The organism is Saccharicrinis sp. 156 (assembly GCF_050589685.1).
In the GTDB taxonomy this organism is placed as follows: domain Bacteria; phylum Bacteroidota; class Bacteroidia; order Bacteroidales; family Marinilabiliaceae; genus Saccharicrinis.
In genome coordinates this window covers 173015-230685 of sequence record NZ_JBNGOS010000004.1, presented here as the reverse complement: position 1 = coordinate 230685, position 57671 = coordinate 173015, and the positions used below count along the sequence as shown (strand labels likewise).

41 protein-coding genes and 1 pseudogene (2 of these 42 running past the window's edge) are annotated in these 57671 nt (G+C 40.1%); 13 read left to right on the top strand and 29 right to left on the bottom strand.

Annotated elements, in window-relative coordinates:
• Together ACRD64_RS03665 and ACRD64_RS03660 are read left to right on the top strand one after the other, a co-directional pair.
• On the top strand, nt 1–1249 hold the 3' portion of the coding sequence (locus ACRD64_RS03665; protein WP_430931808.1) for an efflux RND transporter permease subunit. 1940 nt of this gene lie to the left of the window's left edge; 1249 of the gene's 3189 nt are visible here — the last part of the coding sequence; the start codon falls outside the window, past its left edge; it ends in the stop codon at nt 1247–1249.
• 15 nt (nt 1250–1264) lie between these two features.
• Nucleotides 1265–2554 (top strand): TolC family protein, encoded by a 1290-nt coding sequence (locus ACRD64_RS03660; protein WP_430931807.1) that lies wholly within the window; start codon nt 1265–1267, stop codon nt 2552–2554.
• 364 nt (nt 2555–2918) lie between these two features.
• Here the strand turns inward: ACRD64_RS03660 and ACRD64_RS03655 are convergent, their stop codons facing one another.
• The 3 genes from ACRD64_RS03655 to ACRD64_RS03645 all read right to left on the bottom strand — a co-directional run bounded on the left by ACRD64_RS03655 (nt 2919) and on the right by ACRD64_RS03645 (nt 7844).
• Nucleotides 2919–4685, bottom strand: a complete 1767-nt coding sequence (locus ACRD64_RS03655; RefSeq protein WP_430931806.1) for a tetratricopeptide repeat-containing sensor histidine kinase — start codon at nt 4683–4685, stop codon at nt 2919–2921.
• A 372-nt stretch (nt 4686–5057) separates the two neighbouring features.
• Nucleotides 5058–6926, bottom strand: a complete 1869-nt coding sequence (locus ACRD64_RS03650; protein WP_430931805.1) for a tetratricopeptide repeat-containing sensor histidine kinase — start codon at nt 6924–6926, stop codon at nt 5058–5060.
• Between the two features lie 267 nt (nt 6927–7193).
• Nucleotides 7194–7844 (bottom strand): CPBP family intramembrane glutamic endopeptidase, encoded by a 651-nt coding sequence (locus ACRD64_RS03645; protein ID WP_430931804.1) that lies wholly within the window; start codon nt 7842–7844, stop codon nt 7194–7196.
• A gap of 227 nt (nt 7845–8071) precedes the next feature.
• On the opposite strand from ACRD64_RS03645, the gene ACRD64_RS03640 reads away from it, so the two are divergent.
• From ACRD64_RS03640 to ACRD64_RS03620, 5 genes are all read left to right on the top strand, one after another.
• Nucleotides 8072–8260, top strand: a complete 189-nt coding sequence (locus ACRD64_RS03640; RefSeq protein ID WP_430931803.1) for a hypothetical protein — start codon at nt 8072–8074, stop codon at nt 8258–8260.
• Nucleotides 8261–8457: 197 nt separating this feature from the next.
• Nucleotides 8458–9756: a family 43 glycosylhydrolase gene (locus tag ACRD64_RS03635; protein ID WP_430931802.1), complete on the top strand. Its 1299-nt coding sequence runs from the start codon at nt 8458–8460 to the stop codon at nt 9754–9756.
• A gap of 166 nt (nt 9757–9922) precedes the next feature.
• Nucleotides 9923–10588, top strand: coding sequence for a hypothetical protein (locus tag ACRD64_RS03630; RefSeq protein WP_430931801.1), 666 nt, complete (start codon nt 9923–9925; stop codon nt 10586–10588).
• Between the two features lie 5 nt (nt 10589–10593).
• On the top strand, nt 10594–10956 hold the full coding sequence (locus ACRD64_RS03625) for a hypothetical protein (RefSeq protein ID WP_430931800.1): 363 nt from the start codon (nt 10594–10596) through the stop codon (nt 10954–10956).
• Nucleotides 10957–11111: 155 nt separating this feature from the next.
• Nucleotides 11112–12167, top strand: a complete 1056-nt coding sequence (locus ACRD64_RS03620; protein ID WP_430931799.1) for a carcinine hydrolase/isopenicillin-N N-acyltransferase family protein — start codon at nt 11112–11114, stop codon at nt 12165–12167.
• Nucleotides 12168–12705: 538 nt separating this feature from the next.
• Here the strand turns inward: ACRD64_RS03620 and ACRD64_RS03615 are convergent.
• From ACRD64_RS03615 to ACRD64_RS03565, 11 genes and pseudogenes are all read right to left on the bottom strand, one after another.
• Nucleotides 12706–13356, bottom strand: a complete 651-nt coding sequence (locus ACRD64_RS03615) for a toll/interleukin-1 receptor domain-containing protein (RefSeq protein ID WP_430931798.1) — start codon at nt 13354–13356, stop codon at nt 12706–12708.
• A gap of 39 nt (nt 13357–13395) precedes the next feature.
• Complete coding sequence (locus ACRD64_RS03610; RefSeq protein ID WP_430931797.1) at nt 13396–14202, bottom strand: toll/interleukin-1 receptor domain-containing protein; 807 nt, start codon at nt 14200–14202, stop codon at nt 13396–13398.
• A gap of 16 nt (nt 14203–14218) precedes the next feature.
• The gene (locus tag ACRD64_RS03605) at nt 14219–15058 is read right to left on the bottom strand and encodes a DUF4231 domain-containing protein (protein WP_430931796.1); all 840 of its coding nucleotides are present in this window, start codon (nt 15056–15058) and stop codon (nt 14219–14221) included.
• A gap of 68 nt (nt 15059–15126) precedes the next feature.
• On the bottom strand, nt 15127–15642 hold the full coding sequence (locus ACRD64_RS03600) for a hypothetical protein (protein WP_430931795.1): 516 nt from the start codon (nt 15640–15642) through the stop codon (nt 15127–15129).
• 15 nt (nt 15643–15657) lie between these two features.
• Nucleotides 15658–15825, bottom strand: a pseudogene (locus tag ACRD64_RS03595) (hypothetical protein); the annotation flags it as partial.
• Between the two features lie 332 nt (nt 15826–16157).
• Nucleotides 16158–18017, bottom strand: a complete 1860-nt coding sequence (locus ACRD64_RS03590) for a hypothetical protein (RefSeq protein ID WP_430931794.1) — start codon at nt 18015–18017, stop codon at nt 16158–16160.
• Nucleotides 18018–18028: 11 nt separating this feature from the next.
• Nucleotides 18029–23752 carry a hypothetical protein gene (locus ACRD64_RS03585; protein ID WP_430931793.1) on the bottom strand — a complete coding sequence of 1908 codons (5724 nt, stop codon included), beginning with the start codon at nt 23750–23752 and terminating at the stop codon, nt 18029–18031.
• A 245-nt stretch (nt 23753–23997) separates the two neighbouring features.
• Nucleotides 23998–27522, bottom strand: a complete 3525-nt coding sequence (locus ACRD64_RS03580) for a hypothetical protein (protein ID WP_430931792.1) — start codon at nt 27520–27522, stop codon at nt 23998–24000.
• On the bottom strand, nt 27519–30986 hold the full coding sequence (locus tag ACRD64_RS03575) for a DUF6603 domain-containing protein (RefSeq protein WP_430931791.1): 3468 nt from the start codon (nt 30984–30986) through the stop codon (nt 27519–27521). Before ACRD64_RS03575 ends, ACRD64_RS03580 begins: the two co-directional genes overlap by 4 nt.
• Before the next feature lie 5 nt (nt 30987–30991).
• Nucleotides 30992–32560, bottom strand: a complete 1569-nt coding sequence (locus tag ACRD64_RS03570; RefSeq protein WP_430931790.1) for a hypothetical protein — start codon at nt 32558–32560, stop codon at nt 30992–30994.
• 11 nt (nt 32561–32571) lie between these two features.
• Entirely contained in the window at nt 32572–32937 is a 366-nt protein-coding gene (locus tag ACRD64_RS03565; RefSeq protein ID WP_430931789.1) for a hypothetical protein, read from the bottom strand.
• 729 nt (nt 32938–33666) lie between these two features.
• On the opposite strand from ACRD64_RS03565, the gene ACRD64_RS03560 reads away from it, so the two are divergent.
• Nucleotides 33667–34293 (top strand): hypothetical protein, encoded by a 627-nt coding sequence (locus ACRD64_RS03560; protein WP_430931788.1) that lies wholly within the window; start codon nt 33667–33669, stop codon nt 34291–34293.
• A 73-nt stretch (nt 34294–34366) separates the two neighbouring features.
• Here the strand turns inward: ACRD64_RS03560 and ACRD64_RS03555 are convergent, their stop codons facing one another.
• On the bottom strand, nt 34367–36190 hold the full coding sequence (locus tag ACRD64_RS03555; RefSeq protein WP_430931787.1) for a glycoside hydrolase family 15 protein: 1824 nt from the start codon (nt 36188–36190) through the stop codon (nt 34367–34369).
• 221 nt (nt 36191–36411) lie between these two features.
• On the opposite strand from ACRD64_RS03555, the gene ACRD64_RS03550 reads away from it, so the two are divergent.
• Both ACRD64_RS03550 and ACRD64_RS03545 read left to right on the top strand, forming a co-directional pair.
• Nucleotides 36412–38613, top strand: a complete 2202-nt coding sequence (locus tag ACRD64_RS03550) for a bifunctional alpha,alpha-trehalose-phosphate synthase (UDP-forming)/trehalose-phosphatase (protein ID WP_430931786.1) — start codon at nt 36412–36414, stop codon at nt 38611–38613.
• A 113-nt stretch (nt 38614–38726) separates the two neighbouring features.
• On the top strand, nt 38727–39212 hold the full coding sequence (locus tag ACRD64_RS03545; RefSeq protein WP_430931785.1) for a glutathione peroxidase: 486 nt from the start codon (nt 38727–38729) through the stop codon (nt 39210–39212).
• Nucleotides 39213–39544: 332 nt separating this feature from the next.
• On the opposite strand, the gene ACRD64_RS03540 is transcribed toward ACRD64_RS03545, so the two are convergent.
• The 12 genes from ACRD64_RS03540 to ACRD64_RS03485 form a co-directional block, all read right to left on the bottom strand.
• Complete coding sequence (locus ACRD64_RS03540; protein WP_430931784.1) at nt 39545–40762, bottom strand: glycoside hydrolase family 172 protein; 1218 nt, start codon at nt 40760–40762, stop codon at nt 39545–39547.
• A 642-nt stretch (nt 40763–41404) separates the two neighbouring features.
• Nucleotides 41405–42676, bottom strand: coding sequence for a DUF1566 domain-containing protein (locus ACRD64_RS03535; protein ID WP_430931783.1), 1272 nt, complete (start codon nt 42674–42676; stop codon nt 41405–41407).
• A gap of 208 nt (nt 42677–42884) precedes the next feature.
• Nucleotides 42885–44153, bottom strand: coding sequence for a DUF1566 domain-containing protein (locus ACRD64_RS03530; protein WP_430931782.1), 1269 nt, complete (start codon nt 44151–44153; stop codon nt 42885–42887).
• A 584-nt stretch (nt 44154–44737) separates the two neighbouring features.
• A complete protein-coding gene (locus tag ACRD64_RS03525) occupies nt 44738–46255 on the bottom strand; it encodes an ArnT family glycosyltransferase (protein ID WP_430931781.1) in 1518 nt (505 codons plus the stop codon).
• A 106-nt stretch (nt 46256–46361) separates the two neighbouring features.
• Nucleotides 46362–46727, bottom strand: coding sequence for a hypothetical protein (locus ACRD64_RS03520; RefSeq protein WP_430931780.1), 366 nt, complete (start codon nt 46725–46727; stop codon nt 46362–46364).
• A 297-nt stretch (nt 46728–47024) separates the two neighbouring features.
• A complete protein-coding gene (locus ACRD64_RS03515) occupies nt 47025–47393 on the bottom strand; it encodes a DUF1801 domain-containing protein (RefSeq protein ID WP_430931779.1) in 369 nt (122 codons plus the stop codon).
• Nucleotide 47394: 1 nt separating this feature from the next.
• The gene (locus ACRD64_RS03510; RefSeq protein ID WP_430931778.1) at nt 47395–47865 is read right to left on the bottom strand and encodes a GyrI-like domain-containing protein; all 471 of its coding nucleotides are present in this window, start codon (nt 47863–47865) and stop codon (nt 47395–47397) included.
• Nucleotides 47837–48631, bottom strand: coding sequence for a helix-turn-helix transcriptional regulator (locus ACRD64_RS03505; RefSeq protein WP_430931777.1), 795 nt, complete (start codon nt 48629–48631; stop codon nt 47837–47839). Before ACRD64_RS03505 ends, ACRD64_RS03510 begins: the two co-directional genes overlap by 29 nt.
• A gap of 149 nt (nt 48632–48780) precedes the next feature.
• Entirely contained in the window at nt 48781–49419 is a 639-nt protein-coding gene (locus ACRD64_RS03500; protein WP_430931776.1) for a YdeI/OmpD-associated family protein, read from the bottom strand.
• Nucleotides 49420–49521: 102 nt separating this feature from the next.
• Nucleotides 49522–51309 carry an ABC transporter ATP-binding protein gene (locus ACRD64_RS03495; RefSeq protein WP_430931775.1) on the bottom strand — a complete coding sequence of 596 codons (1788 nt, stop codon included), beginning with the start codon at nt 51307–51309 and terminating at the stop codon, nt 49522–49524.
• A 64-nt stretch (nt 51310–51373) separates the two neighbouring features.
• Nucleotides 51374–51832 carry a CYTH domain-containing protein gene (locus ACRD64_RS03490; RefSeq protein WP_430931774.1) on the bottom strand — a complete coding sequence of 153 codons (459 nt, stop codon included), beginning with the start codon at nt 51830–51832 and terminating at the stop codon, nt 51374–51376.
• A gap of 309 nt (nt 51833–52141) precedes the next feature.
• Nucleotides 52142–52375 (bottom strand): hypothetical protein, encoded by a 234-nt coding sequence (locus ACRD64_RS03485; protein ID WP_430931773.1) that lies wholly within the window; start codon nt 52373–52375, stop codon nt 52142–52144.
• A 253-nt stretch (nt 52376–52628) separates the two neighbouring features.
• Here ACRD64_RS03485 and ACRD64_RS03480 point away from each other — a divergent pair, with 253 nt between their 5' ends.
• Nucleotides 52629–53279: a redox-sensing transcriptional repressor Rex gene (locus tag ACRD64_RS03480; protein WP_430931772.1), complete on the top strand. Its 651-nt coding sequence runs from the start codon at nt 52629–52631 to the stop codon at nt 53277–53279.
• 16 nt (nt 53280–53295) lie between these two features.
• On the opposite strand, the gene ACRD64_RS03475 is transcribed toward ACRD64_RS03480, so the two are convergent.
• A complete protein-coding gene (locus ACRD64_RS03475; protein ID WP_430931771.1) occupies nt 53296–54657 on the bottom strand; it encodes a sensor histidine kinase in 1362 nt (453 codons plus the stop codon).
• Nucleotides 54647–56020, bottom strand: a complete 1374-nt coding sequence (locus ACRD64_RS03470) for a sigma-54-dependent transcriptional regulator (protein ID WP_430931770.1) — start codon at nt 56018–56020, stop codon at nt 54647–54649. The genes ACRD64_RS03475 and ACRD64_RS03470 overlap by 11 nt, the downstream gene beginning before the upstream one ends.
• 360 nt (nt 56021–56380) lie before the next feature.
• Between ACRD64_RS03470 and ACRD64_RS03465 the strand changes: the two genes are divergently transcribed.
• Together ACRD64_RS03465 and ACRD64_RS03460 are read left to right on the top strand one after the other, a co-directional pair.
• Nucleotides 56381–57058 (top strand): ABC transporter ATP-binding protein, encoded by a 678-nt coding sequence (locus ACRD64_RS03465; RefSeq protein WP_430931769.1) that lies wholly within the window; start codon nt 56381–56383, stop codon nt 57056–57058.
• 2 nt (nt 57059–57060) lie between these two features.
• A protein-coding gene (locus ACRD64_RS03460) for an ABC transporter permease (RefSeq protein ID WP_430931768.1) crosses the window boundary here: on the top strand, nt 57061–57671 show its start. The gene runs 1828 nt beyond the window's last position; 611 of the gene's 2439 nt are visible here — the first part of the coding sequence; it begins with the start codon at nt 57061–57063; its stop codon lies off the right edge, out of view.

Here is a 57671-nt window from a genome sequence, read left to right as displayed (position 1 = left end):
TAGAATTAGGGAAAAAGTTGGGCCCATTCCGGAAGCCGACAAATATTCCATGGGAGCGCGAAGCCGCTTTGGCGATCCCGTTTCCATCGGGCTGTTATCCCGAAACATAGATGAACTTGAACTGGGAAGAGACTTTTTAATGTCCAAGCTTGAGGAATACGCACAACTAAAAGATGTGGTGACTACCAATGCAATGGGTAAACAGGAAATACTTCTCAACCTAAAACCGCAAGCCTATATGATGGGGTTGAACGAAGCGTATATAGCCAACCAGGTCCGACAGGCCTTTTATGGGGGGCAGGCACAGCGTTTACAGGTCGGCCGCGACGAACTCAGGGTTTGGGTCAGATATCCTTCCGAGGGAAGGGAAAACATAGGTCAATTGGAAACCATGAAGATTGTAACCACGCAGGGTGAATATCCTCTGACCGAATTGGTGGAGTACGAAATTAAGCGTGGCCCTGTTAACATTAACCGCTTTAACGGCAAGCGCGAAATAAGGGTAAATGCCGATTTGGTTGACCCGGATGCTTCAGTGACAGAAGTGTTGGAACAGATAAATACGGAAGTAATTCCTGAGCTTAAGATACTTTATCCGGGTATTTCTGTTGAATTTCAGGGTCAGCAAAAGGAAAGCCAACGCAACATGAAGGATTTGATGTTTCTATTTCCAATGGCTTTCTTAGCCATTATCATCATCCTCATGATTAGTTTTAAATCTTTTGAACAACCACTCATCATATTAATGATGATTCCAATTTCGATATTGGGAGCAATTTGGGGACACGGTATACATGGCAAACCGCTTTCCATTTTAAGTTTGTGGGGAATAGTGGCCTTAACCGGGGTGATTGTGAATGATGCTGTGGTATTATTGGCCAAATACAATTCGCTGATTGTGGAAGGTAAAAAAATAAAACAAGCCATTGTTGAGGCTGGCAAATCGAGGTTACGACCAATCATTCTGACGACCTTAACAACATCCTTCGGCTTATATCCGTTGATATTGGAGAAAAGCTTTCAGGCTCAGTTCCTAATCCCAATGGCTATTTCACTCGTTTATGGCGTAGCCTTCGGAACCATGTTTATCTTGTTGTTTTTCCCTGCCTTAATCATGATTTTAAACGATATTAGAAGAGTGATAAGAGAATGGTGGTACGATAAAAAAATTCAGCCCGAACATGTAGAAATTGCATGGCAGAACGAACAGCGTAAAAGCAATACCGGGGAAGAAGATTTTAACGACTGATTACGATATTTTAGAATGAAAAAGATACAATTAACTATTATAATTTTATGCTTTAGCTTATTTACCATGGCGCAGGAGAATCTGGCTTTGGCTGATGCCATAAGTAAAGCACTGGAAAATAATTATGGCATTAAAATTAGCAAAACCAGCCAACAGGCGGCTAAAATTAATAACTCCTGGGGATCGGCAGGCCGATACCCTTACGTTGATCTAAATGCCTACAGTAACAATTCGAAAGATATAAATGACACCGAGGATTATGTAAAAACACAATTCATTGGTAATGCCAACTTGAGTTGGACTATATTCGATGGTTTTGCCGTTAAGATTAACAAACAACGCTTTGAGGAATTGGAGAAACTGTCGCTACAAAATACGGCTATTATGGTTGAAAGCACCATTCAATCGGTGGTTTTGTCTTATTACGATGCGCTTTTGCAAAAAGAAAAGCTAAAGACCTTCGAGGAGGTAATGTCGTTATCGGAAGACAGATACAAAAAGGTGGAGGTCCAGAAAGAGTTGGGCACCGCGGTAACCTACGATTTGTTGCAAGCGCAAAACTCGTATTTATCAGATCGTTCTAACTACTTGTTGCAGGAAGTAAGGTATAAAAATTCCATGCGCGATTTAAACTATCTTATGGCAGAAAAAAACAACCCTTCGTATATATTAACCGAAGATTTCAAGGCCATTTCAGTCCATTATAACCTAACTGATTTACAGGCCCAAATGACCAATAATAACAAGACGTTGCAAAACCAGTACATCAATCAACGTTTGCTGGAGAATGCGGTAGCTGTCGCAAAAAGCAACTATTCCCCTAAGCTCGGGTTCCAGGGTGGAGCCACTTATACATCTACGATGACCGATTATGACACGAGCGATAACACAGACTATAGCGCCACCAATTTTTATGGCAACTTTACACTTAGCTTTAACTTGTTTAGTGGCGGCAGCAAAAAAAGGGCGCTACAAATAGCAAGGATTGACGAGGAAGTCGGTGCAATTGAATTGGAAGATATGCAGCATGATTTAAACAACAGCCTGGCTAATTTATATGAGATGTTCCTGGTGCGTAAAGAACTGTTGCATGTAGCCAAAGAAAATTTAGAGGCAGCCAAACTTAATCTTCAAATATCCCAGGATAAATTTAATACAGGAGCCATTAACTCCTTTAATTATAGAGATGTTCAGAATATATATCTCAATGCTTCTCAACTCCAATTAGAGGCTATATATAATTACATTGATACTCATACCGCACTGTTACGGATGGTAGGTAGTATTGTTCAGGAGTACGAGTGAATTCAATTACTGTATTTATCATTGGACAATAGTCAACGGAGAACAGTTCCAAATACTGATTGCTAATATTTTTGATTAGTTTCAGCTTATTGGCAATATCATTTAAACCCGGGTTATTAGAGATACGTAATGAGCATTTAACCCGGATTATGTATTGGAGGTTCGTCATGAGCATTGCAGGTACATTAAAACAAGGCATTACTGAAACGAGGCATAACTTGTCCCGATTACTTTCGAGAGCACCGCTCCGGTGAGTTGAAGTAACTCAGTGAAACGCCTTGTTTTGAAGTAGTTGATTTGCGTAACAGGATTTCTAAGGCATATGGCAGGTTAAAACCATCAACACGAATGATTCATTACCAATTTACTTTTTGGGTACCGAGAATTTAAACGTGCTTCCGCAACCCATTTTACTGTCAACGGAAAGCTTACCGCCATGCTTCGCAATAAAGGAGTTACATAACGAAATTCCCAAACCGGACCCTCGTTCGCCTCTGGTACCTTCGGAGTGGTGATTTTCATCTTGGTTCAGCACCTTATTAATTTGCTCGGGAGTCATGCCAACACCTTCATCTTTTACCGAGAATTCAATGCTCGATCCTCTTACTATCGATTTTATAGTAATGGTTGAATTGGCTTCTGAAAACTTGATAGAATTGCTAATTAGGTTGCGCATTACGGTAAGCATCATGTTTTTATCCGCATGAAACGTGGACTCCTCCAGATCTTGTTTAATGATGATATTTTTTGCTTTGGCCAAATGCGACAAATGGCTAATCGACAAGTCCACAATATTCCTGGTATTCAAAGGTTCAAGCTTAGGTACAAATTTCTCATCATTATTTTGCGACCAAATGAGTAATGTGTCCAACAGACCGTAAGTAGAATCTACCATAGGAACAAATTTAGTTACCATGGTTTCTATAGATTTGTTGTCGAGCAATTGGTGGTGCATCAACTGCGTGAAGTTTTTTAGGTTGCCCACGGAGTCCCTTAAATCATGGCCTATTATTGAAAGCAGTTTTCTGGAGGATTGATTAATACGGTCTAGCTGTAGCACCAATCCCTTATTTTTTTTATGCTTTTTTTGCCGTTGTAACAAAATAATAATACAACTCACCAGCAGAAGCAATGATATGACACTAAATATGGCTAACATCTTACCTTGTTTGGCTAATTCTGTATTACTTTCCCTGGTACTTTCCAGCATCCGCTTTTGTTCGTTGAAACTATGTTTTATCTTAATGGAATTAATAATACTTTCTTTGTTTTCCTCCTCCAACGAATCAGCATAAGCGTGCTCAAGAACCGAATATCTCAATGCGTTCTTATAATCCTCTTTTTCATTATAAATGTCATATAAAAGATTATAAGTCGTTTTAATTAATTCGAAGTGATTTAATCGAAGGCTGTAATCTAAAGCTTTTGCGGCATGCGTGCCCGCTTTGGTCAATTCCCGATTATTAAATAACACCGTGGCAATAAAGTTTTCTTCCAATGCCATTTCGTACAACATGCTATCCTTCGAATACCACTTTAAAGCCTCAAAATGGTTATCAATAGCCGCTAGATAATCTTTTTTATGCGTGTAGGCAAATCCCAGTCGTGTATGATTATATGCCCAGAGAATATCCTGATCATCGCTCAAACATTTATTAGAAAGATGATAGTATGATATCGCAGTATCTAATTCATAAACCATTAAATAATACGAGCCGATATTATGATAATCGTATGCAATATTTAAAGTATCTTTTAACAAGGTATGATACTTTAACGACTGCTTGTCGTTCTGGATGGAAAGATCATATTCTCCCAACTGGGCATAACAGTTTGACATGGCGGTATGGCAGTCGGCCATCAATGCATAATTGCCATTGGAAATAACCATTGCTTCAGCAATAAAGTCCAGTGCTTGCCTCACTTCTCCCAAAATAATGTGAACATCGCAAATACCTAACAGATTGTCCACAATCAAAGAAGTGTCTTGGTTGGTTTCTGCGAATTGTTTCGACTGATAAAAACATTCCAAAGATTCGGATAATGATTCCTGCAGAAGTTCCTGGCCTAAATCATAATAAACTCTCCCCTTTTCAATATCGCTTACATCTTTGGATAATACGTTTCGCAAACTATCTGTTTTTTGGTTTGCCCTTACATTTTTGGGGAACATATAAACAAACAATAGCAAACAAAAAAGGCCTGATCGTACCTGTTGAAATGCGAATATTTTATAAAAAATGAAAGTCAAATATTATTAGTTTAAGTGTGCTGCAATTTAATACTTTCTTTAACAAGAATACGACATACTATTAGGATTGTGTTAATAATTAATAGCAACTTAGACCAGACACAACAGATAAGAGACTTATTTACAGACCGCTTAAAACTATTCCCATTGCCAAAACAAAACTAAATTGTAAAATTGACTCACACCCTGATGTTTTAAAAAGATGAACGAAGTGTTGTATAATACACGTAATTATAAAAATTACGTATTATTTCATTCGGTGCCAACGCGCTTTGGAAGTTCAAATGCTATTTCACTCCCTTTCCCTTCCGTACTTTCTATATGCAATTTTCCTTTATATTTTTTAATAACCGCGTTACACATCGACAATCCTAATCCTGGACCTTGTTCCCCGCTTGTACCTTGGGTAGTATAGTTCGTTTTTTCATCAAGGATCTTTGCAATATCTTTTTTGGCTATTCCTACACCCTGATCACTAATTGAAAACCATACAATATTTTCCCTCAAACGAGCCTGAATTGTAACATGGCCATTGGGATAAGAGAATTTAATGGCATTGCTAATGATGTTCCGTAATATCATTAGCACCATATTTTTATCGCATGCAAACCTAACATCCTCAACATCGCACACAAAAGTAATCTTCTTTATTTTCGCTAAATGCGACAGCTGCTTAATCGTACTTTCAATCAATTCCCGGGCGCTCAACTCTTCCATTTTAGCTCTGTTTTCCTCACCGTTATTTCTACTCCAAACCAGCACCGACTCCAGCAAATCATGCGCAGAATCAACCATGGGAATAAATTCAACTACAGCATCGTTAATCGAATTGTTATCCAGTAATTTCATGTGCATATGTTGTGTAAACTCTTTTAAATGACCTAATGACTCCCGTAAATCGTGTCCGATTATGGTAAGCAACCGGTTTATGGATTGGTTTTTTGAGTTTAGTTGGCTTACCAAATCCCTATTCCTCCGATGCGTTTTATGGTTTTGAAACAATACAAACAGCCCCAACATCAACAGTATAATGGTTACCCCAACGACCAACATTAACATATTCCGCTGCCAATTTAGTTTTTTGTGATCTGTCTCGGATACATTAAGCGCTTTTTTTTGCTCATCTAACTCATATTTATTTATGGCTGCTTTAACCGCGTTTTCATTATTTCTGGATTTTAAGGAGTCTATGTACGTGTTTTCAAGCAATTGATATTTGAGTGCATTTTTAAAATCATCTTGTTTAAGGTATACATCACTAAGCTCGTGATAATTTCTATGAAGCAATTGCCAATTATTTAACTGAAAACTTAATTGCAAGGAACTATCGATGTATGCTTTTGCAAGATGATATTCCTTTTGTTGATTAAATACCATTGCCATGCACAATTGCTCAAATGCAATATCGTATTTTGCACCTCTCTTTTTATATTCCCGCAAAGCTGCCGTGTGTGCCTCCATTGATTTGACGTAAGATTTGTTTTTGGCATAAACGGTGGCCAGCTTACTGGTATTATAGGCTTTTAAAATACTATTGGAATCATTAATGAATTTGTTCGATCGATGATAGTGATGCCTTGCAGAATCAAGGTTTCCCATCATTTGAAAGTGACTGCCCATATTATGATAGGCGTTGGCAATACGTACCGAGTCGCCGGTAAGTGAATTATACTTAATACAAAGATTATCGTTTTCTAGGGCTTCCTTCATCTCTCCCATATGTGCATACACAATGGCCAACCTTCCATAACAATCTGCCAACAATCCATTGTCCGCCCCCGCATAGCCTACCGCCTCGCTTACCGATTGAATGGCAAGCTTGTATTCCCCTAATAAAGAATGAACATCGCATATACCAACCAACCCTATTACAATTTTTGCCCTATCATTTATTTTTTTGGCAAGCTCAACCTGTTTCGTGTAGTATTCGAGGGCTTCGGTATGTGATTTCAACAATAGCTCATCACCCAATACATTGTACAAATCAATGCGTAGCTTATCGTTTTTTTCAGTTAATAAAAGATTCTTAAGGCTATCTATTTTAGCACCGGATCCAATAAAATAAACTGAATTTAAAAGCAAAACTAGAAAAAGGAAATATATACGCTTAATCCTATACACTATGCCCCAGGTTAATTTTAAACACGAATAATTTAGGGAAACAAGATAGTATTTTGAATACACAACTCCAATTGCATATATATATGACCAATTACGAAAAACCACATTAAGAATATTTGGTGTTTTGTTTGTATAAAAAATCTCCGGATTTAAGATGGAAGGATTGTTAATCCCATTTTCAATGTCATTGTTAATCGGTATAAATACCCGGGAAATCCTTTACGGAATTTAAGTTTATATTGACGGTCAATCTCTTATTGTTCTTTTTTACATAAACTTATGCATATCTAACCAAAAATAATTGCCCAAGCCAACTATAAAAATAAGGTTTCCGTATATACCATGCAGAATAGATACAAACAACACACTACGTGTTTTTAAATAGGTAATGGAAAGATAAACACCAAGGATAAAAGTTAGAATTACAGAAACATGGCTATAGTAAATAATATGCATATAACTGAACGACAAACTGCTGACCAACACAAGTAAAACCTTGGATTTAAAAATGGTTCTGTATCGCTGAAATAAAAAAAGCCGGTAAATTATTTCTTGCCCAAATGCCGAATAAATGGGATATAAAATACACAATAGAACCAACATTTGCGGATTTGATCGCATTAGGTTAAACAAGTTTTCATGATCAAAGAGATATACACTTAATACCAAAATACAAGCATTTATTACAACAGTTATAAAATGACTCCAGGGTTTTACTCGTTTTAAATTTAGCTGAACCAAGTCTTTCAACTGAAAAAAATGATATCGTTTTAAAATAAGTAACATGATTAGAACCAATGGTACAATCACCATGGTTGGATGTGTGAAATTATAATCCAGATAGATAAAAAGTGGTATTCCCACATATAAAAGCACAAACTCTGCCACTAACCATTTTTTTTTCATTGAACCGTTCATAATATCCAAATTAACGAGAACTAACTTAATTGTAAAGAAGAGATATATTAAGTTTAGGTTATTGGTGATGAAAGTCCACTTATTTGGGATTAAACAGGCTGATATTCAAACGAAAAGACATGGATGCCGATGAATGAACCCTAACGATCCATCAAGGAGCTTACAATAAATAAAAAGTTTTAGATCTTTCACAAAAAGGACAGGTAATTGATTCTGCTTCTGACATCGTGAAAAATCCATATGTATCTAAATTTCCAGGATTTCTTGAGAAAAACCCAATATTAGAAAAGGATGGGGTTGCTGCAGAATATAATTTTGGAGGCTTTGATAATAAAGTTTTTGGTTCAAAGTACACTTACGTGCTTCCACAAAAAGTGGAATTGATAAAAGAAGTTGAAAATCTTATAAATGAATAAAGGCCTGGTCATAACACACCACCATAAATAATGGTGTGATCGCAAAGTTTTTGTAGGTTTGTTCTTCGCATTAGCTTTGGGTTAAGTTAAAGTGACATAGCCCTTCGAATGCACCACTATTCATGTAGCCATCTTTACAGGACATTTTGGAGATGGCAAACTGCTCAACGATTATAAACTTAATAATAGAAACAAACGTGAAATACAAAAGCTTCTTACTTTTTATAGCTTACCTACTTTCAGGCGATCTTATTTCTGCTCAAAACCCTGTTGTTAAAGACATAGGAATGTCAGATCCCCATGTTAGGATATTTAACGATACAATTTATCTATACAGCGGACATGATTTCAGTCCTGATGACAAAACATGGATAATGAAAGACTGGCGTGTATTTTCATCAACAGACCTGGTGAATTGGACCCATAGCAGTACAATCAGCCCCAAGGACAATTATATGAATGACAATAGCACGGATTGTTGGGCAAGTGATGCTGCAACCAGAAACGGAAAATATTACTTTTATTTTTCAGACAGAAAAAGGGGAATTGGGGTGATGAGCTCAAATTCACCAAAGGGAAAATATACCGATGCCTTGGGAAAACCCTTGGTGTCTCCAATGCACGATCCAACCATAATAATAGATGATGATAAAAAGAAAACTCCATATATCGTTTACGGCGATAAATCAGGTGGAGGATTCCATATTGCACGTTTAAGCGAGAGCATGATTTCGTTAGCAGAGAAACCTAAACCCATTATAATTAATGGGAAGGAGTGGGAAAATGCACCACACTGGATGGATAAAAATTACATTTTTAAGAGAAATAAAAAATTTTATTTGAGTTGGGGAAGAGAATATGCTATTTCAGATAGTATTTATGGACCATATACTTGTGTGGGAGCTGTTGGACATGGCCATAACCTGGATGAATTTGCTCATGGTAGTTTTTTTAAATGGAAGGGACAGTTTTACCATATTTGGTGTTATTACATAAAACAAGGTTTTAAATATCGGGAGTCCATTATAACCTATTGCCATTTTGATGATGAAGGAAAAATTGTTACGGATACCCGGTTTTTAGACTATCATTTTTCAAATGGTGTAGGACAATACAATGCTTCATGGGATAAAATTGAAGCTGAATGGTATTATGAAATATCAAGCGAAATAAAAAAACGGGGAAATAGAGAAGAGGGCTTTGTAATTACAAATATTCAGAATGGAGATTGGATTAGGTTTGCCAATGTTACTTTCGGGAAGGAGTTCAAAAAATGTGTCCTAAAGGCTATGATGATTGGCAAGAAAGGTTCGCTTGAAATAAGATCAGTTAGCCCGACTGGTGCCGCCATGGGTAGATTTGAATTATCACCATCGGAATCATTACAACAAATTGAAAAAAGCATAAAATCATTTAAAGGAAAAACGGATATCTATTTAGTGTTTAAAGGTGCCAAAGGCAGTTACCTGCAAATAGATTGGATTAAGTTTAAGTGATGAAAAAAACATACACTGTATAAAAGCAATAGAGGTTCAGGTGCAAACTTGAACCGTTTTAGTATATAAAACGGTATATTGTAGTAAGAAAATTTAATGTGTATGATCCCCTACTGCCCTCCTGCAAATCCGTTGGCAATTGACTAAAAACTGAAAAGAAAAAATTATGATTACTCATATAGACAGAACACCAGAAAACAAAAGTCAATCTGCTGCCAATAAGGTTTCTCAAAAACAGTACAGGGATGCGTCATCGTTTACGTTTGTGGATCATCGACCTGAGGCAATAAGTCTTAGATCACTGCAAGAGGTAGCAAATAAAAGTGGGCAAGTTTCACAACTAAGCGCTTTACAGGAAATGGCAAATTTATCTGTAAGGGCGAATAAATCCGATAAATTTCCTGCCAGAGACTTGCCAATACAGCGCATTGCGGCCCCAGGTTCCGATCCAATGTTACTCACTCATTATAATTTCTTAATGAATTCTGCAACATTTCAGGATTTAGCCAATCGAATTACCATGAACGGTGATATTCCCATAAATCTAGTTGATGGCACTGTCGGGCAAAATATCTCATATGATGAAGAAAGCCATACGATTTATGTTCCCGTGCGAGATGAAGGAGGCAGTTTTCATTCAAATGATCAGATTCGAGGAGATATTCTATGGGAGATGCATAATGCACATAATAAGGGATCGCTCAAACGTGCAAATATGCGATATCCCGAAGAACTACCTGCAAATGCAAAGCCTGATGAAAAAAGAGAACTCCTCTATAAAAAAGCAAACTATGCACTTTCTGTGGAGTGGATTGAATGGTCTAAGTCTTAGAACATGTGATCCGTGAAGGAAAAATTAACCAGGAGTTGCCAGCTGGAGCCCCCACCCCACGTGTCCAGAATCAATTTGGCAATAATTACACGGTTCAAGATCAGGGGTGGTATCTCTTTGAAAACTATTTAAATGACATGAAGAATTGGCATACTATATCTTATGATGCAAATGCTAACAACCTAAATTGGAAAGGCAGTAGAATGATGAGAACTGCTATTGAAAAACGGAGGAAATCCCTACAAATAACCGCAAAAGAAGAAAGCGATTTTAGGGATCGCCATAAGACTTCAATAAAGCAAGACGGTTCTAATCCATTTCGTTCAGATTCCATTTGGAAAGAGTCTTCTTTTAGAGATTATAAATAATTATATTTCCTCAATTTCATATCAATGAATCATATGGGCCCCTACAATATATCATGTTTTTTATTTCTACACCCTCGGTTTTATTGCTGTGTATGAATATAAGCCTGTAACAAAAGCGAAAACGACAATAGCCGTATATCTGGCACCTAATTAAAATGATGAAAAACAAACTCTTATTAATCGGAATTCTAGTTTTTTCTTCGTTTTGGATCGTAGATCATCATATGGTAAACAGAAAAATATCACATGATCCTGTTCCTGGTTCTTGTACAATTTTTTCCGCATCAGTTGGTGATAAGGTCTTATTTGGCAACAATGAGGATTATTACAAACCTAAGACCTATTTGTGGACCGAGCCCGCTACTGAAGAAAATTATGGTTGTGTGTATTTGGGATTTAAAGATTATTCACATCAAGGTGGAATCAATGAAAAAGGACTTTGTTTTGATGCTAATGCCTTACCCAAATCAGGAATAAACCCACATTCTGAACTTATACCTCCACCGCATTATAAGGCCCCCCATGAGCATTATGCGATATGGGCTCCCGTATTAATCTTAAGAAAGGCCGCAACAGTTCAGGAAGCCATAAAGATTGCAGACAGGTACCAAAGAAAAAATTGGTATCCTAATTCCGGAGATATAAGTTATCAATTAAACTTTGCAGATGCCAATGGAGATGCTGTAGTTATTAGTGTTGACGAGAACGGAGAACTGGCATATACGAGAAAGAAAAAAGGCGAAAATTATTTAATTTCAACCAACTACAACAAAGCAAACCCCAAGAATGCTTTGGAATATCCATGCCGGAGATACACTAAAGCCGAAGAGATGCTGGGAGCAATAAACAGCGAAAATAAATTAACCGTTGATTACTTTAAATCCATTCTTAATTCGGTGCACCAAGAGGGTATATTTAGTCAAACGTTGTATTCAAATATCTTCGACTTAAAAAATGGCGTTATTTACCTATATCATTGGCATCAATTTGATGAAGTGGTGGTTCTGAAGGTAGATGAAGAACTTGCCAAAGGCGAGATCATGATCCGGATAAAAGATTTGTTCTCTGAAAAAACTACAAGAGAAGCTACCAGTGAGTATATCGTATCTATTTTGTTACTGTGTTTAAGTGTAATTGCTGGTACCGGCGTTATTGTGGCAACAATACACTACATTAAAAAACATAAACTGAAAGCAACTGTTGGTAAATAACAATCCCAAAATTGTCATTAGATTTTATCTTAATGCCAATTCGATGATCAAAATCGAAACATTACTTAAAAACGTTATGTTAGATTTTCTAACCCGGTAGCAATTGTGACCGCATATACCTGCCGGCATTAAGTAATTTTTCAAATTCCTAACAAACCTCAGATAATCTGTGTTCATCCGAAAAAATCTGTGGACAATAATTTAATTGCGAAGCAATTCCCGCTATGGTTACATTTATCTTTTATACCGATTACGAATTAAAACGATTGATAAAAATCAATCTGTGGTTCTGTATCGGCATTAACTGTTCTTATTTGCAAAATGTTTATCCATTTTTTTTGATATACAACTGGTATAGTGGTGATTTCCCTGTTGGGCTATCTAACCTGCATTAAGAAGATGAATCGTTACATTATGATGCCCTTAAACCATTCTTTCCAAAACCGTTTGGTATGCGAGATATAGGCTAATTCCCTACCTGGCAGTATGTCCTGCGCAGATAAGTGTAATCCTCGTTTGCCCAGTATAAAGTGTTCGTTTATGTGTGAGATCTCGCCATTTGTCGGGCTATTGATTTGGAATAAAGTTTCTCCCACTTTTTAGCTTCTTTGAGGTGATAGGATTCACTTTCGTGAATATATTTGATTTGAAGCTTAGTGGGACCGGGATTCATGTTTGCCCCTTTCTCCATCCATGCACGGGCAGTCTCCAGTTCGGGGCGGGCCAGGAATACCTCCTTGCCGTTTTTCCATTTTTGAGCACCCCGAAGATATTCGGTACCTTGTTTATACCATTTTTGCTCATTTCGAACAGCGGTGACTATATCGTAAAAACTCTTTTCCTCATTGTTTGTATCTATCTCTAACCACTGGCGTTCCGACAACGCAGAATCTAATTTTTGATCTTGTCGCAGCACTTTTAAAAAAATGGGAATAATACGTTTATTATACTTTACAGCCCAGTTAATTTCCTGTGTACAAAACTCTGAATCAACAGAATTGGGACTAATAATGAACACAAAATTATCAGCATCAATAATGGCTTCCTGAAGTTCGCTACGCCAGATTTCTGCAGGAGGGAGATCTTTTTTATCAAGCCAGCAGGTAAGTTGCTTTTTATCCAGAAAGCTTATAAGCCTATCTACAAACCGGCGGTCGACTCGTGAATGGGAAATAAAGACATCGTACATGACGCGTTTTTTTTATTAGGAGTGAAAATTCATCTCAATTTAATGTTCTGTCAAATAATCTTTCAGGTCCATCAGGGGCTTCATTTCGGTTTTAAAAAGCTCTCCTTGTACATATGGAAAGGAAAAAACCAGTCCTGTCTTGCTTACATGATGCTTTAGATAGTCAAAGTATTCGGGAAACATGCTTGTTATGTTCAATGAAGGCATGATATTATCCGGCGTATCGGAGTTTAAGGCTTCAATCAAGCGGCCGTTATTGCCGTCCACAACAATATAAACCCGTATATCTTGTATAGAGGCGATGAATTCTTTCTGCACCCACACAGACTGTATCGACTCTTCTGTAACATCTGCAAGAACACCGGAACAGTTATTTCTGCCCTGGTTGACGGCAACAAAAATATCATTACCCCTGATTATATCTAATTCCGACATCCAAATGTTAATACGCTGACAGTAGAGATAATCCCTCATATAAAGTGCTCTGTCTTTGTTTTTATGGCTATGGGATAAGAATAACCGCGGATAATTTCCGAGATATGTCGGGAACCTTTTATCGGATTCATCAATACGCGAGTAATCATAAAGCTCATTTAACTCTCGAACATTTTTTACATGCGCCCATATCATATCCAGGTTTCGTTTACTGGGATAATGCGAATAACGAATTTTCAAATCTTGCTTGCCTGCACTGGCACAGTATTCAAGTAAAATTTGCCTTAAGTAACTTTCCTGAACCCTGAATTTTTTTGCCAGGGTACTTACCGACTTCCATGGTTTTGCATGGCCCAATTGGGCCAGGTCGTCGATTATATTCTGTATGATATTATTTTCGGTGGGATTCATGCTTAACAATTATCATCTATTCATCACTTTCTTCCTCCTTTTTCCGTCTTGATTCTGCCCATTGGCCTATTTCGGCTTGCAGGATGCGCTCGCAATTATCAACCAATACGTTAAAGGCCTGCTTTCTGTTTTCATATTCTCTGGAACCATTTTTAAACAATGAAAGTTGTGTATCCAGGTCGTGATAAGTACTTCTAAAACGAATCCAATTCTCCTGAAACTTAAACAAAGAAAGCAAACTAGCCACTACAGCTGATAAGCCACCCAATATCGCGACTAACCATTTAAAAGGATCATTATCTTCATTAATAAAACCGCTAAAAACAGGAACCATAGTAGCGGCTAGAATAGTTACAACCTGAAATATATAGTACCAATTGCGGTTCTGATTTGCCAGATCTTTGAATTCATCTATTCGGGGTTGTATGCGCTTGTCGATATAAGATTTTTGTTCGAGCGTTAGATTAAACTCCAGGTCTACCTCTTCATACATCCGCTCAAAAACTTGCTTTTTGATAGCATATCCATCGCCTCCTTCTTGACGGTCGAATACAAGATAATCTCCAATTGCGTATTCAGTTGAGCCTTCAATAGTTTTAATGTCACTATTCTCTGTGGCAACTTCTACCCAAACTTCCCCTATTTTATTATAAACTCCAGGGCTTACAAATTGATAAAAATCATTGAAGTAAGCTTTGTCCACGGTATAGGTATCACCGTTATTATTGATAAGCCAGTCACCTGCCTTGCATTTTTGTTTCCCTCCCCACTTTTCGTATTCAAATCCTTTAAAATCTAAATCCAACTGTACAGCAGTTACATAGTACTTTGGCCGCTTTAAGTATTGTTTCCTCATTTTCGTCGCCTTATTTTTAAGATATATAAGCTAAGAATTATTCCCTTGATAGTCAAGAGGAGCAATTCCTAGTCTAAACATATATTTACTAAGTTCCTCCGCCTTTTCTTCAAAAGCCTTACAATAGTTTCCTGTTTAGCTGTAAGGTCGTTGATATCTTCATAAGAAATTGGTTCTAAATAACCTGGATTATCATGATGTTTTCTGAGAATAGATGGTTCTGATTGTGTAGAGTCCATGATAGGTTGAACTGGAAGGGATGGATTAGCAGGTACGATTTCCTGAATTTCGTTGATTACTATTTTAGCATCCGATAGGTCAGCAATAACAAAACGCAACATTCGGGCCAATAAGCTAACGGTTTCTATCATTGAATGACCATCGGGAAACTCAATATCAAATATGATGGGTACAAGGTCGTATTTTTTTAATTCTTCTCGCAACTTATCCAAAATCGCTTTTCTATTTTCAGTAAATCGGCCCAGAATAAGCACCAATTTAGCTGTTAAGGCATTGATCACATCCCTATCTTTTTCTGGGTCTAAGAACAGACTATTGCATTGGGCAACTTCTAGATTATTCACAAGAATTGGAGATTCTTATGTCAAAGCAGGATCATTAACGCTCAACCTATTTTCTTGCGTGTTTTTGTTTTTGGTAATATTACACACAGAGATTCCGTATACTTGACAATTATGAATAACAGCATCCTCAATGTTCACATCAACAAGTCTTGAGCGGGTTAATCGTGTATTTATTAAGTTGGCGTTTGAGAGATCAGGTCTTAATCCAGGATATGAGGAACGCCATTCGTTCCAAGCTTCAACTCCCTATTTTAGTATTCCAATAGCGTGATTATCCATTGTAGAGTTTTCGTTGGTAATATATATATTCTTCATGCGTCCATTGTTCAAAAAAATCATGGCTAAAGCCCTACTTGCATACTGCATTACCCCAGCATTTGTGCTGGGGTTAAGAGATTTTTTTTATTTGCAGTGGGATGTCGCTTCGCTCCAACTAATGACTGCTTATCCCGAAAAACACCAAATTTTAATTTGGAATGTTTTTCAAAATCGAACACTGATTACCAATAACTAACCTATTCTTCAATCCTATTCTTATTTGGTATCAGCTGGTCAAATGCCAGTCCGCTGCTGCCTTCACCTCGTCCTGTTTCCTTTTTGATGCCTACCCAGTTAAATACTTTGCCTCCATACCAACGGGTACGTTGGAAATTTTTATGTATACGCATGCCCGAACGCCGCACTTCCTCCATGTTAATGGAATAAGTTTCCTTAGGGCTTTTTTCCAATCCTTCGCGCAATAAAGAGGTACGGGGTTCCACTTTTTTAGGGACCTTAACGTCGTTTTCAAGGATGCGAGGCATGGCTGCACGTTGTAATTTTGTTTTGCGCATCTGTCCGTCCACATGCACAGGGACAAAAGGAATCCAGTTTTCAGGAACAGAGTTAACCACCCTAAAACGTATTTTGGCATTGTTGTCCACCAATGTATCAGGAGGAACCTCATCGCCAATCAGCTGTTGTAACTTGGCTTTGAATTCGTAGCCAGTTTCTTTTCCCCGGTTTCCTTTTCCTGTTGGCAAGGGAACCACTGTTTCAACACCCCAAACCATGTTGGCAATCTCGTCTTTGAGCAAGAATATTTCTTCCAGCGATTTGCCCTCCTGTACTTTTCTGGAGACAGGCAGAACCACAGCTCCCAGATCGGCAGGCACATGATCGGTTCCTTTAATAGTTTGGTTGTACATATTCCATCGCTGCCAATCCTCATCGTCGCCCTGTCCTGCGGGTTCAACCCATATTTTTTCGCCAAAAACATTGGTTACGGTTAAACCGCGGATATTGGCCAAACTACCTACCGGTAAAGTAAACGGTACAATAAACCAGTCGTTGGAGTAGGTAAGGAAGAAATCAAGCAATAAAAGTTTGTTCAGGTCGGTAGTATCGGGATTTACAAAACCCAGGTTGGTCTTCCAGTTTTCGAAAGTCCACCAGCGTGGGTGTGGCATACCTCCAAAGGTAACCGAAGTGGGCACAAACTCATGGGTGACCGTATCCTCTACCTGAACAGCAGATGTACCCGTTTCCAGACCGTCCTGGCTTTGATCAATGTCGAGATTATACCAATCCAGATGTCCGTGATAGTATTCATCGGCTACCAATACTTTTTCTTCACCTTTTTGCGGAGCCGATACTGCAAATTGGTGCTCGAGGTATTCGGGTTTCCACGATTCGTTTTTACGGTTTTCGTTGGGTTGATAATAAAGCTTTTCGTACCAGGCTATAAACTTAAGTCCCAGCAAATCCAGCGCATCTTTTTTGGCAGGCGTATCCGCCAGGCCAATATTATCCGAAGCACCTCTTGTGGAATCTTCTTTTAAATAAGCATACAGCTTATACCCATCCATTTTACGACCTGTAACTGCCGCAAATTGCTGCCAGGATTTCCGGTTGGCACAAATAGTGGCATCTGCTTCCGTTTCGGGATCGGGCTGAACGTTGTTGTGCACTCCATATTGAGTGATATATTCCTGACGATAATTTGTATCGATGGCTGAAACCCATTTCATCCATTGCCGTCCCATCAATAGACGAATATCAAGAGATATTTCAGCGTTGCCTTGTTGAAATGCAATCGGCTGGTGTTCTACTTTAACCTCCAACGGAATTTCGTTTTCCATTTCTTCGGCATCGGCATTGCCACCTTTGTACTTGGTCAACCGTGTGGTTTCCATGTGCACTTTCGCCAATATGGGAGAACCGGCATCATCGCCAATAAACTCGCCCATTTGCCACTGCTTTGATATCATCCACAGCGCATCCCTAACCTGCGCCTTTGTGGCACGGTCAAAGTTTTCAGCACGGGGCCGACCTTCGAGGCGGTTCCAGAGGGTGACCGTTGGATAATATTCCTGAACGCGATTTAATATAGCCATGATGTCTTGATTTAGTCATTATTAAAAATTGCGGTTGCCATATAGTTTAGAGCCATAGTAACAGGACGGCTGGTAACACTGGCTACGGTGGCCGGTAAGAACTTGGCATATCCTGTTTCATCGATATGGTCGGGTTCTATTGCCCTGAATTGGGCCATTTCCAGCATGTCGTGCAACGAGTTGACCACATCTTCCCATTTCCAGTTACCTGTGAACTCTGCAGGTGTCATTAAAAGCAAGGATTGCGGTGGTTCACAATTTGGCCTGTCGTAATGGAAAGTCATACCTGTTGTTTCTTTTTTCGCAGGAATGGTTTCCGTCCACTCATCAACCAATAATCCACACTGTGCTTGTGTAGGATTAAACCCCGGATTATATGCGGTATATAACAATTTGTCACTTTCTATTTCATAATCTTCGGGATATGAAACCGCCAGCCAACTATCGTTTTCCGTATATGGCAATTGCAAAGGCATCAAGTCCAAGGTAGGGGAGGTTGGGTTAAAAGCTTCAAACAGTTGAACCGTGTTTTCCCACGAACCCATTTTTTCCCGAACACGGGCAATACCGTATAACCAATTGTCTACAGGGAAATCTTCTCCTTCGTCATTTACCTGGTAACTCAATAGTTGCGTTTGCGCATTTACGCAATTTTGCAATTCGCTGGCTTGTTCCGTGGAGAAAGTAAACTCAGGCAACACCTGGAAGTCTTCCGAGAACAGCGCTTTGGCAGCTTGTGTCAGCAGCTTCACCTTTCCTTTGGCATCTGCCGTGGTTCCCGCATCACTCACCTTTTGATTGACATCGGAAATAACTTTTTCCAACTGACTTCGCAGTTTATCGGCTTGTTGATGGATATCCTCGGCTAACACCACTACTTGTTTAATATCATCGGCAGTGGTTGGAACCTCAATATCAAAAGCATCCAAACCCACCAGTAAAGTATCTGTAGCAGTAAAAAACGAATTGATCGCTATATGATTTGTTGCCAAATAGCTCACTATATCCCCATGTTTTGCATCGAAAAGAGCTTTCTTCGCAACCACTTTCGATTCCAGATCGGTACTGTCCGTAAAGGTAATGTCGATTTCGGTACTTATGATACTTTCCGCTTTTTGCCAGAAATTAATCTTGGTTTCTTCGGATGCGGATACAGGCGGTGGAGTACTTGTTAAAGTGGTGTATTGGTCTAATTTATCATCCCACCTTAATTTGTAATCCAGTATTTTTTTGTATAAACCTGAGTAGATGGCTGCTTTGCGGTCGAATACATAACCCGAACCTGATTGCGGTTTTCCGAACAGGCTGATATCGCTAAGTATGGAAACAAAGGATGCGGAAACTGTATCAATCTTGGTTAGGATCTGTGCGCTGTTTCCCAGGCTTATTTCAAAATCTTCATCATCAACCAACGCCGAAAGTTCATCAATCACACCAGTTTTTAACGCACTGCTGGCGTTGCTCAACGGCGTAACCGCATTTGAAATTCTGGTTGGATCAATCACAGATGTAGAACCTTCCTGATCTTTCGTAGCCTCGTTTTGAAGTGCGACGTCAGCGGCATTTAGCGGACGAGCCGAAACAATCAGTTGTCGCAAATCGGAAATCATCGCTGCTGTCTCAAAGAATGAGAAAGTGCCCGTATCGGCCTTGGTATAATTAATTTCTATTTCCGCATCCAATCGTGCGGGGGCAGATCCACCGGAATATAAAGCCTGTAAAATGTAATCATCCAATACGGAAAGGCTCTTGTCACTATCAATACCTTCGGTGTAAAGTAAGTCGATAGGCATCAAACCAATATTCTGCAAAGAAATAAACTGCGATATGGGCGCATTTGAAGGCACTTCGCCATAATTTGGAATGGTGTAAACCACTTCGCAGGTGATATTATTCCTGTCGGGGAAAATATCATTGAGCCAGGCATTAATCCTTGGTGCAGACATACCTCTTGGGGTAAGGGTTCCAACAGGGCCGGTAACAGGTGGAAGATGGATGCCAAAACGATTGGTCAGACTGACTCCGCTACCATTTGACTGAATAACATGCGGTAGTTGAGGGTAAGTTCCTTTGCTGTAGGCATCCAAAGCTCCGGCAGCGCGATCGTAATTTCCTTGTACCACCTGGTGAACGCTTTCCGAGATGGCCAGATCGGCTACTGCATCTCTAATATTCATGATGCGATTTACCTCGTCGTTGATGGCTTTTGCCTCGTCGGGGGTAGCCGCTTTGAGTTTGTCGGCCCCAACACCGGTCTGAAATCCGAAGGGGTAAGTAGCAACACCTTCTTTGCGAATATGATCGAGCAAATCCAAGCCGTCCACCACATTGTTGGCTTCTATTTTGGTAACCGCCTTGTCTTCTTCAAACTCAGCTTCTTCCTCCTTGTAGCGTTGAAGTATTTTAGGATTTGTTGATGTTTTACCAACCTCTATCTTTGTTTTGTTAAGTCTGTTTGAACTGATTGGAAACACTTTACGAAGTTCGTAAATGAACACGTCCATCTCCTCGGTATTATTATCGTGTAAACCTCTTTCGAGATGATAACCCAATAAAGCACCAAGCGATTGTCCTTGCTGCATTCCTTCAATGATGCCCAAGGCCATACGAACCCTTTCGGATGATAGGTTTACTTTGTAGGTCTCGGCATTTTCGGGTGTTGCGGCAGATATATAGGCATTGCGCAGAACGGCAGCTGTTAATCCATGGTTGACAGAAGGGGCATGCACATAACCCGCATTTTCGGAGTCGATCATAGAATCGCTTCCAAATATATTTACCAGATCTTCATCAATGTCGGCCGGACTAAGTTGTTTGTTTTCAGGCTTTAGGTCCTCCACCAATCCGTAAGCGCCAATATATATTCCATCCGATGGATCAGATTCGTTGCTTTCGCCACCAAAACGCATATATTCCAACTGAAGGTGAACAAAGGCCATCAACCAGGCATCCAATCGGTAAGAGCAACAATCTATATGTTCTGCAAACAGACGTTCCAATCGGGCAGTGGGCACATCTTTCAAATGGTCCAGTGATTTTAATACCTCCTGTAAATATCTTACCGAAGGATCGGCAGTGGCGGTTCTGACTAATTCAGAAATATGATCGGCTATCATTACCCCATTGTCGTTAATATTGGGCTCCTCCCGATAAATAATGTCCCATTTGCTTTCCAATACGCTGGTGTTTTCCCGAACGCCCATAAAGTCGGCATCAATGCGCATTATAGAAGCTTCTTGCCGGGTAACCAGTTCGGCATTCACATAAAGCCGTAGGGCGGTATTTCCGAACTCCAGGTTCATGGCATGTCGTAACATATCATACAATAAGGCAATGGGACGATCATTGTCCTTAAATCCTTTTTGATCCTTGATATCCCGATGGTTATTTTGTGCTTTCTCAATCAGCCAGTAGATGTAGTTTTTATCATCTTCGGTATATGGTCTGATCGGGTTCTTCTCGGATAATGGGGTATCGTCCACCACATGCTTGTCCAAATCGTGGGCATCACCCAAAAACGATTTTTCGAGAATGGGTATTTTAGGGTTGTTTTTATAATCGTGATTGTAGCCCAGATGACTCAGGTGAAGCAATCCAAAAGCCCTGTAAATACCTTCTATTTTTTCAATATCGAATTCCTGACCGTGCATGAGCATGGCATTGTAGTTGGCATACAGGCTATCCGCTACCCGTCGGTCGTATTCCACCGATGAGGCATGCAAACCCAATGCTTCGAGCAGAATTTGGTGCGCATCGCCATCCTTGCCCACATGGGCCACCTTGCTTAGATGGGTTCTCCAATCCTCTTTTACAATTTTAAGTACGTTATATATATTGAGCAAGGTGGGGTAGTCATCGGAATATGCCCGACCAATCATGTCTCGCTGTTCCATAAATTTATAATCCCTGAAAGTGGTAACGGGCAATATTCCGTAAGGTTGGTCATCTATTCGGATAGAAGGCACTTTACCCCTTCCGCTTACATAATGTATCAGAAACCATCGCAATCGGTCCAATTCCCAGTCTGAAGCCACAGGTGTCAACATGCTCTCCATATAATAACCTATGGTGGCATTCCAAAGTGCGGTATGCATAGCGCTGGCCTCGCACTGATCGGTATGGTAATAATTTTCGGCCAGGTTAAGTCCGGAATTATATACATCAATACCCAACATATTGGCGAGCCACCTGCCGTCTTTTCTGGTTAAGCGTTCGTAGGGATCATCGGGCTTATCCTGTCCAAAGTAACGATCATAAGCCTCATCGGGATCTTCTTCAATGGAATAGCCCGAGCCTTCATCTTCGGTATTGTTGGTAGGTGTTCCTTGTGGTAGAATAGAGAAAGTATTATCGCCAAACTGATGGTTTTTAAATAATTCTTCGATCAATTGCTGCCCATCGTTGCTGTTGGCACCCATTTTAATACCAATTACAAAAAGCCTGCTAAATCCTCTGCTATATTGATCGGGAGTCAGGTTCACCTTAAATCCCAATCCCATGTTCACGGCCTCGTCAAAATTAAACAGCCATTTGGTTTCTGCCTGTTGCGAGAGGTATTCTATATATTTAACAGCCTTTTCGTCGTCGCTGAGCGCATCAAATCCTTCGCCATAAGAATCCCGGAGCACTTCTTCAATATCGTCGCGCGTATCAGGCCCAACAATTAACGGATCGGGTATCAAATTCCCGATTTGATTGACCGTCGGGGTTTGGGAGTCGTTCTGGTAGCCCAGCAACACAAACCTTTCGGGAAAAGTACGTACTTCGGCCGCCTGGGTCCAGGCATTTATTTTGGAGTCGGTATCTTGAGGGGCTTCAAATTCTATAAACGAAACCACCACGCCAGGTTCTTCTACAGTTGGTTTTTCCTTTATATTGGCCGGCGTATATTGCGTAAGGAGTTGTTGTGCGGCTTCGTCAGTTGAACCTATCTCAGTAGAGAAATCATCAAAAGCTTTTTTAATGGATTCACCATCGCCGAAGGCAAGATAAAAAGCCGCCCAATATTTTTTTAAGGCATCTTGATGCGCTTCGGAAGGAAGGTTATAGGTTGAAATAACCAATATCACGTCCGATTCGCTTTCTCTTGGCGGAATTAAATCTTCGCCCACAGGTTTATAAGCGGTAGTCAGATAATAGGATCGGCCCGCATTAAAATGCCCCATCAGTTTTTGCCAGGCACCCCGGTGTTTGTTTTTTACAAACTCGTTGAGATCTTCAGTGGCAGGTATACCGGCCTGCCAAATGTTGATCCAGTATTCTTTGGCTTTTTCCACTTCGCTTTCGCTGAGGGTTACGTCAAAGGTGTCGATAGAGCATTCGTCGGGAAATACCCTGACCCAAAGTTGAGGGATTTCACCGCCGTCACCTTCCACTTTTTTAAAACGGGTTTCCAGTCGAACAGGGAACATAAGAATGGGTGTTTGGTCGTTTAGGAAACCCATGTTTTTTCGGGGATCGGTAAAGGCCTGAAACGCTTTGATGGCTTCCAGCTTTTCCGAGGCCATGGCATTCAGTTCGGCTTGCTGACCGGCAATAGAAGCTTTCAGGCTGCGTTCGGCGGCAACAATCTTTTTATAATGCGTACTTTGCTCGGTATAGACACGAACCACATTTTTCTTTTGCTCGTCGAGTTTTTTGAGCCGTTCCTTATCGTGAAATATAACTTTTTGCTCTGTGGCAATAGTGTTTTGTATTGCTCTCAAAGCTTCCCGGGCTTCATTAAATTCTGCCATAGTTTCTTATTTTTTATCCACAGACCCGTCAGTCGACGGGCAGGTTATTCAGATTAAACAGATTAAAAAACAGCAAAACTGCTTTATATTAACACGAATGTTTCGAATTACACGAATTTTAAATGATAATAACTATTACAAACACCAGCATACGATAAGCATGTTGAGGTTCTTGAACTTTGCTCACTTGCGACTCTCCTCACTTATCTCATCGCTATGATCTCCACTCATCGTTCTCCGCTCTTTTAATCCGTATTCGGCAACATTTCTGTTGCATGCACAGCTACCAAAACAGGTACCTGGTAAAGGATATATGCCAAATCGGCTGAGCTCATGTCCTTGTTCCAAATGATTCCCATGTCTTCGCTTTGCTGTTCTTCTTTTTCAGCGTCTTCGGGTAATTCCAAATCCTGATCGGCTGTAATAGTCGGGGTTTGATTTGTAATTTGAATAAATCCTCCATCGGCGACAGCAGGTGTAATATCAGTCCAGCTTAGATCATTCCAAAGTTCTATTTTATTGCCCTCTACATTACTGGTTTCGCCTCCAATATCAAGCCCAAATCTAGGTTCTCCCGGACGTTCTTTGATGACGAAGAACCAACCCGGATCGTCCCAGGTTATTCCATTACTTGCGCAGCGGGGATCCACTTCTATACTTTCATCTCCGGTACCCCCCTTGGCTTCGCATGTGGTTAAGTCGAATCCGAAGAAATGGATATCGGGGCTTACCTTGGCCTCGTACAATGGCGTTTTCACAATGTCTGATGGAGGGTTGTTTTGTTCGGTGTCCGTCAACGGCCACAGATCTCTTTCCTGTTTTGGATCAATCTTGTCCTTATCCGCTTCATCAGTCACAGGATTCCCGTCTTCATCTCTCCATACAGCCTTATGGGCATAGATAACTGCATTAGGGTATTTCTTAAGCAGCTCGCCTCTGATCACCAATACCACTTCTTCTTCGTTATCACCAGGTTCTTCCCGATGGTCGTGGTCACCTAAATCACTATACTTCGACCAAAGATGAACAGGTGGAATATCTCTTAATTTCTCCTTTAATTCTTCTTCACTTAAGCCCTCCCTATCTAAATAACCTATGGCTTCCCAAAACTGTCTGAAATAACTTCCCCGTTGGTCTGTTGGGTACTCGCGCCATAACAACTCACGTGCAAACTCATGGTTCAACCCTACCATATACGATTCAATAAATGGCTGATTAGTTTCCAGCAATGAAATACTGTTTTGCGCCACGAAATTGATATTGGGCAAGAATAGTTCTGCCGAGTATTCGGTCAACGGTTTGTACATAGGCAAATCTATCTCGGGATAGGCCATAGCGGGCACAAAGGTTTCTTTTAACTGCTCTTTTATCCTCCACGGAATCAACACCTTACCCCACACCCACTTTGGAATGGTAGTTTCAGGTTGTAAACTATCGTATACCGATGTATTAATACCTGCAATATCAAGTTCGGGTTTCACGGTGGGAACGCTGGCCGCAATAGATTCTTGCACGAGGGTATAGGCATCTTTCGTACCGGTTTTAAATGCTTCTGCTTCCTTGCTGTCCTGAAGACCTACTCGCGACGAAGTGTAAGTGCCGTCCAGCGATATTTTAAATTCAGGTCGTCTGGGCCAGTCATCCACACTATCGGGTGTCTTGTTTTCCGGTTGAACCACTTCGGAAGCATCCACGCTTAAATCCCATTTGTTCAATAATCTAAACAAGTAGAACATAGCTCCAATAATGGCCACTATCGTGGCATAATAAGGCACATTTGTTCCCAGTATAAAATAGAATATTATAATCAGCAGCAATGCGATGGCAAAAGGAACCCATTTTAGCCATTCATATTTTTTAATCAACTGCAGAATAATATCTGGTATATTGGTTGGCCGCACTTCCTCATGCAGTTTTTCATGTTCACTCAATATAGGAGGAGCAATCCTTGGAGGTGCTGCACTCACCTCGTTTTTATTTATTCGGGAGATGATATTATTTACATTGATCGTATCATCAAAGTTGAAACGTTTCATCAATATCCCCCTGGGCCTGGTAAACTTCCTGAAGGATGTTGAAATAGTAACCTGTGGAACATTACTTTGCTTAACCTCGTAAAATGCGGTTGCTTTTTTTAGAGTAGTCTGATCGCCGTTATGATAGCTTACATCTTTTAAAATCCTTTTGTGCATTGGCGCGGATACGCTGAGCCATCTGTCGGGAGTAGAACTTTGAATTGAGCCCAAATGGGTATCGTACCAAACACTGCTGACTTCTTTTGAAAGTTGTGCATATTGGATGAGCTTATTGGATTTTAGGATGTCACCAACTTGTTCCCAGGCGGATTGCATATAGTCTTCCTGGTTTTCTTGTACCACCTTTGTTCCAAAACCGGCAGCCGAGCGCCATCGGGGATCGAGGTTAAGTTCATGCACCCAATTATCGTTGGGTGAGATGTCAGAACCATCCTGGGTCTTTAATAATCGCTTACTCAGCGAATGCCAGCGTGCATATAATGGTGCTGTAATTAACGGATCGGGGTTTTGGTCGTAACCAAACTCGTTTTCCTTATCTGTAGCTGTTTGTTCCTCGGTTATGTTCGCATGGGTATTTGCGTCCAGAGCACTTTCTTCTTCATAGGAATCGGTCAGGTTGATAAACGATGCCAGGTCGCTTTGGAACGGATGAGGATAAGCCTGTGTTCCGTTCAGTGTTGCCCAGTTTCTGTATTTTACGATGTCTTTATATTCATCGGAATCGTGATCGTAAAATATATCAGGGATTTTTAAGGCGCCACCCAATTTTAGTATGCCGCCCAGTTTCTGTTCTTCTGTGGCATCGGGAGCGTCAGTAATTCCCTTGATGTTGGCACCTGGTTTCTGAACATCCATATCCCGTGTTCCTACCCTCTTGTCGATGGGTTGCGGTTTAAGGAGGCGGACCAGGTATTCGAAATCACCTTTGGTTCCTGTTTTAAAACCCCAACGGTGATAATATGGTAACTCGGTGGGGAGAACACTATCGGTCCATGCTGGTGTATCGTGTGAAGCGGCAGTGCTTGGGTCTTGTCCTACACCAGCCAATCGTCCACTTTCGAAAGAAGGCACCAAAAAAGCATGATAATTCACGTTGGCTTCGAGCTTGCGAGGACACATTATACGGGCAAAACCGTTATCGGGATTGGAATTGAGGGTACTCACTAAATCCGATTGAATACCTGCCGCATCCGTGGAGCGTACTATCTCGTTATCTTCACTATCCTCACCCAGCAAATCCTTGTTGATATGCACATGTGCCCATGCCCACAGTTGCGACGGAGGTGGAAGTTTGGCTCCAGCTTTGGGCAGTATATAAGGCAGAGGCCTGTCTTTAACGTTTTTGCCATTGCTAAATTCATCATCCTTTAAAACCACTAGCATAATCCAGGGCGTCAAGCGATGGTTTGACGGACTGACGGGAGAATAACGCCAAGGCAAGTCCTCATCGTAAAAATCGATATAGGGCAGGTAGTTGGGTTCAAAATTAGACAAATTGGGTTCCGGATCCACCTTAATAATCGTCCTGGGATCGAGACCCGTGATATCTCCAGGTCCATAAATTTGAATGTCCTTAACAATGGAAGGACGATTTACCGTACTGCCGTCAACTCCATCTCCGCTGATCTTTAATTCTACGGGAATGGTTGCTCGCACACCCGATTGTCCACCAATTTGATTGGCGATACCTTCCCTTACCCAGGGTATAAAAGTATATGTGGCTATATTACTCATGCTACAATGTTTAATTCGGTGTTCGGAATCACGTGTAATTGACTGGCTAAAGCAGGGTTGTTTTGGATCTGATCGTTCATAAATTGGTCCGCCTCGGCTTGACTGGTGAACGATACTGCAGGATCTACGGCAGTGTTGTCCTCGTTAAAGGCCACTGAATATTCGTTTGCTTTCACTTCTATTTTTTCATCGTAAGGCTGCATGCGTTTTTTTGTTTGCATGGAGACTGTTGCCTGTGCAACCGCACTGCCCTTAATGAAATGACCAAACAATAATTTAAACAGCAAAGTGAACTGAATACGGAAATACAAGTAGAATGGTCTTCGGATGAATTTTTTAAAGTTATTATCGATGATGTTGGTTTCGTACCGGATAACACGTTTGGTGGCCATGCTGGTTTTAAGCTGATCTCCTTCAACAGCTACCTCCAATCCACTTTCCAGAGGCTCGTAACCTGGACTGGACAGGCGTTTGGAATCATCCAATTGTTTATATTGCCCAATAGCAAATTCCTCTTTCACCACACTTGTTCCCAACGGTCCTCCACCTTGAATTTGGGCATCAACAAACATTTTGTTGGTATCTGTAGGTTTCTGATTTCCTACTTTGTCGATTTTAAAATTCAACGGTACTTTTCGTTGGCTGATCAACAATTTACCAACAGGGTGCAATACGAGCTGATCGCTATCGCTTTCGCCCAGTTGACGCAAGGTAACCGAAACATGGCTTGTTGAAGGCAGTTTGGCTTCCCAGTTGGTTAGTGCCGCCAATTCTTTCTCCAATAACGGGAATACCTCTATTGGATCGAGTTTGGTATTTTCCTCGTCGCCCCATGTTTTACTGAATGGTACTTTAATTTTGAAGAATAGCAAGGATATCTTTCCTTTTCCTTCGATATGCCAGGGAGTAGGACCTTCCAACAACCCGCTGAACCCTACGCTGAATAAACCTACGCCAAATACTTTCACGCTCAGGCTCATGGACAATCCGAAGCTGAAGAAGAACGGATCGAATTGGAACAGGGCGTCAAATCCCAGATGACCATCGATATTAAAGGCACTGACTCCAAAGTATACCTCTACCTTTGCTCCAAATTGTACCGAATTGGAGGTGACGGCAAAGTATCCTTCTATTCGAACCTTCGCATTGGAATGGTTCAATATGTTAACCGCAATGCGCGGAATAGTTCCAAATGGCAGTGGTGGCGGACTGTATCTGGGGTGGAACCCACCTACGCTCACCACAAAATTAGCAGGACTGCCCCATTGAACCAACAGTCCCATTCCGCCTTCGAGTGTGATAAACAAAACACGGCTGTCGTATAGGTAAGCAAAGAACCACAACAGTTTATTGTTAGGTTCCAACCTGCCCATAAAGTTTACCTGCAAGCGAAGAATATCGGCTTCTTCATCGGGCAGAACCACCTTAATAATACCAAGTATCGTAAAGTTCGCTTCGGGGAATTCGATGATGATTCCCATGGACACACTCAGCAAATTTGGTGTTCCCCAGCCAATTTTCACCATTGGGCCTATCAGGAAGGTATCTTCCATGGTTGGGAAGAATTTCCTTAAATCGCTGATAATGCGCGGTGCATTGGCAATAATGTCCTGCGGGAACATCACGCTTTCTATGGAGCCGTTTTTAATGCCTTCGGTTAAAGGATCAACATTTACGATGCGGTTAACACCGATGATTCCTCCAACGCCCAACAAGGTAAATCCAAAACCCAGTTGGATACCGCTACCAAATTCCACGGTGATAATCAATATCATGGAGAATCCTTTGGAGCCATCGGGCATTTTGGTGGTGATGAGGCCAATGGCACGAAGTGCAATCCACTCGGCAAATACCAGTTCCAGTGCACCGGCATATTCCTCTCTTTCAAAGTCGAAGTAAAGATAACCACCACCTTTAACTACACCGGCATCAAGAGATAAACCCACGCCATTAGGTGGTTTAAATTCCAAATCGAAATCGACGGGTCCAAGATTGTTATCGGTTTTATCTTCGGGGAAGTTGATGTTCCCGATCAAACCGATACCTTCAACGGATGCAGCAATAGGGCCTATTTCGGCTTTGATGTTGGCGCTTAGTCCAACAGGTATTTTCAGTTCACCACCATCTGTTCCCACGCCAATACTTATGGTGATGGCGTCAATTTCAATGGGACCCAGATCAATATGTGAAGGAAGTTGAATTTCGAGGGTTGAACTGCCTGTAAAGAACAATCCTTCTTTGGAGTCGTAGCCGAAACCCATTTCAAAATCGGAATCTATTTTAATGCCCGAAAGTATTTGGGTCAGGAATCCATCGCCTTGCGACATATCCACTTTAAGCTTACCGCCCTTAATTTCTCCCAGAACTTTAAAAGCTGCACTGGCTGAACTGCCCAAATCAAAATTCAACCCGGCAGAACCCGTTACGATAAACTTGGCCACCTCGAGTCTGGAACCTTCGGCTTCACCAAAAATAATGAAAGGTGTATTGTCGGCTTTCCCCGCGGTAAAACGAAGGCCGTACTCACCTGTTATTCCGGCGGAAGAATCAAAATCGATATTTCCGTCGGGATGAATGATAATTTCCGCACTGGCTTTCAGGTCGCTTTTGGCCAATGCTTCCAGTTTCCAATCACCACCGTCCGAAATCGGACCGGAGGTATCAATAGATACATCTTCGGCCATCCTGATTTTGAGTGCCCAGGGTTGAACATCTGTTTTTGGCGAAATTTCAAAAGCCAGTACATCCAACACGTCGGGATTAGGCGCGGTATCGATAACGGCAGGTACACCTGCTTTACCCAGCAATGATTGCAAATCGTTCAGCAGGGTACTGTCGCCATAGGTATTCTCGCCCCAGCGATATAAAATTTTCAGAACATCCTGTGGGGATTTGATAAATTTTCCAATCTGGTTGATATCGAAAATATACTTGTTGATTTCGGCATTACCATGGCCTTCTGAGCCAATCTTTTGCAACTCCCGTTGAATGATGCCTACAAATTCCAACACTTCGGGTAGCACAGGTACACCTTCCAGGTTTCGAACCACCAGGTAGTCGAACAATCTCCGGGGCAGTTTTTCTGCAAACTCGTTGAGCTCATTTTGTGGGATTCCGGACACACCTGATAAAGTCTTGATGGCATCTGCCAAATCCTTGATTGCCTTAACGGTTGTAATAATGGCTTGCAACAGATCGCCAATTTTGCTGTAATCACCGGCATCTATCCCATCCACTACTTCCTGAACCAAATCGGGCAGCTTGCTGGCAGCGGTGAATGTTTTATTGGCCGCATTGGCAAAACCCGAAACACCATTTACGGCGTCGGGCAATTCCAGGCCAAGCTGAGCGAGCAAGACGATTGCCTTGTTGTCCTTTAAATCATCTTTTAAAGGTTCCATTATTTGGGCCAATCCCATTAAGATAGCCTCGAGTGTTCCTGTATTTTCGTTGGGTGAGGGCATCGTATCTATTTTACAGGGTTAAACATGATGGGTAATTTGTCGAGGTAACCGGCTTTTAGCAGGGCGTTGGCAAAATCCTCGATAGTCTCGGGACTCATCATGGAAAGTATCAATTTCTCACCATGTTCCAGAAGCTCTTGTTTCAATTTACCGCTACCGTTTTCGATCAAGGCATTATACATGGCCACAAGAAGCTCTTCACGGCCTGAACCATTAATTTCTTTAGGGATTTTGTAGTTTTCTACCCGAGCCGCACGGGCTATGGCTGCCACATAGGCAGGCCCTTGGAGTCGCTGCCAAACCACGGTAACTGGTCGGCAATGGTTAACCAGTTCCAGAACTTCTTCAAAGTGCTTATCATATAACTTACGAATAAGACTATGGTCATTTGCTTCCCTGAGCTTTTCAAGAATATTTTTAACATTTGGTTTCCCGGTGCTTGTTTTTCTAACCGTGTTTGTAACCGTATCGCTTCTTAGGCCAGAACCACTTGGACTGGTGGACAGTGTTATGGCATTGCTGTTTGAACTTAATTTAGCAAGCACATTGGCGATGTTATTGGCAAATGTTATATCCACTGAGTTGGTTGTTTCATCCCCACCATATAGTAAAGCCACAATTTCGTCAGAGGCATTTAAGATGACAGAACCTGAATCGCCATTGTTTGAGAAAGCAAATTTGCAGGTATCGCTATCTGCATCAAGTACCTGATAAGTTTCCGAGGGGTCGGGGATAATCAAAACCTGTCCTGTACGAATGGTGATGGTACCGCCATCCGGATCGGTTCCGGCAACAGCGGTGTCACCTATATGAACAACCCTTCCTGTGGTAAAAGCAGAGCGGGCCCCAATTTTACGGACCGTTTCACCAACCACTGCCGCAGCGGTGCCGGATACCGTCAACACCTCATCGGTAGAGTCGTTAGTGATATTGAAGGAGATGTCGCCGGAAAATTCAGTATTGATTTTAGCGATGGCACAATCTACGGAAGTGCTGGTGGGCGGGTTGAGGTCACGGATACCGATAATGGTTTCCCCGATTACATCGTCACTGCCACACTCACAGCAACAACATTTTGATACCTTGCCTAACTTAGGTTGAGCCGTTGGGAGTACCGTGGTATCCGTGCTAGAGGTTGAATCGTATAATACATGCTTGTTGGTTAAAAGGATTGTCGTACCATCGGAATCCAGTGTGCCAAACCAACCTAATGTACCGTAAGTATTGGATTTGGTAGAAACCGCTATTCCTGCTTTCAACGGCCTGTGTTTGACGTTTTCTCTTCTTTCGTCCCCGCAAACATCAGGTCGGTCACAAACCTGGTAAGGCGTTAAAACATCTGTTTTTATTGCTTCAATTTCGGTAGGTATAACCTCATTTGCTTTCAGTGATTTCAGGCTCTTTTTTTCCGCCACGAATACCCTAAAAGAAATTTCATCGGTAAACTGTTTGTTTTTTTCTTTCATACCAACCCCGACAGCTAAAACATTGGGATTTTTGGACAGCTCTTTTTTAACCTTTTCAAGTTTGCTTAAAAGCTTGTCTTGGTTTTCCGATAGATTATGTAAATCCATTTTTACAGGTATTAATAGTAGTTAAACCTTAGCTTATCAGGAAATACTTGGATGCCTATTTCCAGTGTTTTGCTTGCTTTGCCGGGGAGGTTTATTTTTACTTCAAATATTTTTATGGGTGGATCGGAACGTAACATTCCAGGAACAATTTCAACCGCGGACACACAATCATACTTTGCAATTTCTGCCTTGATCAACTCGAAATGTCGTTTGGAACTTTCCTTAATATCGAGCGTATCCAGTTTTTTGTCAAGGATTATTTTCAAACTGGCCTTGTCGTTTTCGTATAATGCTTCACAAAAAGACTTTTCCACAATGATTGGCGTTGATGTTTGAAGCCATAAAAAAAGAACAGTAAAAGTTGTTAATAAACTCATCGTACAAACACAATAAGATTTGTAAAAACTTTAATTATGAAATATAGCAGGCTTAATAAGTATATAAGCAGGATCATTAACTCCTGGTGCGATTACCAGAGAATCTAGTTAATGTGTAATTATTAGGCGAGTAATTTTGTTTCATCTAAATTTATGGCAAATCTTAATGCAAGAATAAATTTTTAATGTTAATAATTGTTAATCGGCTGAAATGAATTAACAACAGGTGCTTCTATGCTTAAATTCAGGCAAAGACGGCTAACTGTTTGATCAAAAAAAACGTTAGATTGAATTTGAATAAAACGGAGCCATACATATTTATTATTAATGGCGCTAAAACTTTCCGCTTCACATTTTCTTGGTCATTATACATTTCCATCCCTAAAATTCATGAAACAACATTCGACGAAGTCCATTAATCCGGTTAGAAAACAAAAGAATTTCCTTTCCGACTAATTATTCTTTTTTGATTTATATTCCCTTGGAGGTTTCACCACAATCCTCTCTCCACAGCTATTGCATATATATATTTCGCACCCTGTGCAGGCAAAACAATTGCTGCAGTTTCTTTTCAGGTCAGCTTTTATGAAACTTTTTTTACAATACGCGCATGTTATTTTTTCCGAAGTCATCTCAAATATTAACCGGTTTATTCGTAAAAATATGTGTTTTCGTAGAAAGAAAATACGAACACCATTTTGTTTTTACTATATTTCAAAAAAAAACATCATGAGAAATATACTGATCTTTGTTTTAGTAGCACTACCGATGCTGGCAACAGCTCAAATTGAAGCCACCACGAAAGCAGGTAAAGCAGTTTTATTGTTTGAAAACGGCACCTGGGAATATGCTGGACAAGAAACCCCCCAAACTATTGAATTTATGGCTGTTGAAATAGAGGAAGGGCTTACAAAAGAATCTCCTTTGAGCGAACTGTATTATTCCGAAAGCAAAAGACTGGTAAAATATTTTGGACCCGTAAAAGGAAAAATTAAAGGTAGGGCGAAATGTTTGTTTGTTGAAGGACAACCGAAGATTTATTTTCAGTGGGAACTGGGTTTATTAGATAGTTACCGATACTTTGGACATATGAAAGCAGGTAAAAAAGTAACGCTGATAACAAAGAATAATACATCAATAGATTTAATCCTTAATGAAGATATTGATATGGAATTTGTGAAAAAATATAAGTTTTCCATTTTGAAAGGAGCGTGTAAGCTGACAGATGAACAATTCAAATTGATCCTGAATTCCCCTATCTCCGAAATGAAGGTAGAGTGGAAGAAGGAACCAGAAACCTATAAGGTAAACGACGGCTATTATTTCTCCAAAACATTTCAGGAACTTCTTAAATAGCATATTCGTCAAGGGTCATTAATTGGTTTGAATAAACTAACTAATGACCCTAGGCTATTGCACTATTCACCGATTAATGAAAAGTCTCGTACCTCAGTGCATCCATAATTTTTTCTTCCTTGGTTATTTCACCTTCAGAGATATTAATGGCTGTCTCTATCAATGCTAAATGAGAATAAGCCTGGGGGAAGTTTCCCAGTTGTTGCTTGGTTTCAAAATCCAGGTCTTCGCTAAATAAACCCAGATGATTATTATAGGTTAGCAACTGCTCAAATCGTTCAATGGCCGCTTCTTTTTCCCCGATCTTATACAACGCATTGATAAGCCAGAAAGTACAGATAGTAAAGGATGACTTAGGCAGACCAAAATCATCCTGATTGATGTAGCGATACATCAAACCATTATGTTCCAATTCCTTTTGGATAGCGTATACCGTTGATTTATAGCGTTCATCCTTTGCTTTTACAAAACCGTAACTCTCCAATAACAATACCGATGCATCTAAATCATCACTTCCGTACGCTTGTGAATATGATTGTTTGGTTTCCGACCAGGCTTTTAGCTCAATCTCGGCACGGATCTTATCCTCCAGCTTTTTCCATTTCTTAATGTAATCATCCTGCTTAAGTAAAACAGCAATTTTTTGAGCACGATCAATAGCAACCCAGCACAGCACCTTGCTAAAGGTAAAATGCTTGCTTTCGTTGCGTATTTCCCATATTCCCTTATCCGGTTTCTGCCAGTTCTTCTCTACCATCTTTACCACGTTACGAACAACGGTCCATAAATCCTCGCTGTAGCTTAGTGAGGCAGAAAACAAACTAAAATGCTGATAGATGGCATCCATTAAAATACCGTAAATATCGTTTTGTTTTTGTTTGTAAGCTGCATTCCCCACCCTAACAGGCTTGGAGTTTCCGTAACCAGCCAGGTGCGGAAGCTCATACTCCGAAAGTCTTTTCTCGCCGCTGATGCCATACATTATCTGCATCTTCTCGTCCTTTTCGGGAAGTATATTCACAATGAAACGCAAATAATTTTGTGCAACCGTACTGTGCCCAAGTTGAGTCAATATTTTTACTACCATTGAACCATCTCTGATCCAACAGAACCGATAATCCCAGTTACGAACCTCTCCAACGGTTTCGGGGAGTGAAGTGGTCAGTGCTGCCAATACAGCGCCTGACTTATCGTAGCTTAAAAGTTTTAACGTTAAGGCACTGCGGTTTATTTCGTTGTTGTAGTTACTAAAGGTAGTAGTCTTTTCCGACCAGTTTAACCAGTACACCTTGGTACGCTCCATCTTTAGCTTAACCCTTTGAATATCCTGATTGAGCAATTTTTGGTTATAGCTAACCAACATATATTTGCTATCGGTTAAGGTAATCACCTCTTTGTTTAAAACATCCTTAAAATCAAAGTCGGTATACAAATAAAGAGAATCATAAGAACCTCTTTTGGTAAAAGCCTTAATGTATTTCTTGTTTTCCGAAATAAAGGTTTCGTGCACACCATATTCGAGCTTTGGGTCGTAGGTTATTTTAAACGTTGGTGCCCCGCTAATACAATTGAAAACGCGCACTAGATCGGATGGCGAATAATAGCCGTCGTCATTTTTATATCTCGGCATAAAGTCAATCACCTCAAAAACACCATCTTCGCACACAAACTTAGTGCACAACAAATTAGTCCTTTCGATGTACTCCTGGTTGATCGAAAGTAATTTCTCCGGTTCTATCGATACAGAACCGCCTTTTTCCTTGTCCAGTAGTTTGGCAAAAACCGACGGTGCATCAAATTTTGGCAAACATAACCAATCGACACTTCCATTTTCGGAAACCAACGCCGCAGATCTACAATTCCCGATAATCCCGTAATTCAGATTCAGATTCTCCATATATTAAAATTTATTGGTTAGTTTTGTAATACTCCTGGTTTGGAAAAGCCAAAACCAAACAAGATAATCTTGAAAAGTAATAGGAGCACCACCGATAATTACTTGAAATGAGCCTGAGGCCCATTTTCTTAGGGGATTTCAAATAAAAATGACAATTAACCAAAATAATCGGTCTAAAAATGGTATATTATTTCTAATTTTCAAATAAAAAAAGTCATTCTATGCAAAAAATTCATATCGTTTCGAACAGACTTCCATTTAGCATTAAAGATGAAGGGGAAAAAGTAACCCTTGAAGCCAGTGTAGGAGGCTTGGCAACAGGCATGAAATCCATCTACAAAGATTATGGAGGAACATGGATAGGATGGAACGGGTTAGACAGTGATACCATAGAGTCAGGCAAACAAAAAAAAGTAGACCAACTTTTTAAACAAGAGAAATGTGCCTCCGTTCATCTAAATTCTGAAGAAATACAATTGTTTTATGAAGGATTTAGTAATCGAACCATATGGCCTCTATTTCACTATTTTACGCAATATGCCAATTTCAACAACGAGGATTGGGAAACCTATAAGGCAGTGAACCAAAAATTTGCCGATGCGGCGATCGACGCACTGGAAGATGGCGATGCTGTTTGGGTCCACGACTACCAGTTGCTCTTGGTGCCCGAAATGATCAAATCCAAAAAACCGAATGTAACAATAGGTTTCTTTTTGCACATCCCTTTTCCGTCCTATGAGGTGTTCAGGATTTTACCTTGGCGCAGAGAAATTGTTCAGGGTATGTTAGGGGCCGATCTGATTGGTTTCCATACCTACGATTACGAAAGACACTTCTTTAGCTGTGTACGTCGTTTGTTTGGTTACGAGATCTCTTTTAACCAGATTCATATTGAAGAACGCATCATTATTGCGGATTCGTTCCCCATGGGCATCGACTACGACAAGTTTATGAAATGCGCCAAAAATGTTGGTATGAAAGCCATCACGGAGAAATCGGATTTGCATAAGGAGCTTGATAAGTACTTCCTTGCATCGCCCGACCGTAAGCTGATCCTTTCGATTGACAGACTGGATTACACCAAGGGCATCCCGAATCGCCTAAAGGCTTTTGGTCGTTTCTTGGAAAAATATCCGGAGTTCCGTCAAAAGGTGACCCTGATTATGTTGGCAGTACCTTCTCGCGATCAGGTGGATCATTATCAGCAACTAAAAAAGGAAGTGGATGAACTGGTTGGACAAATTAACGGAACCTATGGATCCATCAATTATTCGCCTATCTGGTATTTTTACCGTTCTCTACCTTTTAGTAATCTGATAGAGTTATATAGCTCGTGCGATGTCGCATTAATTACTCCCGTGCGGGACGGTATGAACCTGGTAGCCAAAGAGTATGTGGCTTCCCGTTTAAATAACACAGGCGTTCTTATTTTAAGTGAGATGGCTGGTGTTGCCAAAGAAATGGGGGAGGCATTGATCATCAATCCTGTTGATGAAGAGGAAATGGCGGACAGTATTAACCAGGCACTCACCATGCCCTTGGAGGAACAAAAATCACGTATCAAGTTTATGAAAGAACGTATTCGGCGTTACGATGTATTTAAGTGGGCCAACGAATTTATTCGTACATTAAAAAAAGCGGAAAGTGTTCAAAGTGATTTCTTAGCCAAGCGAATCACCAAACAATTAGCCGGAAAATTGATAGATCAATACGCCAAAGCTAAAAAACGAGCGCTCTTTTTAGATTATGATGGAACCTTGGCTCATTTTGTCAAGAATCCTCAGGATGCTAAACCGGATAGAGAATTACATGATATAATTAAAAAACTAACCTCAAATAAAGCCAATACCGTTACCATTATTAGTGGCAGAGATAGGTACACGTTAGAAAAATGGTTTACAGGTCATCATGTAAACTTAATTTGCGAACATGGTGTATGGTTAAAAAAAGTAGATGGAGATTGGGAAATGTTATCCGCAGTAAACAACAGCTGGATGCCTAATGTGCGTCCTGTAATGGAAAGTTTTGTCGACAGGACTCCAGGCAGCTTTATAGAGGAAAAAAACTACTCTTTGGTTTGGCACTTCCGTAAGTCAGAGCCGGAACAAGGTGAGTTACGGGCTAATGAACTAAAAGATGAGTTGAACACGCACCTGAGCAACCACAACCTTGAAATTATGGAAGGTAACAAGGTAATTGAGGTAAAGAGCGGGGGCATAAACAAAGGTATCGCAGCACTTCAGTTTATAAGCAATCAACCCTACGATTTTATTATGGCCGTTGGCGACGATTGGACAGACGAATTTATGTTCCGAGAATTGCCCGAGGAAGCGGTAACCATTAAAGTAGGCATGAAACATACCAAAGCGGCCTACAAGGTTGAATCAGTAGATGCGGTCAGGAATTTGTTGAAGATGATGTAGGCCATCTTACCGGACAACTAAGATACAGGCCTGTTAGGGAATTTCTTAACAGGCTTTTTCTACTACCCATTGCTATTGGTTGCCACCGTTAGTCACACTAAAATAGTATGAAGATGCAAAGTCCATTTTATCAGCTAGAGGCGAAAAATATTCAAGGCAAGATTATCTTGATGGAAGATTACAAAGGCAAAAACGTATTGGTGGTGAATACGGCCAGCAACTGCGGCTTAACCCCACAGTTTGAAGGATTGGAGAAGCTTTACCAAAAATATAAAAACCAGGGGTTGGTGGTGCTTGGCTTTCCATGTAATCAGTTTGCCAATCAGGAGCCTGGCGATGAAAAATCCATAACTGAAGGTTGTATGCTTAACTATGGGGTTTCATTTCCGATGTTCTCCAAAATCGAGGTGAACGGAGATGGAGCTCATCCAATTTATAAATATTTAAAAAAGCAATTGCCAGGCCTATTGGGTCAAAAAATCAAATGGAATTTCACCAAGTTTCTGATCGATGAGAATGGCCGTCCTGTTAAACGTTTTGCCCCAACCACCAAACCTCAAAAAATTGACCGTTATTTGGAAAAGATGCTGGCCAGATAATGCCATATTCGACAGTTGGCCAACCTAAAGTCCGGTTAGAACTATAACTGCCATAAAATTCGTCATAACATCAGTTCGATTTAGTTTACAGAAGGGTCTTCCTGTCTTTTCGAAGAAGCATCTGCTATCCATTAGGCCTGCTTCCCTTTTTGAATAATTTCATCATAATTTTTATCAAAGTACGTTGTTATATTTATTCTATAAGCAAAACCATTGTTGTTATAGGTCCATAACGTACATAATTCAATCACTGTAAAGATCTGCACCCACTTTTTTCGGCGGCATGTGACTAATCATTTCATGGTGTTGTGCTATTGTATTGATTAACGTATTTAATCTGCAAGATAACTTTCACCAAGAATCATGTCTAAATCTGCTGTTCGTTCAGCTAAACCAGGAAATGGAGGAAGCGGCGCGCTTGGAACAGGTTCATACCAAAAAGTGGCGGTGGACCAATCGTCATCTCTTTCATAGTAACAACAACCAATTTGCTGAATCGTAACTCTCATTTCTTCTTTCCAATAGATAGGGTCAGGTATATGCCAGCGATACATAGAAATATAACTCGGTTCCATTTTAACCTTTTTATTGTTTTTTTCATTTCTATTGAGGGAAATAGCATCAACCAGGGTGTCCGCCTGGGTAACGAAATTAGCGCCATGGTACATATAGGTAGTATTTTGTACTCCATATGATAAACCAACCCAATCTTCGGCACCTGTTCCGCAAATCGTTGGGAATTCAGTATCACCATCCATATAGCATTTGATTTCACCTTCTCCCCACCACCCAGGGTGAAGTGTTCTAATACCGAGAACAGCGCCTATGAAACGACCTTTTCCGGTTCTCTTAGGTAAAATCTCAAAATCTTTCTTTAACGTGGTAGGATTCTCTCTTTTAAAGAGTACATGTAGCCTGCCTACGTCACCTTTGTGGTTATCGTTGACCGTGTAATCTATTTGATAATACAGGTTTAGCCTTGTGTCAGATTCATTTGTCAAAGTAATTTTTGCCCCTTTTGCAAAGGGCATAGGTAGCCAAAAATTCATCGCTCCCTTTTCGCCAATAGAGTGCACTGCCGATTGATATGACGTGAGTTTTGAGTGAGCTAATCCCATAAAATCGCCTATTGGACATTCAATGCTTGGGTGCTCCTGCCCATCCCAATATGCTCTGATTACAGTGCTTCTCAATTTTTTATTGCGTTCCTGTGGCTCCTCCTTTATCCAATTCATATGAAGAAATTCACCAGCCATCCATATATGTCGTATCGTTCCTGCTTCTTTTATATCACACAACACTACTTCTTCCTGAGGTTTTAATATTCGATTCGGCGCCCCTTTTCTGCCGACGCCTAAATTGCTGGCGGCCATACCTGCTTTACCGGGTTCACCTGTAGGATTTTCGAACGATATTGCGCGAGGTGCTATATCGGTATTGAGATTATAAAGGCTTAACTGTTCAAAATTATTAACGGATTGTTCTTCGTTTTTAACTTCTGTACAACTATATAAAACAGCCGTTAGAATAAGTAACCATGATCTTTTCATAAAACATTGTCTTTTTAATTGCAGCGATGGAGCAGAACCTAATAGGTTATATAATTTACGGTGACTAAAAGTAACATTTCTGAGTAAATTATCAACGCTATTCCGTCGTATTGTATCCCGATATTCGGGGCAATAAAGTTTTCACCGTTAGCTGCCAGGCTTACCGATAGAGTTCTTTGAGCTTTACTCAAAGCTAGCTTATTTTTTACAATGTTCATGATTTTCCATTCGCAAGGGCTTTCAAGCTTACATACTTATCCAAGCCCAGCAGCCTTTTGTTTCGCACAAAATTACCGTAATGTCGATGCGGACCGAGTTGTTTGTTTTTTTGACATTTGAACTGTTTATCATCCAAGTGTTTGATGATAATCCCGATGGTTTCCCAAAATGTGGGTCACTTTGCGGATGGAGAAATAGTTTAGCCATTGGATGAGCAATGAGTTGAGCTTATAAAGCTTGGCATTGATACTCCAACACCTCCACTTTGCAAGTAACCCCAACTGCTTGCTTTTAGGTTTTGTTGAACACTGACCCTATTCTAATTTATATTTTATCGAAAAATACCGCATATCCTTATTTATGCGGCAAAAGTGAAGTAACGATAAAATAATTTTCAGAAATACAGATTTCTTCTTTATTGTATTAATCAACGTTCCTTAACAAACGTACATAGTTATAGTACCTTTCGCCACCTTCACTTGCTGGTCCATCTTCATGTTTGGCGTCAAACCTTACAGCTCCCGCACCATGGAAATCCAACCCTTCTTTATTTACGGCTCGACCAAATGCCACATACCAGGCATAATAATATGGTTTTCCTTTTTGGAATCTTGCCGAAGTACCTGTCCAATAGTAAGGATAATCTTTATCTCCATTTTCATTACTTATCTCGGAACAACTAAACATAGGGTCAATTGAAGGCCCAACCTGTTTAGGGTTTTTAGCATTGGGCGCAAAAGAGTAATCAACAATACTTTGCAATTCCTTTACGTTCGGCAAGCGCCAATCTGAATACCCTGCCAATTCTGAATTTTCTGCGTAAGATAAAGCACTTTCCCAATTCAGTCCTTTTCCACTATCATTTTTAGACCACATTAATCCAGTTGCTTTATCGGTAATAGTACCGTTTTTATTATCCTGTAAATCATTCGTACCATAAATACTTCCGCGAACAGCTCTAACATGTTTAAATAATGGGTTACCCATTGGTTTTCCTCCATTTCCAGGAGGCGGACCTTGCCCTGGTGGTGGTTGATGTCCTTCAGGTGGTCCTTTGTGCGCTTTTTCACCAATTCCAGCTTCTGCACGGTATGCTTTAATATGACCAGTCACATGGTTTACACCAAACGCAGCATGAAAACCGCCCTCTTCTGTATGACCAACATATTTATTACTTGACCAGTATTGCTCGCTTTTGTCAGGATTCTCATTGTTAACAAGAGAGAAATGATTGGTGTCTAAGTAAGGCCATCCCGAACTAAAATCACTGATGGAGAATAACTCCTTGACTGTCGGCATTCGCCAGTCATGATAACCACCAAGCTCCAAATTTTCACAATATTCATATGCACCTTGCCAATCAAATCCTTCTGAAGTAGGTATTTCTTGCCAAACCAGTCCTGTATTCAAATCTGCAACAGTTCCGTCTCCATTTTTTTCAAAAGACATCTTCTTGCCTGTTAAATAATTAGCATCCTGACCGAAAAGCGAATCGCCTGGTACTACTGCCTTAATCACGTCTCCGTCTTCATCGTATAGTGAAACCTGACCCGTTGCCACTTGCACAAAATTGTATACGTTATCTTTAACCGCACTTGACTCTGTGCCCTTAAAACGACACGATTGGATTGTAAAAACAAGTAGAATAAGAAAAATTCCTCTTAACGGGGTGTTGTTTTTCAATGTTTTCATCATGATTTTTTCCTGTTTATAGAATCTACAATATTTTCATTCTATCACTCAACACTTGCTTAATTCCTTACTGCGTTGAAGTATATATATACTTAATGTTAAATTTTTTATATACGTGGTGGTTGGCTTTTTTCTATAAATAAATACCTAAAGCTGAACTAGATGGTGCACCTATCTAATTCAGCCCAACAGCTATTGATGGATTATTCTTTTAATTTCTTACTAAACGCACGTAGTTACGTATTCTAAGTAAATCATCGGCATTGTCCGATTCCATTAGATAATCATCCACTACGCCGGCTTTAGGGTCAGAACGCTGTGCCCCTGCTCCATGCCAGTCGTAATATTCTGTTGCAGAGCTATTATCTCTGCTGTAAGCCTTTCCAAAAGCAATGTAACAAGCTGTGTATTTAAAATCACCTTGTGTAGTACTCGTCCAAAACCAACTGTCACTATCCGTACAGCTAAAATAGGTTTCGTCAATAGCCGGAAATGTGGTCTTTTCATAGTCCACAATACTTTGTAATTCTTTGGTATTTGGCAAACGCCAATCGGTATATCCGGCTACTTCACTTTCTGATGCAAGCGCTAAAGCCTCTACCCAATCATACGTATTTCCGTCGTCGGTCTGTTGCCACATAAGGCCTGTAGCTTGATCTGTAACTGTGCCATCTCCATTATCTACAAAATCATTCACGCCATATACATTTTCTTCCCCACGCACTGCTCTTACGAAGCAACCAGGATCCTGAACTCCCGAACTCCCATCAAAATACAATCCTGTTTCGTACGATTTAATGTGTCCGTCGGCAAAGTTAAATCCAAATGCTCCTTCAATGTTATCTGTTTGCAAACCGCCTTTTACATATTTTGTACTCGACCAATATTGCCCTGCATAGGGTATATTTTCATCATACTCAAAATCAAAGTATTCATCGTAAAGGTAAGGTTGTGAATCGCTTGTGTTTGTTGCGTCCAACTCACCATTAGAATTTAATAGTGAATATAACTCTTTAATAGTGGGTAGTCTCCAATCGGTATATCCCCCTATTTCCAGACTTTCGACATAATCAAACGCATCATAATAGTTGTGGCGTTCAAAGTCTGGGGTTTGCTGCCACATTAAACCCGTATTTAAATCGGTTACCGTACCATCTCCGTTATCTTCAAAAGACGAAGCCGTACCCGAATATTGTGCATCCTGTCCGTAATAGTCATCACCTTCACCCGGCGCTGAAATTTCATTGCCATCAGCATCATAAAAAACATCTTGCCCAGTATCCGTTAAAATAAAAGTTACCGCTGGTTCTGTCTCTTCCACTTCTTCCTCAGTAATATCATCATCTTTTTGGCAAGATGTAAAAACAGAAATAGCCAGAAACAGCACTAATGTGTTTAAAATAATGGCGTTTTTGCCCGATAGGGTAGCTAAAAAAGACTCAAATTGTTTGCTCCTTAGTGTGTACTTCGTTCCTTTCATATCAGCATATTGATAATTAATATTTTCACACGAAATTACCCTGCCAAGTATTAATTAAGGCATATAATCTATGATATGAAGAGTTTTGACGACAGTATGTGATATTTTATCTTACATTGATAGTTACTATCTTTGATCATTCAACCTTGAATCTAACGCCAGTTGGCTTAACAACTATTGATGCCGTCATTGTTTTTGTTATAATTACTGGGGTTCTGCCCGTTGCATTCCCTCAAACAAGGGAAATATCTTTATCTTCGGGTGTTTTTATGGGTAGTTTTCTGGGGATACACCAAATCGGACTATTGACATCGTGTTACTTTTATTGTGTTTGTTGTTACCAGTTTGTAAATATAATATAAATACATGGAAAATTATTAGCCTTATTTGCCCATATCTCCCTGCCGGGGAGAGAAGGCAAATTTATGGCAGCGACCGCATGCCGCCTTAGCTTTAGTGGTGGAATGGGCTCGAACTTTCTTGTTTTGTGGGTTGGCTACTTTTTTATTTAGTAAATTAATCGATTTAGTGTCATCGTTTCACGGGCGCCAATTACGGTTTTATGCTTTGTTGTATGCTTATTTTTATTCGAATATTCTGTTTCTGAAAATGTCTTTTAATCCGGCATAATTTGTTTTCGGCTCACGACAAATATAAATAGTGGTTAACTCATCCTCACTTTCATCTGCATAGGGATTTAATATTGTGTCCGTTACTTCGACGGTAGAAAAAAAGTATTCCCAATACTCCTTTGGCACACCTTTGTTGCTGATTGCAATTAAGGTACCCGGCAGATTGCCATCATTAGGCGCCCATTGATAATAGCTTCCATGATAGGATATAGCTTTCGGAACGTTATATTCTTCGGAGAATAAATTGACCGCACCTGCTTGTTTATAATGTTTCCCCCAGATCACACAGTTCTTTTTATCTTCCAAATGCAGATCATCATATATTCTTTTCACTGACGAGAGCACCTTTCTCCATTGATATTGAGAGTAAAATTCTTCAAACGGCAATGGGTAATGATTCTCCTCATTTTTAATATGGGCATATTTAATAAACCTATCCAGTTTTAGTATTGTCATTCCGTAAGGGAGCATAACTGCACCACCTATAACAAGTAGAATTATTTGAGCACAGTATAACCAATTTCTTTTATTGAATACTTTTATTTCAAGCCAAACACTTCCCAATATGACCAGGCAAATTAACGCAGGGAAGAAATAATAATGTTTTCCTTTTGAAACAGCTAATAATAGAATCGAAATCAGTATGGAGAGGGACACAATATGGTTATGTTCATCTTTTTTAAAAATAACAGCATACACAAAACCTGCTGTATAGATGCCTATAGCAAAAGGATTCAATTGGATAAATAGGTTTAGTAACCCCTTGGTTGCGGATTGATCATTCAGTTGCGCCTTGTACAACTCTTTCATATGATGCAAAACCGGAAAGTCATTTATAATTTGCCATATAATATTAGGGCTTATCAGTAGGATAAAAAGAACGGGATAAATAATAGTCTCTCTGCCAAGGATTCCGTTTCTTGTTCTTTTAAAAAACAATAGACTAATCAAACCAGCCACAAAAAAGAGGATGTCGTATTTGTTCAAGAAACCCGCTGCCAATGTCAGAGCAAGGAGCAATAAATACTTTTTATTAAGGGTTTTAACAAATCTGACAAAGAGAATGAACCCCAGTAACCAAAAGAACTGGCTAAAAACTACCGGTTGAAACAACTGGTGAGTTCGAGTGAAGGCAGGAGCTGCCAGTAAAAATGTCATTACCAGTAACAATGCTTTTGTTTTACCGCCCAGCTCAAGTGTAATTTTTCCGGCAAGTATAAATATTGCCATAGAAGCCAGATGCGAAAACAAGTGATGAACAATAACTGAAGTAGAACCGGTAAGATTTTGAAGGTATGCAAAAACCCCAATCAATGGGGGAAATTCCATAAAACCGAAAGCAAGGTGATTTCCCGCATCAATATGTAATAATTCATCTCCCTGAAATCCGGAATGAATATCAGCTAATAGGTGCAAGCCTATTTTTAGCAGGCAGGCAAATCCAATAATAATATCATTATTCCATTTCATTTCTGGTTATTTCCTCGGAATTAACGCACAACGTTTACTGGACGAAATGTCAGGGAACGTGTAAACGAACCATACCTTTCAAAACGCTATGGAGCCCTAAATTATATTATTGTTCTGTGAAAACCCTCATTACTGCATCAACATCGTCAGTGGCGAGCGTCGGATAATATAGCTTGTTTTCTTCAATGGAACCTTCGATGGTTATACCCCAAATGGTCATGTCTATCTTTGGCGGATTGTAGCGATAGGTACCTTTTTCATTTAACTCGATAAATCCATCCTCATAGTAATCAAATTCATTTTTTGATTTGAAGGTGATTTGGTAATAATATTTTAGCCCGCTATAGATTGTATCACAAACCCATATGGTGCCTATCAACTCCGGGCTATCATTATTCTCGCTTTTATCGCAAGCACACAATCCTAATAAAACTAAAACCAGAGTAGCAAATAATGTTTTTATTACGTTCATAATGGTAAGTTTTTGTTTGTGATTATAACAAGATTGAATACCGTAAAAGTTACAAAAACAACCTCTTATTTAAAACCAATTTAATCAGTAATGTTGTTCAACATCATTATATCTTTTCTTAATCCTCGAACCTCGGTTCTTTTCTCGTAAGCCTTATTTCTTTATCGTGAATATCTCTGAACAACTCCTCAACCTTAATGAAGGGGTCTTGGACATCCCTGAACAAACCGACTACCTCCTTGATTGACCGCCGGAGTTCATTGCTTCACATATATACCTTTTCGATTGAATCTCAGCTTACTTTATTTGAACGATACCGCTGCGATACAATTCAATCGCCTCGTTTAACAACACCCTGATGTCATTAATCGGCAAATCTTTATACGGATCTACCCTAAAAATCTTCATGCGGGAGCGAGTGCCCTGCTCCAAACCGGGGTGATTCAAGTGCTTACCTTCCACCATCAGAATATAGGGTTCGCCTGTTTTTTTTTCGGTCCAGAGGTAGCAGAACATTTTGTTTTTATAGCAAAAACAAGGCATCCCATATTTTACTGTTTCAGTAACGTGCTCGTCCTGGCCAAGGATGATATGTCTTAATGCGAGCAAACAACTTTTTTGCGGTTCTGGTTTTTTAAGGTAATACTCATCAAGGTTCAAGGTCATCTTACTCATTTTTGTCCATTACACCCACATAAAAATCCACCTCTGCGTCAAAGGGGTCTTGTGCTTTCTCCCCGAAAACCTCAAAGTCAGCAACATAGTTTCTATCCCATTTCATCTCAAATATTCTTGACCAATGTTTCACCACCAAACCTTTCGTCAAGTCTCCTTTTTCGCTGGTCTTGATATAATTCCCGCCGACAAATGACCTCCCCACCATTCCATCAGGAATTGAATTTAAATTTTTCACCTTACAACCCAGTATCGCAGTGTAAGGTTGAGTATGGTCTCCTTCATAGTCTGTGTAGAGTGAATAAACGACACCGTCGGCCTTGTTGGGGATTTTCTCAAAAATATTTTCCGACATAAAGCGTTGCCACATTTTCGCAATTTCTTGGGCCGCTTGTCCATTCTCGTTAGTAGTTTTTACCGAGATTCCAATAACCTTAAAAGGTTCGATTATTACTGTTTTCATTTTTTGTTTTGTTTTGATTCGATACAAATGTAGAATCACCTGGTGTCAAAGGTATGTCAGGGGTATTATGTTTTTTACTACCGCATTTTTCAAGGTATTCTTGTAATGTTATGTTGTGAGGTTCAAACTGCGTATCTAATCGCATTAGGTTCCGGATTCTATCCAGCCGAAAAGCTCTATAATCTTTTCTCATTCTGCAAAATGCGATTAGGATCCAATTGTCATTGGCGGTGTAAAGGGCGAAAGGTTCTATTTGCCTTTGTGTTTGTTTATTGTCCATTGATACATATTCAATTTGTACGACTTGAAAATTAGCAATACAAGACTGCAACTGCATCAAATAATTACTGGTTTTATGGTTGTATTTGTTGTTTCGGACTTGAATTCTTTGGGAAAGGAAATCCAGTTTAGATTTTTGGGTAAGGCGAAGTACAGATTTTATTTTTGTTATGGCATTTTGATATTGGTCGACCAAAGATTGATCTTTGTTCTTTAAAATCAGATATTCTGCCGTGATGAGGGCACTGGCTTCTTCTTCGGTGAACATGATCGGTGGAAGTTTGTATCCTTCCATTATGGAATAGCCTTTGCCTTCTTCGGTTATGATAGGAATTCCAGATTGCTCAAGTGTCCTGATGTCCCGATAAACCGTTCGTATACTAACCTTATGTTTTTCGGCAATATCCTTTGCCGTTATAATATGCATTGACTGTAACTGTGTCAAGATAGAGGTCAATCTTGTGAGTCTTGGTTTGTCTTCTGCCATTGCTGTTTGATTTACTTTTGGCGTAGTAAGCCTAAAAACATTTTTCCGAAATCATTTCAAATCCTGGTTTTATGTATTCTATTTCATCATCCTGGTTAAAGCTTCTTACATACATTTTGAAATTATGGGAATCCTTAAGTTACTGCAAATTACTTCTTCAAAGACCTGTACTTGTCATGTAAACCTTCCCCATTGAGAATTTTCGGCATACATTTTTCAATTCTAGCAGTTCTGGTTTTTGATTGCTTTGGCTGAGTAAAATAAAGAATATACCCTCTTTGTCGCCCTTTTGTCAAAGCTTCAAAAGCAGATTTAAACACCGGGTCTTCTTCGAATTTATTTTCCAATTCCTTGGGGAAGGGTTCTGTATTCTTTTTAAAGTCGACTTTCAATCCGGCCTTTTCAATTTCAATGGCTTCATAGATGTAGGCCTTAAGAATAGCTTCGCGCTCTATAATTCCCTGAGTGTCATTAAACTTAACATATCGGACAGCCCGTGAATTATCGCCGGGTGCGACAAGAATATGATGGGCATCTTTCAGTAAAGTTCCCTTGAAAAAACTAATCGCACAAAAATCCCTCAATGCACTTACCATTAAAACGTTTTTGTTCTGAAAAGTATAGCATGGGACACCCCATTTTAATTCCTCAGTTAACCCACATTCAAGCACAACCGCCCTTAACAAACTCAATTCTTCCGGCCATTGATGAACTTTACAACCGGAAGTACCTCCAAGTGGGCAGCGCAAACAACCATCAGCAAGATATTTGTCAACTTTATGATTCATAATATTCGATTACAGACATTCCTCCATTACAACATTCCTCCGTGCCTTCATTACTTCCGAAGCCTACGCTTTACTCATCATCTCATCATCTCACCTTCTTGCCTATGCCGAGTACTGCAGCTCTATCAGCTTTTTGTACTTGCCATTGAGCACCTTCATCAGCGATTCATGTGTGCCTTGTTCTACTATCCGGCCTTGTTCCAATACCACAATTTCATCGGCTTTTCGGATGGTGGACAAACGGTGGGCAATGACTATGGATGTGCGTCCAATCATCAACTTTTCCAGCGCTTCTTGCACCAGTTTTTCCGATTCGGAATCAAGGGAAGAGGTCGCCTCATCTAAAATCAGAATCTTCGGATCGTTTAAAATGGCACGTGCTATGGCTATTCTCTGCCGCTGACCTCCGGAAAGTTGAGTGCCCCGTTCGCCCACAATGGTGTCAAACTTTTCGGGAAAACGCTCTATAAATTCCAGGGCGTTGGCGTTTTTTGCTGCTTCATAAATCTCTTGAACACTGGCGTCAGGCTTTCCATAGGCTATGTTTTCGCCAATACTTCCTCCAAACAGAAAGATATCTTGTGGAACTAAAGAAATCTGCCTCCTCAATGCTGACAGTGGAAAGTCGTAACTATCCACCTGATCGAAAAACATGGTGTTTTGAGGCGGCCGATGCAGCATTAATAACAAAGAGGCTAAGGTACTTTTACCGGCTCCACTGGGCCCTACCAAGGCAATCATTTTGTTACTTTCAATTTGTAGATTGATGTTTTTCAGAACCGCTTGTTCTTTGCGGGAAGGATAGGCAAAATTTAAGTTGCTCAGCTTTATTTTTCCATGCATTTTAAATTTCGGATCAACTTCACTTAATTCCTGAATATCCTCGGGTTCTTCATCATAAATCTTGAAGAGGTCTTCGGTAGCGCCGATAAACTTTTGAATATTGGCATAAACGGTTGCCAATCCTCCGATAGTACCTCCCACAAATACGGAATAGATCACAAAGGAAAACAAATCCCCTGCCACCATTTCGCCCTTTTGCAATAACACGGACCCTTTCCAAACCACAGCAGATATGGCACCAAACAGTCCTAAAATTATAAAAGATGAAAAAGCCCCGCGGTATTTACCGCTGGTCATGCCTAAATCGGCAATCTCTTTGGTCTTTTTTTTATATCGGGCTATTTCCACAAATTCGTTGGTGAAGGCCTTTACGCTCTGGATTCCTTGCAAGGTTTCTTCCACTATGGTATTTGAGTCTGCCACCTTTGTCTGAACCTCTTTTGAGAATTTACGGATAAACTTCCCGAAGAAGCGGGCAAAAACCATGGCGGGTGGTAAGACTATCAACATAAAACCCGTAAGCTGAATAGAGGTGATGGCCAACAGCGCAATTCCTCCAATGATAACCACAATTTGTCGGATGAATTCGGCCAATGTGGTGGTCATGGTTTCCTGCAAAAGGGCAACATCGGCAGAAATACGGCTGTTCAACTCCCCTACCCTTCTTTTCTCGAAAAAGCGCAAAGGGAGTTTAATCAGATGACGATAGCTGGCCAGGCGCAAGGCCGCCAACGACCGCTCTGTAACATTCACAAATAATATGATACGAAAATAGGAAAAGATGGCTTGAAGTATCAATATGCCCGCAATCAGCAAGGCAGTTTGATTTAAATCCAGCCCTAGCGTAGTGTTATTTCCCGCATTTACCAAATCACCCAATAATTTCGGAAAAGCCAGGCTAGCCAGGCTGGAACCCAACAAAAAGATCATACCCAGGATATACTGTATCCGATAAGGTTTTATATATTTATACAATCTCAAGGCACTGGCAATGCCGTTCCTGTCAAGTTTCCCTTTGGGGACGTTTGATGTATCTATTTTTGCCATTACCTCCTGTTAATCTAATAATATATCAAATAGACAATTTAACCGGAAGTTTGTTTTAAAACTGTTACCCCTTTAAAGCCAAATTACGGTTCTTGAAATTCGCGTCGTATGTAACCTCCTTCCCCATCCAAGATGGCGGTGCATAAGAATCGGCCTTTTCAATGGAATCAAATTCAATTTCAGCCAACACCAAACCTTCTAAACTGCCCTGAAATACGTCTATCTCAATAATCCTTCCCTCATCATTTATTAGGTGTCTGTGTTTTTCTATGCGACGATGTTCGGTCAAAGTCCAAAGCTGGTCAAAATGCGCCTTGGAAATGGGGATTTCGACTTCGATGCGGGTCAGTTCGCCAGAAGATTTAACCGTCAACCAATGATTTTCTCCCTTTTCCCGCACCCTAACTTCATTCCCTCCATCTTCTGATGCGATATACCCTTGCCGGATTGGCTGATAAGGTATCTTATTCAAAAAAGAGGGAGTATCTGAAACGAGAAACTTACGTTCTACTTCTTGGGCCATGTAATACTATTTTAAAATATAAAGTAAAGAAAAATATTTTAACGAATCGAGGGATTTGTCATAATCACCTAACTCATTTCATTGTCTGTTAAGCATGCAAGCCAGCTATTCTGTGACATTACTTATCCAGTCAATACAGGATCTTAAAAATCCGGTCGATTGTCGCAATTATAATATAATCTTGACATAAATATAACTTTCATATTTTGCACGATTAGAACCCGGAACTGGCGTCGGAAAGTATATCCAAAAAAAAAGGATGTTACGCTGCAACATCCTCTTTTTTAAAACTATATTTTTATTTTTTTCCTAAATAATACACGAAAGAAGTTGCTTCTCCACTTCCCTTGATTTTTCCTCTCCCAATAATCCTTTTACATGCCCACACAATTGTTTAACAGCTTTTTGCTGTTCTCCTTCCGTTCCCGAAAACAAATCGAAATATGACGTGACAATAGAGTCCGGAAATTCCACGTCCCCATATTGCCCCCATTCTATCAAATATCTGACAGCTATTTTCTCTGCCTTTGTAAAATCGCTCATAACATTCATTGTTTTGATTCCGATTCTGAAATACGCAAAACACATGCCAAATTGTATTTGTCCTACTCAATCCATTATGTAGAACGCTTTTAAATATCGGCTTTAAGTCAAAATAGGAAAAATATTTATTACGGAATATTTTCTTTAATAGAAAACTTATCTACTTTTGAACTTAGATTTTCAAGCCGATCGCACGGCTTATTTTACCTGACAACAAGTCAGTTGAAACCAAACAACAAGCAATTAATAACCAATGACATCAGTTAACAAAAAAAAGGAAGGATTAGTACCGGAACCATCGTTGCGTAGGTTGCCAGTTTATTTGGCTTACCTAAAACTTGCCAAGCGAAGAAATCAGGAATTTGTATCTTCGACTCATATAGCCCGTGACATGGGTGTAGATCCTACCCAGGTAACTAAGGACCTATCATACACCAGCATAGTTGGAAAAACAAGAGTTGGATACGAGGTAATTGCGCTTATTGACGTCTTGGAAGATTTTCTGGGTTTTCGTTCTTTGGACAAAGCCTATTTGTTTGGTGCCGGAAGTTTGGGAAATGCATTACTGCACGACCATGGTTTAAATCAGTACGGCCTTAAAATAGTCGCTGCCTTTGATATCGACCCTAAAATAATTGGCCGTAAAATCGAGGGTGTACCCATTTACCATGTGGATGAATTTCAGAATATGCAGGATAAAAACGTGGAAGTAGGTATACTCACCGTACCTGCCGAATTCGCTCAGAGTGTTGCGCAAACCATGGCGGAAGGCGGTATCAAAGGCATTTGGAACTTTACGCCCATCCGAATTCGCCTCGAAGAAAACGTTGTGATCCAGGACACTTCGTTGTATGCACATTTGGCGGTTATGTTTAACCGCATGCAAAGCATTGATCCCAAATAGAGATTTCTGATTCCGATTAGAAAGTCAGTGTAAATTTTGTCTCCTTTTCCGGTTCTGAGTATGCGTTTATGGTACCTCCATGCAATCTTAATATTTGACGCGACAAACTTAAACCAATACCCGAGCCTTGAGGTTTTGTGGTAAAGAACGGAATAAAGACACGTTCCAACACATTGGGTAAAATACCTGGCCCATTATCCACTACCTGAATTACAATCCTGCCGCGACTATTTAGGTAGGCATTGAGCCCAATACTGGAACCTTCCCTGCCTGAAACCGCATGTATCGCGTTTTTAATTAGATTAATGATTACCTGCTCAATCAAATGCTCATCCGCAGACAATTCCAGTGATTCCGGTTCAATATTAACCCGGCAAGCTATGTTCTTGCTTTTCAATTCCTCTTCGAAAAGGTTGTGTATATTACCCAGCAACTGCCTCACCCTGAAGATGGAAAAATTTGGCTTCGGAATTTTGGTCAAATTTCTATAAGTATTGACAAAATGTAAAAGACCGTCTGTTCTTTTATGAATCGTTTGTAAAGCACTTCCCACTTCCTCCAGTGTCTCTAATTCATCCGCATTAATACCCTGCTCTTTCAATTCCTCGGTCAATTCTTTTAAAATCAGAGTTACCGTTGAAGCTAAGGACGATATGGGGGTAATTGAATTCATAATTTCGTGGGTCAGCACTCGAATAAGCTTCTGCCACGATTCCATTTCCTTTTCCTCCAGCTCTTGCTGAATATTTTTAATGGATACTAAGGTTATCGTACGGTTATGAATTTTAAATTCGGTTGCATATATAACCAACTGAAGCAGGTTATCTTTTTCCTGTACCTTAATCAAGGTGTTCTCGCCGTGTTTAATGCTGAAAAGTTTTTCGACCAACTCCTGGCTAAAACCACTTAAGGCCTGAACATTGCTTAAATTCCTGATCTGAAACAATTTTTTGGTGGCGTTATTGATGAGTTCCACCTTGCCATCTTTCTGAAAGGCGATTAATGCTATGCCTATATGCTGAATAACGGTCTGCAGGTAATAAAAGTTCTCTTCCTTCTCTGCCCTTACTTCCTGAAAATCCTTGATAACCTCATTAAAAGAATTCTTTAGTTTTTCAAAGGACGAACCTTCCCCTTCCACCTGAAAAGTCCTGGTAAAATCGGAATACCGGATTGATTCCAGAAAATTGTTTAAAATCCGATTGGTTCGGTCAATATAATGGATAAAGGCAAAAATCTGAATACCGATAAACCCGCCAATCAAAAACAGGGTCATGGTAAGATCGGTATTATAAATCAGATAAAACAGCAAAAAAATAGATGCCGTCAACACTGCCGTTCTTAAAATAAAATTTATCCTGAAGTTTTTATAAACCATACTTCTCCATTCTTCTGTAAAGCGAAGTTCGCGTCAGGCCTAGTTCCGATGCGGCCTTTGAGATATTCCCGCTGTTCATTCTCAATACCTTTTCGATAATCGACCTTTCCACCTCGTCCAGGTTGTACGAAGTAAGTTCAAGCCCATCCGAAGAAGATTTGGGAGGGGTTAATTGAAGGTCATCCTCACTCAAAACGGGTCCATCGCTCAAAATCACCGCTCTTTCCAATACGTGTTGAAACTCTCTCACATTACCAGGCCACTGATAATGCAGCAACTTATTCAGCGCACTTTTGTTTACTTTAGCCGCTTTTTTATATTTTTTAGAGAAATTGTTTAAAAAGTGTTCTGCCAGTACCGGAATATCTTCGGGTCGATCGCGCAAGGGCGGCAGCTCAATTTCTACGGTGTTCAAACGGTAAAGTAAGTCTATCCTGAATTCGTCTTGCCCTGCCATATCTTTCAAAGGCATGTTGGTTGCGCTAATCAACCTGATATCAATAGGTTTCGGTTTATTGGCGCCCACCCTTGTCACTTCCCTTCGTTCCAAAACCGTTAACAGTTTGCCCTGAAACGGTAAAGAAAGGTTTCCGATCTCATCAAGAAAAATGGTTCCATTCTGTGCCAATTCAAAACGTCCGGGCCTGTCCGCTTTGGCATCGGTAAAGGCACCTTTAACATGCCCAAACAGTTCGCTTTCGAACAATGTTTCGCTCAAGGCCCCCAAATCCACGCTAATAAAAGATTCGTTATTTCTGGTTGAATTTCTGTGAAGAGCCCTGGCCACCAACTCTTTTCCCGTACCGTTCTCACCCAATATAAGCACGTTGGCATCGGTTTGTGCCACTTTTTTTATGGTATTGAATACCTTTTGCATTCCGGGAGAAACGCCAATGAAATCGGCAAAGGGCTGATCCATTATGCTCTGCATCTCATGCTGCTTCTCCTTTAAATCGTGAACCTCGTTACGCGACTGCCTAAGTTTTACCGCAGACGATATGGTGGCTAATATTTTTTCGTTTTGCCAGGGTTTTAAAATAAAATCCGTAGCACCCGCTTTTATTGCTTTAACCGATTTTTCAACATCGCCATATGCAGTAATAAACAACACTACCGCTGCCGGATCTATATCCAATATTTTTTCGAGATACTGGAAGCCTTCCTGACCACTAATGGCATCTTTGGTGAAGTTCATGTCCAAAAGAATCACATCAAAAGTCTCTTTCTTCAAGATATTTTCAATATTAGCAGGATTACTTTCTGTTTTTACAACTTCCACATGTGACTTTAACAGCAGTTTTAACGCAAACAAAATATCTTCATTGTCGTCAACTGCTAAAATTCTTCCGTTTTTCTTTTGCATGAGTATTCCGTTTTCAGTTCTTTTTAAAGATATATATTTTGCGTTAATTGTTCAAAATCGTACGCTTTTTATCAACACCGGAAAGATCAAAAAGAATGCCGAACATGTAATATGCTTGATTGTAAGCCATTAATGCAGCTGGCATAGAAAATGAAGATAATAATTACCTAAATAGTTAGATTGTTGTATGATTCAATAGTTGGGGAAAGCATTCAATGGGCAGCTGTTTAGATATTTAAGGGTATAGATTACTTGATTATTTAATTCATAATGTATTAATTAGCGGTCAATTTAAGCCTATTGAACTGTACGTATTCGAACAGTTACTGTATCGAATACGTACACTTAGATTAATAATATATGTTACAGGCGGTAGAAATATCAAAGGAATACAGAAAGGGGCAAATCATGTCCTCTGTGTTAAGCAATATCAACATTGAGGTAAATGCCGGAGAGTATCTTGCAGTGGTGGGCCCGTCAGGTTCGGGAAAAACAACCTTATTGAATATCCTGGGTTTTTTGGACAAACCCACCAGTGGAAAGCTTGTATTTAAACATCAAAACATTTGTAAATTAAACGACAAGGAAAGGCTGGCTGTTAGGCGACAAGAGATTGGTTATGTTTTTAGTGAAGCGAACTTGATTGACGAACTAACCGTTTCTGAAAATGTGGAGCTTCCCCTTTTATATCAAAAAGTTAATAAAAGAAACCGGATAGAAAGAGTGCGTTTGCTGCTGGGCGAAATGAACTTGTTGCATAGAAAAAAACTCTACCCCAACGAACTATCAGCAATTGAGCAACAAAAAGTAGCTATTGCAAGAGCAATGGTGATACATCCTTCTTTGATATTAGCGGACGAACCGAGCGGAAACCTCAACTCTGCCGAAGGCAGTGAAATTTTAGATGTACTGGGAAAGATCAACGATAATGGAACCGCCATTGTATTATTCACTCATGCCAGGCGAATTGCGGAACGAGCCCGAAAATCGGTTCAATTATTCGACGGCCATCTTTTGTTGGATAAGGTATTGAAGTAAGCATGGAATTAATATTTAATTACATAAAAGTTGCGATAAGATCCTTGTTTAAAAAACGGTCAGATGCTGTTTTGAACGTGATAGGTTTGTCAATTGGGATCACCATCAGCATCTTGGTTTTTATGTACGTGCGTTACGAGCTTGCCTATGATAAAGCATATACCCAAAACAACCGAACATACAGAGTTATTACAAAAGGAAATATCGGCGGAAACGAATTTGAGAACGCGATGACACCGCAGCCTTTATCCGCTTTCCTTCGCAATAACTTCCCTGAAATTGAAAGTGTGGTAAAAATTGTTAGAGGCGCCAATAAACTGGTCACTTATAACGAAAAGAAATTTAACGAGGATAACTTTTTTTACGCAGATTCCAGTTTTTTTTCAGTTTTCGACATCCCCATCATTAAAGGAGATTCGCACCATCTATTAAAAAACGATGAGGACCTCGTTATTACTGCTCCAATAGCTGAAAAATATTTTGGAAACGAAAATCCAATAGGCAAACTCCTTAAGCTCGACAATGGTTTACATTTTTATGTTTCAGGTGTTTGTAAACCGCAACCGGAGAATTCCCATTTTCATTTCGACTTTATTGCTTCGCAACAATCTGT

Coding starts and splice junctions, on each gene's coding strand:
- ACRD64_RS03505 (WP_430931777.1), bottom strand. CDS start 48,631: ATGGCAGAAGACAAACCAAGACTCACAAGATTGACCTCTATCTTGACA.
- ACRD64_RS03645 (WP_430931804.1), bottom strand. CDS start 7,844: ATGAACGGTTCAATGAAAAAAAAATGGTTAGTGGCAGAGTTTGTGCTT.
- ACRD64_RS03630 (WP_430931801.1), top strand. CDS start 9,923: ATGATTACTCATATAGACAGAACACCAGAAAACAAAAGTCAATCTGCT.
- ACRD64_RS03535 (WP_430931783.1), bottom strand. CDS start 42,676: ATGATGAAAACATTGAAAAACAACACCCCGTTAAGAGGAATTTTTCTT.
- ACRD64_RS03660 (WP_430931807.1), top strand. CDS start 1,265: ATGAAAAAGATACAATTAACTATTATAATTTTATGCTTTAGCTTATTT.
- ACRD64_RS03475 (WP_430931771.1), bottom strand. CDS start 54,657: ATGGTTTATAAAAACTTCAGGATAAATTTTATTTTAAGAACGGCAGTG.
- ACRD64_RS03480 (WP_430931772.1), top strand. CDS start 52,629: ATGACATCAGTTAACAAAAAAAAGGAAGGATTAGTACCGGAACCATCG.
- ACRD64_RS03545 (WP_430931785.1), top strand. CDS start 38,727: ATGCAAAGTCCATTTTATCAGCTAGAGGCGAAAAATATTCAAGGCAAG.
- ACRD64_RS03490 (WP_430931774.1), bottom strand. CDS start 51,832: ATGGCCCAAGAAGTAGAACGTAAGTTTCTCGTTTCAGATACTCCCTCT.
- ACRD64_RS03590 (WP_430931794.1), bottom strand. CDS start 18,017: ATGGCTATATTAAATCGCGTTCAGGAATATTATCCAACGGTCACCCTC.
- ACRD64_RS03530 (WP_430931782.1), bottom strand. CDS start 44,153: ATGAAAGGAACGAAGTACACACTAAGGAGCAAACAATTTGAGTCTTTT.
- ACRD64_RS03515 (WP_430931779.1), bottom strand. CDS start 47,393: ATGACCTTGAACCTTGATGAGTATTACCTTAAAAAACCAGAACCGCAA.
- ACRD64_RS03575 (WP_430931791.1), bottom strand. CDS start 30,986: ATGCCCTCACCCAACGAAAATACAGGAACACTCGAGGCTATCTTAATG.
- ACRD64_RS03500 (WP_430931776.1), bottom strand. CDS start 49,419: ATGAATCATAAAGTTGACAAATATCTTGCTGATGGTTGTTTGCGCTGC.
- ACRD64_RS03540 (WP_430931784.1), bottom strand. CDS start 40,762: ATGAAAAGATCATGGTTACTTATTCTAACGGCTGTTTTATATAGTTGT.
- ACRD64_RS03560 (WP_430931788.1), top strand. CDS start 33,667: ATGAGAAATATACTGATCTTTGTTTTAGTAGCACTACCGATGCTGGCA.
- ACRD64_RS03555 (WP_430931787.1), bottom strand. CDS start 36,190: ATGGAGAATCTGAATCTGAATTACGGGATTATCGGGAATTGTAGATCT.
- ACRD64_RS03495 (WP_430931775.1), bottom strand. CDS start 51,309: ATGGCAAAAATAGATACATCAAACGTCCCCAAAGGGAAACTTGACAGG.
- ACRD64_RS03465 (WP_430931769.1), top strand. CDS start 56,381: ATGTTACAGGCGGTAGAAATATCAAAGGAATACAGAAAGGGGCAAATC.
- ACRD64_RS03610 (WP_430931797.1), bottom strand. CDS start 14,202: ATGAATCCCACCGAAAATAATATCATACAGAATATAATCGACGACCTG.
- ACRD64_RS03615 (WP_430931798.1), bottom strand. CDS start 13,356: ATGTACGATGTCTTTATTTCCCATTCACGAGTCGACCGCCGGTTTGTA.
- ACRD64_RS03510 (WP_430931778.1), bottom strand. CDS start 47,865: ATGAAAACAGTAATAATCGAACCTTTTAAGGTTATTGGAATCTCGGTA.
- ACRD64_RS03485 (WP_430931773.1), bottom strand. CDS start 52,375: ATGAGCGATTTTACAAAGGCAGAGAAAATAGCTGTCAGATATTTGATA.
- ACRD64_RS03620 (WP_430931799.1), top strand. CDS start 11,112: ATGATGAAAAACAAACTCTTATTAATCGGAATTCTAGTTTTTTCTTCG.
- ACRD64_RS03580 (WP_430931792.1), bottom strand. CDS start 27,522: ATGAGTAATATAGCCACATATACTTTTATACCCTGGGTAAGGGAAGGT.
- ACRD64_RS03470 (WP_430931770.1), bottom strand. CDS start 56,020: ATGCAAAAGAAAAACGGAAGAATTTTAGCAGTTGACGACAATGAAGAT.
- ACRD64_RS03570 (WP_430931790.1), bottom strand. CDS start 32,560: ATGGATTTACATAATCTATCGGAAAACCAAGACAAGCTTTTAAGCAAA.
- ACRD64_RS03585 (WP_430931793.1), bottom strand. CDS start 23,752: ATGGCAGAATTTAATGAAGCCCGGGAAGCTTTGAGAGCAATACAAAAC.
- ACRD64_RS03550 (WP_430931786.1), top strand. CDS start 36,412: ATGCAAAAAATTCATATCGTTTCGAACAGACTTCCATTTAGCATTAAA.
- ACRD64_RS03520 (WP_430931780.1), bottom strand. CDS start 46,727: ATGAACGTAATAAAAACATTATTTGCTACTCTGGTTTTAGTTTTATTA.
- ACRD64_RS03525 (WP_430931781.1), bottom strand. CDS start 46,255: ATGAAATGGAATAATGATATTATTATTGGATTTGCCTGCCTGCTAAAA.
- ACRD64_RS03605 (WP_430931796.1), bottom strand. CDS start 15,058: ATGAGGAAACAATACTTAAAGCGGCCAAAGTACTATGTAACTGCTGTA.
- ACRD64_RS03565 (WP_430931789.1), bottom strand. CDS start 32,937: ATGAGTTTATTAACAACTTTTACTGTTCTTTTTTTATGGCTTCAAACA.